This window comes from Streptomyces sp. NPDC048521, assembly GCF_043199855.1.
Lineage (GTDB): Bacteria > Actinomycetota > Actinomycetes > Streptomycetales > Streptomycetaceae > Streptomyces.
This window is the reverse complement of sequence record NZ_JBICWR010000006.1, coordinates 230,065-280,762: the sequence shown is the minus strand read 5'-3', so window position 1 is coordinate 280,762 and position 50,698 is coordinate 230,065. Positions and strand designations below refer to the sequence as shown.

At 72.6% G+C, this 50,698-nt stretch carries 48 protein-coding genes and 1 pseudogene (1 of these 49 cut by a window edge); 32 read left to right on the top strand and 17 right to left on the bottom strand.

Annotated features, from left to right (window positions below):
* Positions 1–291: 291 nt before the first annotated feature.
* Both ACGFRF_RS17145 and ACGFRF_RS17140 read right to left on the bottom strand, forming a co-directional pair.
* Positions 292–978: a gamma-glutamyl-gamma-aminobutyrate hydrolase family protein gene (locus ACGFRF_RS17145; RefSeq protein WP_393740589.1), complete on the bottom strand. Its 687-nt coding sequence runs from the start codon at positions 976–978 to the stop codon at positions 292–294.
* A gap of 53 nt (positions 979–1,031) precedes the next feature.
* Positions 1,032–1,769 (bottom strand): FadR/GntR family transcriptional regulator, encoded by a 738-nt coding sequence (locus ACGFRF_RS17140; RefSeq protein ID WP_393740588.1) that lies wholly within the window; start codon positions 1,767–1,769, stop codon positions 1,032–1,034.
* Positions 1,770–1,864: 95 nt separating this feature from the next.
* On the opposite strand from ACGFRF_RS17140, the gene ACGFRF_RS17135 reads away from it, so the two are divergent.
* The 4 genes from ACGFRF_RS17135 to ACGFRF_RS17120 are packed head-to-tail and all read left to right on the top strand — an operon-like array spanning position 1,865 to position 6,645.
* Complete coding sequence (locus ACGFRF_RS17135; RefSeq protein ID WP_393740586.1) at positions 1,865–3,223, top strand: glutamine synthetase family protein; 1,359 nt, start codon at positions 1,865–1,867, stop codon at positions 3,221–3,223.
* Positions 3,224–3,234: 11 nt separating this feature from the next.
* Positions 3,235–4,608 (top strand): aldehyde dehydrogenase family protein, encoded by a 1,374-nt coding sequence (locus ACGFRF_RS17130; protein WP_393740584.1) that lies wholly within the window; start codon positions 3,235–3,237, stop codon positions 4,606–4,608.
* A complete protein-coding gene (locus ACGFRF_RS17125; protein WP_393740582.1) occupies positions 4,605–5,387 on the top strand; it encodes a 3-oxoacyl-ACP reductase in 783 nt (260 codons plus the stop codon). The genes ACGFRF_RS17130 and ACGFRF_RS17125 overlap by 4 nt, the downstream gene beginning before the upstream one ends.
* 25 nt (positions 5,388–5,412) lie before the next feature.
* The gene (locus tag ACGFRF_RS17120) at positions 5,413–6,645 is read left to right on the top strand and encodes a haloacid dehalogenase-like hydrolase (RefSeq protein ID WP_393740580.1); all 1,233 of its coding nucleotides are present in this window, start codon (positions 5,413–5,415) and stop codon (positions 6,643–6,645) included.
* Between the two features lie 8 nt (positions 6,646–6,653).
* Here ACGFRF_RS17120 and ACGFRF_RS17115 read toward each other — a convergent pair whose 3' ends face one another.
* Entirely contained in the window at positions 6,654–7,856 is a 1,203-nt protein-coding gene (locus tag ACGFRF_RS17115; protein WP_393740578.1) for an amino acid deaminase/aldolase, read from the bottom strand.
* 1,179 nt (positions 7,857–9,035) lie between these two features.
* On the opposite strand from ACGFRF_RS17115, the gene ACGFRF_RS17110 reads away from it, so the two are divergent.
* Positions 9,036–10,052: a hypothetical protein gene (locus tag ACGFRF_RS17110; RefSeq protein ID WP_393740576.1), complete on the top strand. Its 1,017-nt coding sequence runs from the start codon at positions 9,036–9,038 to the stop codon at positions 10,050–10,052.
* Positions 10,049–11,236, top strand: coding sequence for a type VII secretion-associated serine protease mycosin (gene mycP, locus ACGFRF_RS17105; RefSeq protein ID WP_393740574.1), 1,188 nt, complete (start codon positions 10,049–10,051; stop codon positions 11,234–11,236). Before ACGFRF_RS17110 ends, mycP begins: the two co-directional genes overlap by 4 nt.
* Before the next feature lie 87 nt (positions 11,237–11,323).
* On the opposite strand, the gene ACGFRF_RS17100 is transcribed toward mycP, so the two are convergent.
* A complete protein-coding gene (locus tag ACGFRF_RS17100) occupies positions 11,324–12,292 on the bottom strand; it encodes a serine hydrolase (RefSeq protein ID WP_393740572.1) in 969 nt (322 codons plus the stop codon).
* A 150-nt stretch (positions 12,293–12,442) separates the two neighbouring features.
* On the opposite strand from ACGFRF_RS17100, the gene ACGFRF_RS17095 reads away from it, so the two are divergent.
* Positions 12,443–13,174, top strand: a complete 732-nt coding sequence (locus ACGFRF_RS17095) for an SseB family protein (protein WP_393740570.1) — start codon at positions 12,443–12,445, stop codon at positions 13,172–13,174.
* A gap of 15 nt (positions 13,175–13,189) precedes the next feature.
* On the opposite strand, the gene ACGFRF_RS17090 is transcribed toward ACGFRF_RS17095, so the two are convergent.
* Complete coding sequence (locus ACGFRF_RS17090; protein WP_393740568.1) at positions 13,190–13,546, bottom strand: DUF1844 domain-containing protein; 357 nt, start codon at positions 13,544–13,546, stop codon at positions 13,190–13,192.
* Between the two features lie 359 nt (positions 13,547–13,905).
* On the opposite strand from ACGFRF_RS17090, the gene infC reads away from it, so the two are divergent.
* The 10 genes from infC (at position 13,906) to ACGFRF_RS17040 (ending at position 24,885) form a co-directional block, all read left to right on the top strand.
* Positions 13,906–14,595, top strand: a complete 690-nt coding sequence (gene infC / locus ACGFRF_RS17085; RefSeq protein ID WP_393740566.1) for a translation initiation factor IF-3 — start codon at positions 13,906–13,908, stop codon at positions 14,593–14,595.
* A 112-nt stretch (positions 14,596–14,707) separates the two neighbouring features.
* Positions 14,708–14,902, top strand: coding sequence for a 50S ribosomal protein L35 (rpmI, locus tag ACGFRF_RS17080; protein ID WP_004933563.1), 195 nt, complete (start codon positions 14,708–14,710; stop codon positions 14,900–14,902).
* A 98-nt stretch (positions 14,903–15,000) separates the two neighbouring features.
* Positions 15,001–15,384 carry a 50S ribosomal protein L20 gene (gene rplT, locus ACGFRF_RS17075; protein ID WP_006141703.1) on the top strand — a complete coding sequence of 128 codons (384 nt, stop codon included), beginning with the start codon at positions 15,001–15,003 and terminating at the stop codon, positions 15,382–15,384.
* A gap of 181 nt (positions 15,385–15,565) precedes the next feature.
* Positions 15,566–16,426 carry a TrmH family RNA methyltransferase gene (locus tag ACGFRF_RS17070; protein ID WP_393740564.1) on the top strand — a complete coding sequence of 287 codons (861 nt, stop codon included), beginning with the start codon at positions 15,566–15,568 and terminating at the stop codon, positions 16,424–16,426.
* Positions 16,427–16,476: 50 nt separating this feature from the next.
* Positions 16,477–17,613, top strand: a complete 1,137-nt coding sequence (locus tag ACGFRF_RS17065; protein ID WP_393740562.1) for an ATP-binding protein — start codon at positions 16,477–16,479, stop codon at positions 17,611–17,613.
* A gap of 149 nt (positions 17,614–17,762) precedes the next feature.
* Positions 17,763–18,884, top strand: a complete 1,122-nt coding sequence (gene pheS / locus ACGFRF_RS17060) for a phenylalanine--tRNA ligase subunit alpha (RefSeq protein WP_393740561.1) — start codon at positions 17,763–17,765, stop codon at positions 18,882–18,884.
* The gene (pheT, locus tag ACGFRF_RS17055; protein WP_393740559.1) at positions 18,884–21,397 is read left to right on the top strand and encodes a phenylalanine--tRNA ligase subunit beta; all 2,514 of its coding nucleotides are present in this window, start codon (positions 18,884–18,886) and stop codon (positions 21,395–21,397) included. Before pheS ends, pheT begins: the two co-directional genes overlap by 1 nt.
* 248 nt (positions 21,398–21,645) lie before the next feature.
* Entirely contained in the window at positions 21,646–22,698 is a 1,053-nt protein-coding gene (locus ACGFRF_RS17050) for a PP2C family protein-serine/threonine phosphatase (protein WP_393740557.1), read from the top strand.
* A gap of 244 nt (positions 22,699–22,942) precedes the next feature.
* Entirely contained in the window at positions 22,943–24,283 is a 1,341-nt protein-coding gene (locus ACGFRF_RS17045; protein WP_393740555.1) for a transcriptional regulator, read from the top strand.
* A gap of 65 nt (positions 24,284–24,348) precedes the next feature.
* Positions 24,349–24,885: an NUDIX hydrolase gene (locus ACGFRF_RS17040; protein ID WP_393740553.1), complete on the top strand. Its 537-nt coding sequence runs from the start codon at positions 24,349–24,351 to the stop codon at positions 24,883–24,885.
* On the opposite strand, the gene ACGFRF_RS17035 is transcribed toward ACGFRF_RS17040, so the two are convergent.
* Positions 24,882–25,142 (bottom strand): hypothetical protein, encoded by a 261-nt coding sequence (locus ACGFRF_RS17035; RefSeq protein WP_393740551.1) that lies wholly within the window; start codon positions 25,140–25,142, stop codon positions 24,882–24,884. The two genes, ACGFRF_RS17040 and ACGFRF_RS17035, sit on opposite strands and share 4 nt — an antisense overlap.
* A gap of 193 nt (positions 25,143–25,335) precedes the next feature.
* Positions 25,336–26,196: a 3-hydroxybutyryl-CoA dehydrogenase gene (locus ACGFRF_RS17030; protein WP_393740549.1), complete on the bottom strand. Its 861-nt coding sequence runs from the start codon at positions 26,194–26,196 to the stop codon at positions 25,336–25,338.
* A gap of 170 nt (positions 26,197–26,366) precedes the next feature.
* Between ACGFRF_RS17030 and ACGFRF_RS17025 the strand changes: the two genes are divergently transcribed.
* Entirely contained in the window at positions 26,367–27,746 is a 1,380-nt protein-coding gene (locus tag ACGFRF_RS17025; RefSeq protein WP_393740547.1) for a glycoside hydrolase family 10 protein, read from the top strand.
* Position 27,747: 1 nt separating this feature from the next.
* Here the strand turns inward: ACGFRF_RS17025 and ACGFRF_RS17020 are convergent, their stop codons facing one another.
* Together ACGFRF_RS17020 and ACGFRF_RS17015 are read right to left on the bottom strand one after the other, a co-directional pair.
* The gene (locus ACGFRF_RS17020; protein ID WP_393740545.1) at positions 27,748–27,945 is read right to left on the bottom strand and encodes a DUF1918 domain-containing protein; all 198 of its coding nucleotides are present in this window, start codon (positions 27,943–27,945) and stop codon (positions 27,748–27,750) included.
* Between the two features lie 19 nt (positions 27,946–27,964).
* The gene (locus ACGFRF_RS17015) at positions 27,965–28,909 is read right to left on the bottom strand and encodes a DMT family transporter (RefSeq protein WP_393740543.1); all 945 of its coding nucleotides are present in this window, start codon (positions 28,907–28,909) and stop codon (positions 27,965–27,967) included.
* Here ACGFRF_RS17015 and ACGFRF_RS17010 point away from each other — a divergent pair.
* The 3 genes from ACGFRF_RS17010 (at position 28,908) to ACGFRF_RS17000 (ending at position 31,507) form a co-directional block, all read left to right on the top strand.
* Positions 28,908–30,350 carry a PLP-dependent aminotransferase family protein gene (locus ACGFRF_RS17010; RefSeq protein WP_393740541.1) on the top strand — a complete coding sequence of 481 codons (1,443 nt, stop codon included), beginning with the start codon at positions 28,908–28,910 and terminating at the stop codon, positions 30,348–30,350. The genes ACGFRF_RS17015 and ACGFRF_RS17010 overlap by 2 nt on opposite strands.
* 52 nt (positions 30,351–30,402) lie before the next feature.
* Complete coding sequence (locus tag ACGFRF_RS17005; RefSeq protein ID WP_393740539.1) at positions 30,403–30,840, top strand: GNAT family N-acetyltransferase; 438 nt, start codon at positions 30,403–30,405, stop codon at positions 30,838–30,840.
* A gap of 73 nt (positions 30,841–30,913) precedes the next feature.
* Positions 30,914–31,507: a histidine phosphatase family protein gene (locus tag ACGFRF_RS17000; protein ID WP_393740537.1), complete on the top strand. Its 594-nt coding sequence runs from the start codon at positions 30,914–30,916 to the stop codon at positions 31,505–31,507.
* A gap of 22 nt (positions 31,508–31,529) precedes the next feature.
* Here ACGFRF_RS17000 and ACGFRF_RS16995 read toward each other — a convergent pair whose 3' ends face one another.
* Positions 31,530–31,979, bottom strand: coding sequence for a DUF6314 family protein (locus ACGFRF_RS16995; RefSeq protein WP_393740535.1), 450 nt, complete (start codon positions 31,977–31,979; stop codon positions 31,530–31,532).
* Positions 31,980–32,099: 120 nt separating this feature from the next.
* On the opposite strand from ACGFRF_RS16995, the gene ACGFRF_RS16990 reads away from it, so the two are divergent.
* Positions 32,100–34,580 (top strand): alpha-L-arabinofuranosidase C-terminal domain-containing protein, encoded by a 2,481-nt coding sequence (locus ACGFRF_RS16990; protein WP_393740533.1) that lies wholly within the window; start codon positions 32,100–32,102, stop codon positions 34,578–34,580.
* Here ACGFRF_RS16990 and ACGFRF_RS16985 read toward each other — a convergent pair.
* Positions 34,567–34,731 (bottom strand): annotated as a pseudogene (locus tag ACGFRF_RS16985) (carboxymuconolactone decarboxylase family protein); the annotation flags it as partial. The gene ACGFRF_RS16990 and the pseudogene ACGFRF_RS16985 sit on opposite strands and share 14 nt — an antisense overlap.
* 346 nt (positions 34,732–35,077) lie before the next feature.
* Between ACGFRF_RS16985 and ACGFRF_RS16980 the strand changes: the two are divergent.
* The 10 genes from ACGFRF_RS16980 to ACGFRF_RS16935 all read left to right on the top strand — a co-directional run bounded on the left by ACGFRF_RS16980 (position 35,078) and on the right by ACGFRF_RS16935 (position 45,378).
* Positions 35,078–37,651 (top strand): YfhO family protein, encoded by a 2,574-nt coding sequence (locus ACGFRF_RS16980; RefSeq protein ID WP_393740531.1) that lies wholly within the window; start codon positions 35,078–35,080, stop codon positions 37,649–37,651.
* A gap of 21 nt (positions 37,652–37,672) precedes the next feature.
* On the top strand, positions 37,673–38,623 hold the full coding sequence (locus ACGFRF_RS16975) for a glycosyltransferase family 2 protein (RefSeq protein ID WP_393740529.1): 951 nt from the start codon (positions 37,673–37,675) through the stop codon (positions 38,621–38,623).
* Between the two features lie 11 nt (positions 38,624–38,634).
* On the top strand, positions 38,635–39,033 hold the full coding sequence (locus ACGFRF_RS16970) for a GtrA family protein (protein WP_393740528.1): 399 nt from the start codon (positions 38,635–38,637) through the stop codon (positions 39,031–39,033).
* Positions 39,034–39,085: 52 nt separating this feature from the next.
* On the top strand, positions 39,086–40,114 hold the full coding sequence (argC, locus tag ACGFRF_RS16965; protein ID WP_393740526.1) for an N-acetyl-gamma-glutamyl-phosphate reductase: 1,029 nt from the start codon (positions 39,086–39,088) through the stop codon (positions 40,112–40,114).
* Complete coding sequence (gene argJ / locus ACGFRF_RS16960) at positions 40,111–41,262, top strand: bifunctional glutamate N-acetyltransferase/amino-acid acetyltransferase ArgJ (protein WP_393740524.1); 1,152 nt, start codon at positions 40,111–40,113, stop codon at positions 41,260–41,262. The genes argC and argJ overlap by 4 nt, the downstream gene beginning before the upstream one ends.
* A complete protein-coding gene (argB, locus tag ACGFRF_RS16955) occupies positions 41,259–42,164 on the top strand; it encodes an acetylglutamate kinase (RefSeq protein WP_393740522.1) in 906 nt (301 codons plus the stop codon). Before argJ ends, argB begins: the two co-directional genes overlap by 4 nt.
* Positions 42,161–43,378 carry an acetylornithine transaminase gene (locus ACGFRF_RS16950; RefSeq protein ID WP_393740520.1) on the top strand — a complete coding sequence of 406 codons (1,218 nt, stop codon included), beginning with the start codon at positions 42,161–42,163 and terminating at the stop codon, positions 43,376–43,378. Before argB ends, ACGFRF_RS16950 begins: the two co-directional genes overlap by 4 nt.
* 7 nt (positions 43,379–43,385) lie before the next feature.
* Entirely contained in the window at positions 43,386–43,931 is a 546-nt protein-coding gene (locus ACGFRF_RS16945; RefSeq protein WP_393740518.1) for an arginine repressor, read from the top strand.
* A 108-nt stretch (positions 43,932–44,039) separates the two neighbouring features.
* On the top strand, positions 44,040–44,627 hold the full coding sequence (locus tag ACGFRF_RS16940) for an RNA polymerase sigma factor (protein WP_393740516.1): 588 nt from the start codon (positions 44,040–44,042) through the stop codon (positions 44,625–44,627).
* Positions 44,617–45,378 carry an anti-sigma factor family protein gene (locus ACGFRF_RS16935; protein WP_393740514.1) on the top strand — a complete coding sequence of 254 codons (762 nt, stop codon included), beginning with the start codon at positions 44,617–44,619 and terminating at the stop codon, positions 45,376–45,378. Before ACGFRF_RS16940 ends, ACGFRF_RS16935 begins: the two co-directional genes overlap by 11 nt.
* Before the next feature lie 10 nt (positions 45,379–45,388).
* On the opposite strand, the gene ACGFRF_RS16930 is transcribed toward ACGFRF_RS16935, so the two are convergent.
* From ACGFRF_RS16930 to ACGFRF_RS16905, 6 genes are all read right to left on the bottom strand, one after another.
* Positions 45,389–46,294 (bottom strand): serine/threonine-protein kinase, encoded by a 906-nt coding sequence (locus ACGFRF_RS16930; protein ID WP_393740512.1) that lies wholly within the window; start codon positions 46,292–46,294, stop codon positions 45,389–45,391.
* Positions 46,291–48,105 carry an ABC transporter ATP-binding protein gene (locus ACGFRF_RS16925; protein ID WP_393740510.1) on the bottom strand — a complete coding sequence of 605 codons (1,815 nt, stop codon included), beginning with the start codon at positions 48,103–48,105 and terminating at the stop codon, positions 46,291–46,293. The genes ACGFRF_RS16930 and ACGFRF_RS16925 overlap by 4 nt, the downstream gene beginning before the upstream one ends.
* Before the next feature lie 74 nt (positions 48,106–48,179).
* Entirely contained in the window at positions 48,180–48,344 is a 165-nt protein-coding gene (locus tag ACGFRF_RS16920) for a hypothetical protein (protein ID WP_393740508.1), read from the bottom strand.
* A gap of 112 nt (positions 48,345–48,456) precedes the next feature.
* Positions 48,457–49,197 carry an FAD:protein FMN transferase gene (locus ACGFRF_RS16915; protein ID WP_393740506.1) on the bottom strand — a complete coding sequence of 247 codons (741 nt, stop codon included), beginning with the start codon at positions 49,195–49,197 and terminating at the stop codon, positions 48,457–48,459.
* 55 nt (positions 49,198–49,252) lie between these two features.
* Positions 49,253–50,029: an FMN-binding protein gene (locus tag ACGFRF_RS16910; protein WP_393740504.1), complete on the bottom strand. Its 777-nt coding sequence runs from the start codon at positions 50,027–50,029 to the stop codon at positions 49,253–49,255.
* Between the two features lie 36 nt (positions 50,030–50,065).
* Positions 50,066–50,698, bottom strand: partial view of a ferric reductase-like transmembrane domain-containing protein gene (locus ACGFRF_RS16905; protein WP_393740502.1) — the final stretch only. It continues 750 nt past the right edge of the window; only the last 633 of its 1,383 coding nucleotides appear in the window; its start codon lies off the right edge, out of view; it ends in the stop codon at positions 50,066–50,068.

The window sequence follows — 50,698 nt, the reverse complement described above, 5'->3', positions numbered from 1 at the left end:
ACCGGCAGAAGCCCCACGGCGCTGTTCCGCTCGGCCCCGCCGGCCAACGGCAACGGCAACCCCCTCAGGGGCGCGGGGAACTGCGCGAAGGCCCACGACGGACCCGCACCCGGCTACCGGCAGAAGCCCCACGGCGCTGTTCCGCTCGGCCCCGCCGGCCAACGGCAACGGCAACCCCCTCAGGGGCGCGGGGAACTGCGCGAAGGCCCACGACGGACCCGCACCCGGCAACCGGCAGAAGCCCCACGGCGCCCCTCCGCACAGCCCGCGTCGGCACCCCGCTCGGCCCGCTCAGCCCACCGCAGCGACCAGCGCCCGCATCACCCGTAGATCCTCGCCCATCTCCGGATGCCACTGCACCCCGAGCGCCCAGCCCCGGTCCGCCGGCAGCTCGACCGCCTCCACCGTGCCGTCCGCCGCGTAGGCCGACGGCACCAGTCCCTCGCCGAGTCGCTCCACCGCCTGATGGTGGTACGTCGGCACCGTCAGCTCCTCCGGGACGATCCCGGCGTACCGCGTGCCCGGTACCGGCTTCACCGGGTGCCCGCCGAACACCCCGACCACCTCCGCGTGCCCGTCCAGGTGCTGGACGAGGGTCCCGCCGAGGGCCACGTTCAGCAGCTGCATGCCCCGGCAGATCCCCAGCACCGGCACGTCCGCGGCGAGGGCCGCGTCGATCAGGGCGAGCTCCCAGGCGTCCCGCTCCGGCGCCGGAGGGCCCGTACGAGGAGAGCGCTCGGCGCCGTAGCGCGCCGGGTCGACGTCCGGGCCGCCCGCGATCACCAGCCCGTCGAGCCGGGCGACCGCGGCCTGCGCGTGCCCCGGTGCGTCCGGCGGAAGCATCGCCGCCAGCCCCCCGGCCCGCTGCACCAGCCGGGGATACGCGGCCGGCAGCAGCGTCGCCTCCAGCTCCCACACGCCCCAGCGCGCACCGCTCTCCAGATAGGTGCTCACACCGATCAGTGGTCGTCCGGTCATCCCGCCCTCCCCGGAAGTCAAAGGTTCGCCTCCATACCTTTACGTCGGCACCGTTACGCCAGGAACCCCCGCAGCAGGGCCGCCGTACCCGCGCAGTGCTCACGCATCATCTCCCGCGCCCCGTCCGCGTCCCCGTCCAGCACCGCCTCCACCAGCGCGGTGTGCTGCCGCTGGGAGTGCTCGAGGTTGCGCACCAGCAGCGGAATGCAGTCGAGCAGGTCGTTGACCGTCGCCCGGACCGCCGCGTACTGCGCGGTCAGGGAGGGTGAGCCGCACAGCTCGGCGAGCGTCAGGTGCAGCAGCGTGTCCAGGCGCCGGTAGTCGCCGAGCGGGGCATCGTGGGTGCGGTCCAGCGCCTCGCGCAGCCGGCCGCCCTGCTCGTCCGTCAGCCCGTGCGCCGCGCACAGCCCGGCCGCGCCCACCTCCAGCACCTCCCGGAAGCGCAGCACGTCCTCGATGTCGACCTCGGCGATGCGCCGCCGCAGCTCGTCCTCGCCGCCCGCGTCCGCGCGCGGCAGCACGAACGTCCCGCCGTAGCGTCCGCGCCGTGCCTCCACCAGCCCCTGGTCCTGCAGCACCTTCAGCACCTCGCGCAGGGTCACCCGGCTGACCCCGAGCCGCTCCGCCAGCTCCCGCTCGGCCGGCAGCCGTTCGCCGCCCGGCACCAGGCCGAGGCGGACGACCTGCAGGATCTGCTCCAGCGCCTCCTCGAAGCCGTTGCCCGCGCGCACCGGCCGCAGCACCGGGGCGAGCCGGTCACCCACCCCCTGCCCCGCCACGCCCCGCGCCATCCGCCGTGCCCCCTTCCCAAGCAATGGTCCTCGGCCATACCTTATGGCTCCCGGCCCGGCCGAAAAAGCGCGAAGGCGCCGAAGGAGGCTCTCCCGTGGCAGACCGCACCGCCCCGCTCAGCGTCGAGGAACTGCACGCCCTGGTCGCGAGCGGTGAGATCGACACTGTCGTCCTGGCCTTCCCCGACCTGCAAGGACGCCTCCAGGGCAAGCGGTTCGCCGCCCGCTTCTTCCTCGACGAGGTCCTGCACCACGGCACCGAGGGCTGCAACTACCTCCTCGCCGTGGACACCGAGATGAACACGGTCGACGGCTACGCGATGTCCTCCTGGGACCGCGGCTACGGCGACTTCGCCATGCACCCCGACCTGGCCACCCTGCGCCGCATCCCCTGGCACCCCGGCACCGCCCTGCTCGTCGCCGACCTCGCCTGGAACGACGGCTCCCCGGTCGTCGCCGCCCCACGCCAGATCCTGCGCCGCCAGCTCGACCGGCTCGCCGAACTCGGCTACACCGCCCAGGTCGGCACCGAGCTGGAGTTCATCGTCTTCAAGGACAGCTACGAACAGGCCTGGGACGCGAACTACCGGGGCCTGACCCCGGCCAACCAGTACAACATCGACTACTCGATCCTCGGCACCGGACGCATCGAGCCGCTGCTGCGCCGCCTGCGCAACGACATGGCCGGCGCCGGCCTCACCGTGGAGTCGGCCAAGGGCGAGTGCAACCCCGGCCAGCACGAGATCGCCTTCCGCTACGACGAGGCCCTGCGCACCTGCGACCAGCACGCCCTGTACAAGACCGGCGCCAAGGAGATCGCCGCCCAGGAAGGCGTCTCGATCACCTTCATGGCCAAGTACAACGAGCGCGAGGGCAACTCCTGCCACATCCACCTCTCGCTCGCCGACGCCGACGGCCACAACGCCATGGCCGGGCCCGACGGGATGTCCGACGTGATGCGGCACTTCCTCGCCGGACAGCTCGCCGCCCTCCGCGACTTCTCCCTCCTCTACGCCCCCAACATCAACTCCTACAAGCGGTTCCAGCCCGGCTCCTTCGCCCCCACGGCAGTCGCCTGGGGCCACGACAACCGCACCTGCGCCCTCCGCGTGGTCGGCCACGGCCGGTCCCTGCGCTTCGAGAACCGCCTCCCCGGCGGCGACGTCAACCCGTACCTCGCCGTCGCCGGAATCGTCGCGGCCGGCCTGTACGGCATCGAGCAGAAGCTCGAACTCCCCGAGCCCTGCCCCGGCAACGCCTACACCGCGGACTTCGCGCACGTCCCGACCACCCTGCGGGAGGCCGCCGGACTCTGGGAGAACAGCCCGATCGCCGAGGCCGCCTTCGGCGACGAGGTCGTGGCCCACTACCGCAACATGGCGCGCGTCGAGCTGGAGGCCTTCGACGCCGCGGTCACCGACTGGGAGCTGCGCCGCTCCTTCGAACGCCTGTGAAAGGTCACCACGTGTCCGACCCGCACGAGCTGAAGGTCCTCAACCCCGCCACCGAGGAGGTCGTCGCCACCGTCCCCGCCGCCACCGCGCAGGACGTGGACGCCGCCGTCGTACGGGCCGCACGCGCCCAGCGCACGTGGGCCGCCCTCGCCCCCGCCGACCGGGCCCGGTTGCTCCGCCGGTTCGCCGACGTCGTCGACGCCCACATCGAGGACCTCGCCCTGCTGGAGGTCCGCGAGGCCGGCCACACCGTCGGCAACGCCCGCTGGGAGGCCGGCAACGCCCGCGACCTGCTGCTGTACGCGGCCGGCGGTGCCGAGCGCCTCCTCGGCCAGCAGATCCCGGCCCCCGGCGGCTGGGACGTCACCTTCCACGAACCCCTGGGCGTGGTCGGCGTGATCGCCCCGTGGAACTTCCCGATGCCGATCGCCGCCTGGGGCTCCTTCCCGGCACTCGCGGCCGGCAACGCGGTCGTCCTCAAGCCCGCCGAGACGACCCCGCTCACCGCGCTCCGGCTCGCCGGACTGGCCCTGGAGGCGGGCCTGCCCGAGCACCTCTTCCAGGTGCTGCCCGGCTACGGCCACACCGCCGGACGCGCTCTCGTGGACCACCCGGACGTGGCCAAGATCGTGTTCACCGGTTCCACCGGCACCGGCCGCGAGGTCATGGAGCGCTGCGCCCGCCTGGTCAAGCCGGTCACCCTCGAACTCGGCGGCAAGAGTCCCAACGTCGTCTTCGCCGACGCCGACCTCAAGGCCGCCCTCGATCCCTTCTCCTTCCTGGACAACTCCGGCCAGGACTGCTGCGCCCGCACCCGCATCCTCGTCCAGGAGGCGGTGTTCGAAGAGGCCCGCGACTTCCTCGCCGACGCGCTGGCCGCCGTCGTCGTGGGCGACCCGGCCGACGAGCGGACGCAGATGGGCCCGCTGATCTCGCGCCGGCAACTGGACCGCGTACGGTCCTTCGTCCCCGAGAACGCCCCGGCCCTGCGCGGCAGCGCCCCCGCAGGACCCGGCTTCTGGTTCCCGCCGACCGTGCTCACCGGGGAGCGGCACGACAGCGAGGCGGCCCGCGAGGAGATCTTCGGCCCCGTCGCCGTCCTCCTCCCCTTCACCGACGAGGAGGACGCGATCCGCCTCGCCAACGACACCCCCTACGGCCTCTCCGGCTCCATCTGGACCCGGGACGTCGGCCGCGCCCTGCGCGTCTCCCAGGCCGTCCGCGCGGGCAACCTGTCCGTCAACTCCCACTCCAGCGTCCGCTACTGGACCCCGTTCGGCGGCTTCAAGCAGTCCGGCCTCGGCCGCGAACTCGGCCCCGACGCCCTGACCGCCTTCACCGAGACCAAGAACGTCTTCATCAGCACGGAGGGCCCCGCACAGTGACCGACACCATCGTCTGCCGCCGCCTGGTCGGCCGTACCGCAGTCGTCACCGGAGCCGGCAGCGGCATCGGTCTCGCCACCGTCCGCCGGCTCGCCACCGAAGGCGCCCACGTGGTCTGCGCGGACATCGACGAGACCGCGGGCAAGGCCGCCGCCGACGAGGTCGGCGGACTCTTCGTGAAGGCCGACGTCACCGACCCCGAGCAGGTCGAGGCCCTCTTCAGGACCGCCTACGACACCTACGGCAGCGTCGACGTCGCCTTCAACAACGCCGGCATCTCACCGCCCGACGACGACTCCATCCTGGAGACCGGCCTGGAGGCCTGGCAGCGAGTCCAGGAGGTCAACCTCACCTCCGTCTACCTGTGCTGCAAGGCCGCCATCCCCTACATGCGCCGCCAGGGCAAGGGCTCCATCATCAACACCGCCTCCTTCGTGGCCCGGATGGGCGCGGCCACCTCCCAGATCTCCTACACGGCCTCCAAGGGCGGTGTGCTCGCCATGTCCCGCGAACTGGGCGTGCAGTTCGCGAGGGAGGGCATCCGGGTGAACGCCCTGTGCCCCGGCCCGGTCGACACCCCGCTCCTGCGGGAGCTGTTCGCGAAGGACCCGGAGCGGGCCGCCCGCCGCCTCGTCCACATCCCGGTCGGCCGGTTCGCCCGGGCCGAGGAGATCGCCGCCGCCGTCGCCTTCCTGGCCAGCGACGACTCCTCCTTCGTCAACGCCACCGACTTCCTGGTGGACGGCGGGATCTCCGGCGCGTACGTCACACCCCTGTAGGGACAAAGGTGTACGGTCCGCGCCTATGCGACAGCATCTCGCGTGGATCCTGGCGGCGGCCGCCACCCTGGCGGCCGCGCCCGGCACAACGACGACGGCCCCTCACACGTGCCCCGCGCTGTCGGGCACCTGGTACGGCGACAACCGCACGCACCTCCAGCAGGTCATCGACGCGTACGGCACCTGCTCCGGGCACACGGGTGCCGTCGCCGCCTTCGACTGGGACAACACCGTCACCAAGAACGACGTCACCGACGCCACCCTCTCCTGGGCCCTGCGCCACGACCGCCTGCTGCGCCCCGCCCGCTGGAAGGACACCAGCGCCTGGCTGACGGACGCCGCCGACCGCGCCCTCGCGGCCGCCTGCGGCACCGGCGCGCCCGTGCCCCTGCGCACCTCGGCCCACCCCCGCTGCACCGACGAGATCGTGCAGATCCGCGAGAACGGCACCACCATGAGCGGAGCCCCCGCCTTCGCCGGCCGCTGGAACCACCGGCACACGGTCCCGCAGTACGCCTGGGTCCCGCAGCTCTTCGCCGGCCGTACCCCGGCCGAACTCGCCTCCTACGCCCGGTCCGCCCGCCGAGAGGCCCTGGCCGCCCCGATCGGCGCGACCCGCACCCTCGGCACCCACACCGTTCCCGCCTACGTCCGCTACTACGACCAGCAACGCGACCTGATCCGCACCCTCCACCGGGCCGGATTCCGGGTCTATGTCGTCTCGGCGGGCTCCGAACCCGTCACCGAGGTCTGGTCGCGGGCGGTCGGCGTCGACGCGGCGCACACCATCGCCATCCGCTCGGTCCTCGACCACCGGGGCCGGATCACCGTCGCGAACGAGGGCTGCGGCGGCGTCCCCGCGAGCCGGGGTGCGGTGATCCCGTACATCGACGGCAAACGCTGCTGGATCAACCAGGAGGTGTACGGCGTCCAGGGCGCGCGGGCCTGGAAACGGCAGCCCTGGAAACGGCGGCCCGCCCTCGCGGCCGGTGACGCCGACACCGACGTCACCTTCGTCCAGGACGCCACCGGCGCCCACGTCGTGATCAACCGCAACAAACCCGAGCTGATGTGCCGGGCGTACGCCGACGCGGACGGCCGCTGGCTGGTCAACCCCATGTTCCTCGACCCGCTGCCGCGCAGACCCGAGCCCTACCCCTGCTCGACCACGGCCTACACGGCCCCCGACGGCACGCACGGACCCCTCCGGGGCACGGACGGCTCGCCGATGCCGGACCAGGCGGACACGGCCTACTGACGGGCCGTTCAGAGGAAGGTGTGCCCCTCACCCCGGTAGGTGGGCACGGTCGCCGTGACCGTGTCGCCCTCGATCAGGTGCAGCGCGTCGAACCGCTCGCACAGCTCGCCCGCCTTGGCGTGCCGGAACCACACCTTGTCGCCGATCAGCAGGTCGTCGGCGGGGGAGCCGAGCAGCGGGGTCTGCACCTCGCCGGGACCCTCCTGCGGGTCGTACGCCAGACCCTCCGGCAGGTACGGCACCGGCAGCCGGTCGGGACCGGCGGCGCCGGACGCCGGGTAGCCGCCGCCGAGCACGGTGACCACACCGACGCCGGGCCGCCGTACGACCGGCTGGGCGAAGAGGGCGGCCGGACGGCCCGTGAACGACGTGTAGTTGTCGAAGAGGCGCGGCACGTACAGCCCCGAACCGGCCGCTATCTCCGTCACCGCGTCCTCGGCGGCGGTGTGCTGCACACTGCCGGTGCCGCCGCCGTTGACGAACTCCAGGTCCGGGACGACCGCGCGCACCGCGCGCACCACGGCGGCCCGGCGCTCGGCCAGCTCCCGCCGGGCCGCGGTCTGCATCAGCCGGATCGCCCGCGAGCGCAGCGGCCGCCCGGCCACCGCGTCCCCGACCCCGGCGATGTGTCCCTCGTACGCCATGACGCCCACCAGCCGGAATCCCGGCCGCCGGGCCACCGACCGGGCCAGCTCGGCGAGTTGGGCGGGGGAGTGGAGCGGCGAGCGCCGTGCCCCCACCCGGACCCGTCCGCCGAGCAGCCGCAGCGAGGTGTCCAACTCCAGGCAGACGCGCACCACTTCACGGCCACCGCCGCGGGCGGCGTCGATGAGGTCGAGCTGGGCCGGGTCGTCCACCATCACGGTGACGGCACCGGCGAGCTTGGGATCGGCGGCCAGTTCCGCGAACCCCGCCCGGTCGGCGGACGGATAGGCCAGCAGGACGTCCTCGAACCCCGAACGCGCCAGCCACAGCGACTCGGCCAGGGTGAACGACATGATGCCCTGGAAGCCGTCCCTGGCCAGGACGCGTTCCAGCAGGGCACGGCAGCGGACCGACTTGCTGGCGACCCGGACCGGCTTGCCGCCGGCCCGCCGTACGAGATCCTCCGCGTTGGCGTCGAAGGCGTCGAGGTCCACGAGCGCGAGCGGGGCGTCGAGGTGGGCGGTGGCCCGGTCGTAACGGGCCCTGTCGGCGGCGAGCGCAGTCATGACGGAAGCCTGCCAGACGGGATTACCGCAGGGTAGGGGGACGTACCGGGCAGATGCCCCGGCGCCGTGGACTGGTTCTCTGTCCTTCGCCGACAACCCGTAGAGTGACGCGCACGTACGGCGGAACGCGCCCGGCGCACCGGTTGAACCGGGATGCGGGCACGGCCGTACGGGTATGCGTGCCCGGGAGGGAGCTTCCGCGCCGGGCGCCGCCGCGCAGCAGGACGGCCCGCGTACGAGAAGACGGCCCGGGCACGAGGAAACGGGGGGTGCATGACCACGGAAGCGCGCCACGCTCCCATCCCCCCACGCCCCTCGACCCCACCCCCCACCCCTGAACGCCCTGGGCAGGGCCCGGCATCGGGCGACTCCCGACAGCCACTGCCAGGACCGGCGTCGGGTGCCTCCGAGCGGCTTCCACAGGACCCGGCACCGGACGCCGACCTCGACGACGAACCGTCCGTCTTCACCCCACGCGCACCCCGACCGTCCAGCGGCTCCGCGACTGACACGGGGGTTGTGACCGGCACGGGGTCCGTGTCCGGCAGCGGGGTCGGGACTGACACGGCGTTTGTGACCGGCGCGGGGTTCGCGAACGGTTCTGGCACGGCGTCCTCACGGCACCTCGCCGTGCCCGAGATCACCGACCCCGTGAGCCCGCCCCCGCCGCCTGCCTCCGCCCGCTTCCCCGACGCCCCGCCGGGCACGGGCCGAGGGACACACCGCGACGGCACCGGTTCGGCCGGCATCTCCGCCGGCACGGGTCCGGTTCGCCCCGCACACCGCCCCGGTGGAGAGCCCGGCCGGCCCGCGGCCCCCACGGCGACGGCAGCCGAGAACACGGCCCGGCTCCGCCCGGTCAGGGAGCCCCGTCGACACGGAGTCCCGGCGGAAACCCCCTCGGAGACGACGGCCCGGCTCCGCCGGGTGCCCTCGTCGCCTTCGTCGCCGAACCCCCCGCACCTCGGCTCCGAGCCGGGCCCCACCACGGCCTCGCCCGCACCCACCGGACCGGCCGATGACCCTCGCACGGGCGTGGCACCCGCTCCCGCCGGTCCTGCCGGTGACCGTCGTGCGGGCGTGGCATCCGGGTCCGTCGGTGCGGCCGGTGACTCCCGCACGGGCGTCGCCCCCGCGCCCTCCGGACCCGTCGGTGACCGTCGTTCCGGTGTCGGGTCCGTGCCCCCTGGCAGCGGTGCTTCGGCCGGGGGCGAGGGTGGCCGTGGCGGTTCCGCGGCGCGTGCCGGTGGGTTCGCCGTCGGCACCGGGCGGCCGGAGCCGGAGCCGGGGGACAGCGCCTGGAGTCCGGTCGCCCCGGCCCGTCCCGTCGGCCCCCCGCCACGGACTGCTCCGGACCCGGCCCTCTCCTGGAGCGCGGGCCCGGCCGCCCGGCCGTTCGTGTCGTTCGGGGAGCCCGAGGCGTTCGGCGAGCGGACGCGCCCCCGGGTCCGGCCGCGCACCGCCGCTGCCGCCGCCTGCCTTGTGCTCGGCCTCGGTCTCATCGGCGGTGCCGTGACCGGGAGTTGGCTCACCGGGGACGGCGCGGACGACGCCCCCGGCAGCGCGTACACCACCGCCCGGACGCTCTGGCACAGCACACCCGTCGACCAGCTGTTCCCGCCCACCGTCGAGGGCACCGGCGCCGGCCCCGGCGGCGCCGACCGCACCTGGACCCGGATCGCGGTGGCCCCCGACACCGGCTGCGCCCACGCCTTCGACCCGCTGCTGCAGAAGGTCCTCGCCCCGGTCGGCTGCCAGCGGCTCCTGCGCGCCACCTACACCGACGCCACCCAGAGCTACGTCACCACCGTCGGCCTGATGTTCACCAAGGCCGACCCCGCCACCATGTCCGCGCTCGCCCGACGCTTCCGCGAGGAGCGCCTGGACCGGCGCAGCGATCTGATGCCCCGGCCGTACGCGGCCAAGGGCACCGCCGCGGCCGGCTTCGGCGACGAGCAGCGCGCCACCTGGACCGTGTCCGTCCTCACCGACGCCCCCGTCGTCGCCTACGCCGTCTCCGGCTGGGCCGACGGCCGCACCGTCGACTCGCCCCAGCCCGCCGCGGACGCCGTCCGCTCCGGTGCCACCTCGGCACCGGCCCAGGCCGGCCTCGGCAACGAGGCCCAGGGTCTGGCCGACCGCATCGAACGGCGCCTGCGCCAGACCGTCGGCTCGGCCACGGAGACACATTCATGAGACGTGCGATCCGCGGCCGCCGCCGCGTGGGTCCCGCAGGAGCGGCGGTGAGCCTCCTGCTCGCCGGCTCCCTCGTCCTGCTGCCGTCCGCCACCGCACACGCCGACAGCATCCGCGCCCAGCAGTGGGCCCTGTCCGCGCTGCACCTGACCGAGGCCTGGCAGACCACCAAGGGCCGCGGCGTCACCGTCGCCGTCCTGGACACCGGCGTCGAGGCCGACCACCCCGACCTCGGCGGCAACGTCCTGCCCGCCAAGGACATGATCGGCTTCGGCTCCGGACCGGGCGACCGCACCTGGGCCCGGCACGGCACCGCCATGGCCGGCATCGTCGCCGGCCACGGCCACGGCCCCGGCGGCACCGACGGCGTGATGGGCGTCGCCCCGGAGGCGAAGATCCTGCCGGTCCGCGTGATCCTGGAGGACGGCGACCCCGCACGCGCCAAGGCCCGCACCACCCGCGGCAGCGCCCTCGCCGACGGCATCCGCTGGGCCGCCGACCACGGCGCCGACGTCATCAACCTCTCCCTCGGCGACGACTCCGACTCCGCCCACCCCGAACCGAGCGAGGACGAGGCCGTGCAGTACGCCCTGAAAAAGGGCGTGGTCGTCGTGGCCTCGGCGGGCAACGGCGGCGACAAGGGCGACCACGTCTCCTACCCGGCCGCCTACCCGGGCGTCATCGCCGCCACGGCCGTGGACAAGTACGGCACCCGTGCCTCCTTCTCCACCCGCCGCTGGTACGCCGCGGTCAGCGCACCCGGAGTCGACGTCGTGATCGCCGACCCCGACCACAAGTACTACGCGGGCTGGGGCACGAGCGCGGCCTCCGCCTTCGTCTCCGGTGCCGCGGCCCTGATCCGGGCCGCCCACCCCGAGCTGACCCCGGCCCAGGTCAAGAAGCTCCTGGAGGACACCGCCCGGGACGCCCCGGTAGGCGGCCGCGACGACTCCCGGGGCTTCGGCATGATCGACCCGGCGGCCGCCCTGAAGGCAGCCGCCCGCCTGAAGCCGAAGGGCCTGCGCCCGGCGTCCTACGGTGACCAGTACTTCGGCCCCGGCCCGGACACCCCCAAGGCGACGGGCACCACCTCCGACTGGGCGGGCCCCCTGGCAGGCGGCGCGGGCGGCGTGCTGCTGGTGGCGGGCGTGGTCCTCTGGAGAGGCCGCAGGCACACCCCGTAGAGACTGAGCCGATCCCGGGGAACCCCAGGGGCGCGCGGAACCGTGCGCCCAGCCGCGACGCACCGCACCGCCGGACGACCCGCACCCCTACGGCGCCGAGGCGAACCCGGCCACCGCGGCCTCGGCCGCGGCCTCCACCAAGGAGACCCCCCGCGCCTGACTCACGCTCCCCTTCGACAGCACGGCCACCAGGTAGTCGGCCGAACCCACCGTCACCCGCCCGATGCTGTTGACCACCCACAGCCCGGTCGTACTCCGCGGCAGCCACCCGTTCTTCAGCGCCCAGGAACCACCCTCAGCAGCGGCCGAGACCCCCCACCGCTGATCCGCCTCCACCCCCTTCATCAGCCCCCGCACATACGCCCGCGACGCGGCGCTCAGCTTCGAGCCCTCCCCGAAGACCTGCTGGAGCAGCACCAGTTGATCCGCGGCCGTGGTCTGCGTCAGCCCCCACAGCTCGCCCGAGCCACCGGAGGTCTCCGTCAGCCCGAACCGCTCGTTCGCGGCGTCCAACCCCTCGGCCCGCCCGATCGCATGCCACAGCGCCGTCGCGGACGCGTTGTCGCTGTTCTCGATCATCTTCGCGGCGTACGCCCTCTCGGTCGCCGTCAGCCGCCGTCCCGCGTCCTGCGCCTGGAGCAGCAGCGCGGCCAGGATGTCGACCTTGACGATGCTCGCCGTGTCGAAAGCGGCGTCCCCGTACACCGCGCTCGCACCGGAGCCGAGGTCCAGCACCGCCGCCGACAGCTGCGCGCCCGACGGCACGTCCACCGCCGCCATCGCCCTCGACAGCGACGCCTGCCGGTCCACCGCCGTGGGCGAAGGCTCCGTCACGGGTTCCACCGATGCCTCCTCGCCCGCCCCGGCCGAGGAGGTGGCCGAGGGCGACGCCGCCGACGATACGGCCGCGGACCCGGAGTGCGCCCGTGCCGTCACGCAGACCGTGCCGCCGGCCGCGACCCCGCCCATGGCGACGACGCAGAGCACGGCGTGGAGAAGCGGACGGCGCCGGGACGCACGCGCGCGGCGGCGACGGCAGGCTCTGGGGGACTCCATGCCCGCGATGCTCGGGGCGCGGACTGTGCGTCCCGTCGGACGGACGTGAGAGGGGGGTCAGGGAATGCTGAGATTCCCCTGAAGGCGGTGACGCCGGTGCTCCCGGCCCCGAACGAGCCCGGCAGCTTCCCCCCTATAGGGTCGGTGACCGTGGCGAACAAGAACATTCCCGACCCCGGCTTCTCCGACGACGACGGCTCCGCCGACCCCCGGCTGAGCGCGGCGCTCGCCGGCTGGGCCGAGGACCGCAGCGCCCTGGGGCCCGTCCTGGAGGCCCTCAAGGGCGCCCGTCTGCTGGTCCCCGTCGTCGCCGTGCTCGGCGAGGTCGAGGAGGACGAGAACGGGCTGCGCCGGGAGAAGACCAGCGACATGGCCGTACCCACCCTGAAGGCCGGCCGGCGCACCGCCCTGCCCGCCTTCACCTCCACCGACTCCCTCGCCCGCTGGGACCCCGCGGCCCGCCCGGTCGCCGTACCGCTGCACCAGGCACTCGAGGCCGCCGCGCACGAGAAGGCCGACACGGTCGTACTGGACCTCGCCGGACCCGTGCCGTTCGAGCTGACCGGCCCCGCGCTGCTCGCCCTCGCCGAGGGCCGCACCAGCACCGACCCGCTCGCGGACCCGGCCGTCGTCGAGGCCGTCCGTGCCGCGGTCGCGGCGGAGCCCGCCGTACTGCGCGCCCACCTCGGGCCCGGGCAGGCCGACGGCACCCTCGCGCTCGTCCTCGACCCGGCCGCCCCGCCCGCCGAGGCCGCCCGCGCCGTCGCCGAGCGCCTCGCGGCCGACGAAACGCTGAGGGCCCGCCTGGTGCGCGGCCTCGACCTGGCACTGCTGCCGGCCGGGACCACGCCTCCGGGCGAGCCCTTGTACGTACGAGGATGATCCCTGCGCGGTGAGCTAGCCGTAGACCGGGCCGGTGTACTTCTCGCCGGGGCCCTGGCCCGGCTCGTCCGGGACGATCGACGCCTCGCGGAACGCCAGCTGCAGCGACTTCAGACCGTCGCGCAGCGGCGCCGCGTGGAAGGAGCTGATCTCGGTCGCGCTCGCGTCCAGCAGACCCGCGAGGGCGGTGATCAGCCTGCGGGCCTCGTCCAGGTCCTTGTACTTGTCGCCCTCCTCGCTGAGCCCGAGCTTCACGGCGGAGGCGCTCATCAGGTTGACGGCGACCGTCACGATCACCTCGACGGCGGGGACCTCGGCGATGTCCCGGGTCATCGCGTCGAAGTCGGGGGACTCGGCAGGGGTGTCACTCATGCCCCACACGATAGGTGGTCCGGCCCGGCGACCTTCAATTAGCCCTTGTCAAGCGATGCTGCTAACCTGGTTGACGACCGGCCGGACATGCCATGAGGAAAATCAGGGCACCCGGCCCACAAGTGGAGGCTCCGATCTCCCACCTGACCGTCCTTGGGGACGGCGGGTCTCCGGTCAGGCGGCCACCATCGTTCCGTACGGACGATGGAGTCGCCCGAAAGTGCGCCCCGCGGTCACCGCGGCGGTGCTCCGGTAGTCATTGGAGCCCGCCCGCCTGTGATCGTCCGGGGCATTTTTTGTGCTTCGGCGCGGTTAGGTCTAACGAACAGAGACGTTACGCGGCTGTCCGCCAGACCGCCGTGTGGTGCTACCGAGGAGGATCCATCAGCGCCGAGCCCCGCATCAACGACCGGATTCGCGTTCCCGAGGTGCGACTTGTCGGTCCCAGTGGCGAGCAGGTGGGCATTGTCCCGCTCGCTAAGGCACTGGAGCTTGCGCAGGAGTACGACCTGGACCTGGTCGAGGTCGCGGCGAACGCCCGTCCGCCCGTGTGCAAGCTCATGGACTACGGGAAGTTCAAGTACGAGTCGGCCATGAAGGCCCGTGAGGCGCGCAAGAACCAGGCGCACACGGTCATCAAGGAGATGAAGCTCCGGCCGAAGATCGACCCGCACGACTATGACACCAAGAAGGGTCACGTCGTCCGGTTCCTCAAGCAGGGCGACAAGGTCAAGATCACGATCATGTTCCGTGGTCGCGAGCAGTCCCGCCCCGAGCTGGGCTACCGACTGCTGCAGCGTCTCGCGGAGGACGTCCAGGACCTCGGTTTCGTCGAGTCGAACCCGAAGCAGGACGGCCGAAACATGATCATGGTCCTCGGTCCGCACAAGAAGAAGACCGAGGCGATGGCCGAGGCCCGCCAGGCGCAGGAGGCCCGCAAGGCCGAGGCGAAGGCGAACCCCGGCAAGTCGCAGAACGCCGCGGACCCGGACGCAGTGAACGCCGAGGCCCACGACGAGGCCCCTGCCGAGGCTTCCGCCGAGGCGTGATCCCGGGGGACACCCGTCCCCGAGGATGTAACCGATAGAAGAGCGACGCTCCACCGTGCCCGGTTTTCGCGACCGGGCACCGGAGCGCCACCGACGAGGAGAGAACGGCGCTATGCCGAAGAACAAGTCGCACAGCGGTGCCAGCAAGCGCTTCAAGGTCACCGGCTCCGGCAAGGTGCTCCGTGAGCGCGCCGGCAAGCGCCACCTGCTCGAGCACAAGTCGTCCCGCGTCACGCGTCGCCTCACCGGCAACGCCGAGATGGCCCCGGGCGACGCCGCGAAGATCAAGAAGCTTCTCGGCAAGTGACGCCGCGGCGCCGTCCGAGCGCCGTACGTCTGGACCGGGACCGAATCGTTTCCGGGTCGTGTGAGGACCACCACGACCCCGCTACAAGGAGTTAACAAGTGGCACGCGTCAAGCGGGCAGTCAACGCCCACAAGAAGCGCCGGGCGATCCTCGAGCAGGCCTCCGGCTACCGCGGTCAGCGTTCGCGCCTGTACCGCAAGGCCAAGGAGCAGGTCACCCACTCGCTGGTCTACAACTACAACGACCGCAAGAAGCGCAAGGGCGACTTCCGTCAGCTGTGGATCCAGCGCATCAACGCCGCTGCCCGCGCCAACGGCATCACCTACAACCGCTTCATCCAGGGTCTGAAGGCCGCGAACGTCGAGGTCGACCGCAAGATCCTTGCCGAGCTGGCCGTGAACGACGCGAACGCCTTCGCGGCGCTCGTCGAGGTCGCGCAGAAGGCGCTGCCGTCGGACGTCAACGCGCCGAAGGCCGCGTGACGCTGCGCCGGCTCTGAGTCGACGTTCACTGTAGGACCCGCAGGCTGTCATGGCTTGCGGGTCCTGTTGTTGGGGGCCCCTGCACGTCGTTCGGCCGCGGGTCCGTCGTGGTCCTCGCGCAGTTCCCCGCGCCCCTTCGGGGCGCCACCCGCCTGTCGAAGTTCTCCTGAAGGTGAAGAGCATGCCGCCCGTCAGCCCCGAGCTGATCTCCCCCCGGTCCGCCCGAGTCAGCGCCGCCCGGCGGCTGGCCAAGCGGAACTTCCGGGGCAAGGACCGGCTGTTCCTCGCCGAGGGACCGCAGGCCGTCAGGGAAGCGGCCGGCCATCGTGCCGACGGCATCCCCACGCTCGTCGAGCTGTTCGCCACCGTGGAGGCCGCGGAGCGGTACGCCGACATCATCGGCGAGGCCCGGAACGCGGGCGCCCGCGTGCACCTGGCCTCGGAAGACGTCATCGCCGACATCTCCACCACCGTCACCCCGCAGGGCCTGGTCGGGGTCTGCCGGTTCCTGGACACCCCGTTCGAGGACATCCTCGCCGCGCGGCCCAAGCTCGTCGCCGTCCTCGCCCATGTGCGTGACCCCGGGAACGCCGGTACGGTGCTGCGCTGCGCCGACGCCGCCGGCGCCGAGGCCGTCATCCTCACCGACGCCTCCGTCGACCTGTACAACCCCAAGGCCGTACGGGCCTCCGTCGGCTCGCACTTCCATCTGCCCGTCGCCGTCGGGGTTCCCGTCGAGCGGGCCGTCGAGGGGCTGAAGGACGCCGGCGTGCGCATCCTCGCCGCCGACGGCGCCGGCGACCGCGACCTCGACGAGGAACTGGACAAGGGCACCATGGGCGGTCCGACCGCCTGGGTCTTCGGCAACGAGGCCTGGGGGCTCCCGGAGGAGACCCGCGCGCTCGCCGACGCCGTCGTACGCGTTCCGATCCACGGCAGGGCCGAGAGCCTGAACCTCGCCACGGCCGCCGCCGTATGTCTCTACGCGTCGGCCCGTGCACAGCGCGCCTCCGGAGGGTGCCGTTCCGTCACCGAGAGCTAGTAGGGTGACCAGCTCGGGGCCCTGCGCCGTCTGAGAGGTGGGGTACGGGGATGAGTGTGGCCGGCACGAGCACTGCGCCGGAAGGACGGGACGCGCGGGGCACACCCGCGCCCGGGCACCACGGGACCGGCCCGGGCATCGATCCCGACCAGCTGCCCGACGGCCTCGTCGTCGCCGACGAGCACGGCCGGGTCGTCCGCTTCAACGCCGCCGCCGCACGCATCACCGCCGTACCGGCCGCCGACGCCCTCGGGCAGCCCCTGGAGAAGGCGCTGCCCCTGGAGGACCTGGAAGGGCGGCGCTGGTGGCAGCTCACCGACCCCTACGGCGGGCTCTCGATCCGGGTCCGCCAGCCCGAGCGCAACCTGCTGCTGCCCGGCGGCCGGGAGGTGCTGGTCTCCGCCCGGTACGTGCGCGACGAGCCTCTCGGGCCGGTACGGCGCGTGGTCGTCTCCCTGCGGGACACCGAGGCCCGCCGCCGCACCGAACGCAGCCACGCCGAGCTGATCGCCACCGTCGCCCACGAGCTGCGCTCGCCGCTGACCTCCGTGAAGGGCTTCACCGCCACGCTCCTCGCCAAATGGGAACGCTTCACGGACGACCAGAAGCGGCTGATGCTCGAGACCGTCGACGCGGACGCCGACCGCGTCACCCGCCTCATCGCCGAGCTGCTGGACATCTCGAGGATCGACAGCGGGCGGCTGGAGGTGCGCCGGCAGCCCGTCGACATAGGCGCCGCCGTCTCCCGGCACATCCAGGCCTACGTCGCCGCCGGCCAGCGGGCCGACCGCTTCCTGCTCCGCATCGAACAGCCGCTGCCCGCCCTGTGGGCCGACCCCGACAAGGTCGACCAGGTGCTCAGCAACCTGCTGGAAAATGCCGTGCGGCACGGCGAGGGAACCGTCACCATTGACGTCACGCCCTCGGCGTCCCCGCGCGAGGGCGAGGAAACCGGCACGTCGGTCACCGTGAGCGACGAGGGGCCAGGCATCCCGGAGGAGTCCATGAACCGCGTCTTCACCCGCTTCTGGCGGGGCAGCAAGCGCGGCGGCACGGGGCTCGGGCTCTACATCGTCAAGGGCATCGTCGAGGCCCACGGCGGCATCATCACGGTCGGCCGCGCCCCCGGCGGCGGCGCCGAGTTCCGATTTACGTTGCCCGTGGGGGCACCCGCGTATCTCACCTGACAACGGCTGAGAACGCCAGGGAGCAGCCCGCGGGCGCATTCGCACACATCCACCCCGTTAGACTCGGCCTTTGGCACCTTTGTGTCCTGCACGCGGCCCAGCGCCGGTCACGGGGACCATCCGCCAGCCAATCGGAAGCACGGGAAGAGATGTCGGCACCGAATAAGTCGTACGACCCTGTCGAGGTCGAGGCGTTGAAACCGGAAGAGATCGAGCGCATGCGGGACGAGGCGCTCGCCGCCTTCGCCGCCGCGGACTCCCTCGACGCGCTCCACGAGGCCAAGGTCGCCCACACCGGCCCCGCCTCCCCGCTGGCCCTCGCCAACCGCGAGATCGGCGCCCTGCCCCCGCACGCCAAGGCCGACGCCGGCAAGCGCGTGGGCCAGGCCCGCGGCGCCGTGAACAAGGCCCTCGCCGCCCGCCAGAGCGAGCTGGAGGCCGAGCGGGACGCCCGCGTGCTGGTCGAGGAGGACGTCGACGTCACGCTGCCGTACGACCGCGTCCCGGCCGGCGCCCGCCACCCGCTGACCACGCTCTCGGAGCGCATCGAGGACGTCTTCGTGGCCATGGGCTACGAGGTCGCCGAGGGCCCCGAGGTCGAGGCCGAGTGGTTCAACTTCGACGCCCTCAACATCGGCCCGGACCACCCGGCCCGCGGCGAGGCGGACACCTTCTTCGTGCAGGGCCAGGGCGGCGGCGCCGAGTCCGGCGTGGTGCTGCGCACCCACACCTCGCCCGTGCAGATCCGCTCCCTGCTCGACCGCGAGCTGCCGGTCTACGTGATCTGCCCCGGCCGCGTGTACCGCACGGACGAGCTGGACGCCACGCACACCCCGGTCTTCCACCAGGTCGAGCTGCTCGCCGTGGACGAGGGCCTGACCATGGCCGACCTCAAGGGCACCTTGGACCACATGGTCCAGTCACTGTTCGGCGAGGGCATGAAGACCCGGCTGCGGCCCAACTTCTTCCCGTTCACCGAGCCGTCCGCCGAGATGGACATGGTGTGCTACGTCTGCCGCGGCGAGTCCGTCGGCAACCCCGACCGGCCCTGCCGCACCTGCTCCAGCGAGGGCTGGATCGAGCTGGGCGGCTGCGGCATGGTCAACCCGCGGGTGCTGGCCGCCTGCGGCGTCGACCCGGAGAAGTACAGCGGCTTCGCCTTCGGGTTCGGCATCGAGCGGATGCTGATGTTCCGCCACAACGTCGAGGACATGCGAGACATGGTCGAGGGTGACGTCCGGTTCACCCGGCCGTTCGGGATGGAGATCTGATGCGGGTCCCGCTTTCTTGGCTGCGGGAGTACGTCGACCTGCCGGCGACCGAGACCGGCCGTGACGTCCAGGCCAAGCTCATTTCGGCCGGTCTGGAGGTCGAGACCGTCGAGCAGCTCGGCGCCGACCTCAAGGGCCCCCTGGTCGTCGGCCAGGTGCTGACCATCGAGGAGCTGGAGGGCTTCAAGAAGCCGATCCGCTTCTGCACCGTCGACGTCGGCCAGGCCAACGGCACCGGCGAGCCCCAGGAGATCGTCTGCGGCGCCCGCAACTTCGCGGTCGGCGACAAGGTCGTCGTGGTCCTCCCGGGCGCCACGCTGCCCGGCGGCTTCTCCATCGCCGCCCGCAAGACCTACGGCAAGACGTCCCACGGCATGATCTGCTCCAGCGACGAGCTGGGCATGGGCGACGACGGCAACCACGGCATCATCGTGCTGCCGCCGGAGACCGAGGTCGGCAAGGACGCCATCGAGCTGCTCGAGCTGGTCGACGAGGTCCTGGACATCGCCGTCACCGCCAACCGCGGCGACTGCCTGTCCATCCGCGGCGTCGCCCGCGAGACCGCCATCGCCTACGGCCTGCCGCTGCGCGACCCGGCCCTGCTCGACGTACCGGCCCCGAACGCCTACGGCTACCCCGTCCAGGTCACCGAGCCGATCGGGTGCGACCGCTTCACCGCCCGCACGGTCACCGGCCTGAGCCCCGAGGCACGCTCCCCGATCTGGCTGCAGCGCCGCCTGCAGAAGGTCGGCATGCGCCCGATCTCGCTCGCCGTCGACGTCACGAACTACGTGATGATGGAGCTGGGCCAGCCCCTGCACGCCTACGACCGCAAGCTGGTGCAGGGCACCATCGGCGTGCGCCGCGCGGAGGAGGGCGAGAAGCTCGTCACCCTCGACGGCGTCGAGCGCAAGCTGCACGCCGAGGACCTGGTCATCACCGACGAGCGCGGCCCGATCGGCCTCGCCGGCGTGATGGGCGGCGCCCACACGGAGATCGCCGACCACGAGGACGTGGAGAACGCGACCACCGACGTCGTCATCGAGGCGGCCCACTTCAACGCCGTGTCGATCGCGCGTACGGCCCGCCGCCACAAGCTGTCCTCCGAGGCGTCCCGCCGCTTCGAGCGGGGCGTCGACCCGCAGGCCGCCGCTGCCGCCGCACAGCGCACCGTGGACCTGCTGGTCCTGCTCGCGGGCGGCACCGCCGAGGCCGGCGTCACCGAGATCATCGCGCCCTCCGCCCCGCACACGATCACCGTCCCGGCGAACCACCCGGACAAGGTCGCGGGCGTCGACTACGGCCGCGAGACCGTCGTCCGCCGCCTGCAGGAGATCGGCTGCGACGTCTACGGGCAGGACGAGCTGATCGTCACCGTCCCGTCCTGGCGGCCCGACCTCGCCGAGGCGAACGACCTCGCGGAGGAGGTCATCCGCCTGGAGGGCTACGAGAACCTGCCCTCCACGCTGCCCAAGCCGCCCTCGGGCCGCGGCCTGACCCACCGCCAGCGGCTGCACCGCCGCGTCGGCCGCGCGCTGGCCGGCGCGGGCTACGTCGAGGCGCCGAACTACCCGTTCGTCGCCGAGCAGGTCTTCGACCAGCTCGGCCTCGAGTCCGACGACCCGGCCCGCCGCGTCGTGAAGCTGGCCAACCCGCTGAACGACGAGGAGCCCGCGCTCCGTACGACGCTGCTGCCGGGCCTGCTGGGTGCCCTGCGGCGCAACGACGGCCGGGGTTCGCACGACCTGGCGCTGTTCGAGACCGGCCTGGTCTTCCTGCCGCGCGAGGAGCGGCGCGCCGCCGTGCACCTGCCCGTCGACCGCCGTCCCACCGACGAGGAGATCGCCGAGCTGAACGCCGCGCTGCCCGAGCAGCCGCGGCACGTCGCCGTCGTCCTCGCGGGCGCCCGCGAGCAGGCCGGCTGGTGGGGCAAGGGCCGTCCGGCCGACTGGGCCGACGCCATCGAGGCGGGGCGCGCCGTCGCGCGGGAAGCCGGTGCCGACCTGATCGTCCGCAAGGGCCGGTACGGTCCGTGGCACCCCGGGCGCTGCGCCGAGTTCGCGGTCGTCGCCGACGGCACGGAGACGGTCGTGGGCCATGCCGGAGAACTGCACCCGCGTGTCCTCAAGGCCCTGGGTCTGCCCGAGCGCACCTGCGCGATGGAGCTCGACCTGGACGCCCTGGAGGCGGTGGGCGACGGCGTTCCGCAGGCGCCGCGGATCTCCACGTTCCCCGTGGCCACGCAGGATGTCGCCCTCGTGGTCGACAAGCCGGTCCCGGCGGCCGAGGTCGAGGCTGCGCTGCGTGAGGGGGCGGGTGAGCTGCTCGAGTCCATCCGGCTGTTCGACGTGTACGAGAACGCGGAGCAGCTGGGCGACGGGCGGAAGTCGCTCGCCTATGCGCTGCGGTTCCGTGCGGGTGACCGGACGCTGACCGTGGACGAGGCGTCGGCCGCCCGGGATGCCGCGGTCGCCCTTGCGGGCGAGCGCACGGGGGCTGTCCTGAGGGGCTGATCGCCGTGGGGGTCTGCCGACGGCCGGCCGCGGGTCGTCCGTGGCGGGCGCGGCAGTTCCCCGCGCCCCTTGAGGTGTCCCCCTCCCCGTCGGCCTGCATAAATGCGGGCCGACCAGGGTGTTCTCACTCGTTCGGGTGGGAATCCGGGGTGATCTGGCCCTTCCGGGTCATGCCGTCGACAGAATCGGACCGGCCTTTCGGGGTCGGTCCGTCTGCTCTTTCAGGGCCCACATGGGGGACCAGAGGCATGATCCGCATCAAGGCACGGGCGCCCACCGCGCGGGGAGCCGCACTGCCCACGCTCTGGGGAGCCGTGGTGATCGGCTACAAGTTCGGCTGCCCACTCGCCCAGCAGGACGGGCTCGGCGCGCGCATCGTCACCAGCGCCGTGTTCTTCGCGGTCGGCACCGGCCTGATCATCCACGTCCGGCGCGCCCTGCTGCGCGAACTCCGGCAGGCCCACCGGGTGGCCGGCGCCGCCCAGAGCGTGCTGCTGCGGCCGCTGCCGCCCCGACTCGACGGGCTGAACGTGGCCGCCGCCCAGCTGTCCGCCGACCGCGGCGCCACCGTCGGCGGCGACCTGTACGAGGCCGTCGCCACCGAGCACGGCGTCCGTGTCGTCATGGGTGACGTGCGCGGCCATGGACTCGCCGCCCTCGGCACCGTCGCAGCCGTCCTCGGCAGCTTCCGCGAGGCCGCCCACGACGAGGCCGACCTGCCCTGTGTGCTCCGGCGCCTGGAGCGGGCGCACGCACGCCACCTGCGCGAACGCTCCCGCGCCGACCACCCGTCGAGCGGGCAGGACCCGGGTCCCCCGGTCGCGGAGGAGTTCGTCACCGTCCTGCTCCTGGAGATCGCGCGGGACGGCCGGGTGCGGGCCCTCAACTGCGGTCACCCCTGGCCGTACCTGCTCAGCGGTACGCGTGTACGGCCCCTCACGCGCGCCGACCCGCTCCCGCCCCTGGGCCCCTTCCCGCTCCCGGCGGAACTGGAGGCCCACCTGTGCGGCCACCTGCTCCCCGGAGACCTTCTGGTCCTCTTCACGGACGGCGCGGAGGACGCCAGGGACGCCCGCGGCCGGTTCTTCCCGCTGCCGACCGCGCTGCGTGAGGCCGTCCGCGATCACCCGGTGACGGCCCAGACGGTGCTGCGCACGGTCTTCACGGCGCTCCGGCAGCACACGGCCGGCAGGCCCACCGACGATGTGGCGGTCCTGGTCCTCCGCAACGATCGGGGAAGGCCCAGGCTGTGTCTGGGGGCGCGGGACGGTGACGTCAGCGGCTCCGCGCGGCGGGCGTGACCAGCCCCCGCGGACCCGCAGCCGACCTCGCACCCCTGACCACCCGCCCGGGACCACTGCCGGGCCGCCGCTGTTTCGAGGGGGAGCCGGCGGCCCGGCCGGCCTCTTGCGAGGCACTTCAGTCAACCGAACCGACACGCTCCGCGACAGCGCGCGCACAGCCCGGATGCACGCGTTCCGTTCACACCCCGTGTGAACGCGGACGCACTACGCTGACCGCACCAGGCCACTCGGGGGGCATCCCATGCAGCCCAATACTCTGCTCGACGCCATCCTGGACGAGGCGGGGATCTCGCACGCCGGTCTCGCCGCCCATGTGAACCAGGCGGGCCGGAGACGGGGCCTCGCGCTCCGGTACGAACACACCGCCGTGGCGCGGTGGTTGAAGGGCCAGCGGCCCCGCGGGCAGGTGCCCGACCTGATCTGCGAGGTGCTGGCCGAGCGCCTGCACCGGCAGGTGACCCTGGACGACATCGGCCTCGGGGTGCCCGGTGAGCCGGCCACCGCGCACGCCGGTTCCCTCGGCGGGTTCGTGGAACGGGCCACCGCGCTCTGGCGGTCCGACGAACAGCAGCGGCCGCACGTGCTGGGGGCTCCGGCCGTCACGGGCACCCCCGCGGTCATGCCGGTGTGGGAGTGGGAGAACCCGCCCGAGGACGTCGACGTCTCCCGCGGCGGCCGGCACCGGGTCACCACCGCCGACATCGAGATGTTGCGCGCCGCCCGTACGCACTACGAGCAGATGTACCGCAAGGCCGGTGGCATCGCCACGCGGACGCGGATCGTCGGCTTCCTCAACGCCGAGGCCGCCCCGCTGCTGCGCGGCAGCTACACCGACGCCACCGGACGCCAACTGCACCGGGCGACGGGCGGGTTGGTCGCCATCGCGGGCATCTGCGCGTACGACTCCGACGCCCACGGACTCGCCCAGCGCTACTTCCACCAGGCGCTGAGATTGGCAAAGGCCAGCGGCGACCGGGGACTCGGTGCGTATGTGATAGCCCTGCTGGTCAACCAGTCGCTGTTCATGCGCGAGTACCGGCAGGCCGTCGCCTTCGCCGAGGCCGCGCTGCGTGCCGCCGGCAAGCACATCACCCCGGCGCTCGCCTCCGACCTGTACGCGATGCAGGCCAAGGCGTACGCCCACCTCGGGGACAGCGGCAGCGCGCTGTCCTGCATCCGGCGCGCGGAGACGGCCGCCGACCGCATCCGGCGCGGCTACGAACCCGACGAGACGGGCTACGTCCAGCCCGGACTGGTCAACGTCCAGGTGGCCGAGGCGCTCCTCAGCCTCGGGGAGCTGGCCGCCGCCCGGGAGCACGCGGCCGCCGCCGTGGACAACCCGGCGCACGACCGCGGGCGGGTGCACCGGCTCGCCATGCTCAGCACCATCGAACTGCGCCAGGGCAACGCCGACAAGGCGGTGGCCACGGCCGTGCAGATGGCCGAACAGGCGCGCGGGATGGAGTCCCAGCGGCTGCGCGACAGACTGCGCGCGGTACGCGAGCACCTGGTGCGCTGCGGCTCGGCCGGAACCGCCGAGGCCGCCGAACTCATCGACGGGGCACTGCGCGTACCGCTGTAGGCCCACTGTGGGTACAGAGTCCCTGCTGCGATATTGCCACTTACTCAGCGGAAGGTGGCAGAACCGTGCAGTGGACGAAACAGAACGAACAAACCGTGTATGCAAATCGCTGGTTCAGCGTCAATCTCGCAGATGTCGAGCTGCCGGACGGCCGGCACCTCGACCACTTCCTGATCCGGCTGCGGCCCGTGGCCGTGGCCACGGTCGTCAACGAGGCCAACGAAATCCTCCTGTTGTGGCGCCACCGCTTCATCACCGACAGCTGGGGGTGGGAACTGGCCGCGGGTGTCGTCGAGGACGGCGAGGACATCGCCCGCGCGGCCGCCAGGGAACTGGAGGAGGAGACCGGCTGGCGGCCGGGACCCCTGCACCACCTCATGACCGTGGAGCCGTCCAACGGCCTCACCGACGCCCGGCACCACATCTACTGGTCCGACCGCGGCGAGTACGTCGGACACCCCGTGGACGACTTCGAGTCGGACCGCAGGGAATGGGTGCCCCTCAAACTCGTCCCCGACCTGATCGCCCGTGGGGAGGTCCCGGCCGCCAACATGGCGGCCGCGTTACTCCTGCTGCACCACCTCAGGCTCGCGGAAGGCTAGTGGGCCGCCAGCGCCTGCCAGACGGTCACGACGAGCGCGCCCAGCGCCGTCAGCGCGGCGAGCGAGGGCAGCGGCCAGCGGGCGTGTTCGAGCGAGATCATGCGGGAGTTCAGCTCGTCCAGTTCCTTCGCGGTCTCCTCGGTACGGTGACTGAGCAGGTTCAGCCCTCCCTCGACACGGGCGTAGGCCACGTCGAGGCGGCGCCGTAACTCTGCGAGTTCTCCATGGACCACGGGATGCTCCGGATCGGCGGTCACGGGTCCGCTCCTTTCGGTAGTCGGTATGGATGGTTCCGCATCCCTTGCATGCGCATGAAGAGTCAACTCGCCTGGTGGGCGCGTGGGGAGCGTGTGTGACGGGCATATGCGTGCCCGGCGCGCACACGGTGTGTGAAACAGATGGGCCCGGCACCGATATCGGTGCCGGGCCCACAGGGGTAGCGGACGGTAGTCAGCCGTAGGTGTAGAAGCCCGAGCCGGTCTTCCGGCCGAGCCGGCCGGCCTCGACCATGCGCTGCAGCAGCGGGGGAGCGGCGTACAGCGGCTCCTTGTACTCGGCGTACATCGAGTTGGCGATGGAGACGATGGTGTCCAGACCGATGAGGTCGGACAGCTTGAGCGGGCCCATCGGGTGCGCGCAGCCCATCTCCATGCCGTTGTCGATGTCCTCGCGGCTCGCGATGCCCGACTCGAACATCCGGATCGCGGACAGCAGGTAGGGCACGAGCAGCGCGTTGACCACGAACCCGGAGCGGTCCTGGGCGCGGATGGCGTGCTTGCCGAGCACCTTCTCGGCGAAGACCTGGGCGCGGCTGAGGGTGCCTTCGGAGGTGGTGAGCGCCGGGATCAGCTCGACCAGCTGCTGCACCGGGGCCGGGTTGAAGAAGTGGATGCCGACCACGTGGTCGGGGCGGGAGGTGGCGACGGCCAGCTTCACCAGCGGGATCGAGGAGGTGTTGGAGGCCAGGATCGCGTCCGGGCGGGTCACCACCTGGTCAAGCACCTGGAAGATCTCCGTCTTGACCTGCTCGTTCTCCACGACGGCCTCGATCACGAGGTCACGGTCGGAGAACTCGCCGAGGTCGGTGGTGAAGCCGAGGCGCGCCTGCGTGGCGTCCCGCTCCTCCTCCGTGATCTTGCCGCGCTCGGCGGCCTTGGCCAAGGAGCTGAACAGCCGGGTACGGCCGATCTCCAGGGCCTCGCCGGTGGTCTCGGCGACCTTCACGTCCAGTCCCGCGCGGGCGCACACCTCGGCGATGCCCGCGCCCATCTGGCCGCAGCCCACGACTCCGACGCGCTCGATGTCGGTCACATCGTTCCCTTCGCTGGATTCTCCGGCTCGCTGGCAGACCTCCGGGTTCGGCGCCTGCTCCGATCGTGCACGTTACCGCCAAGTATCGATGATCGATCGGCCGGGTCGCGGCATCCTGGGGCGCGAAACGATCCGTGAGGGAGCGGATCCATAGCGTAGGGGGTGTGCGCATGGTGCGGATGTCACGGCGTGCCTTCGCGCTGGCGGCGCTGTCAACACTGGCCACGCCGGCTCACGGCGCAGCGGCGGCGAGCGGGCCGCCGGCCCGGAGCGCGGCACAGGGCGGGGCGGCGGCGCGGGGCGGGGTGGCGGCACAGAGTGCGACTGCGGCGCGGGGCGGGGTGGCAGCGCACGGTGAGACGGCGACGCCGGGCGGGGTGACGGAGCGGAGCGCGGCGGCACTCGGGAGGGTGCCGCGTGCGTCCGCCGAGATGCGGGGCGTGTGGCTCGCGACCGTCCTCAACCGCGACTGGCCCTCGCGGCCCGGCCTCCCGGCGGCCGACCAGCGCAAGGAGCTGATCGCCCACCTCGACAAGGCGGAACGCGACCGGCTGAACACGGTGATCCTCCAGGTCCGGCCCACCGCGGACGCGCTGTGGCCGTCGCCGTACGAGCCCTGGTCCGAGTACCTCACCGGCACCCAGGGCGAGCACCCCGGCTGGGACCCGCTCGGCACCGCCGTGCGGGAGGCCCACGCCCGGGGCCTGGAACTGCACGCCTGGTTCAACCCCTACCGGATCGCCACCCACACCGATCCGGCCCGGCTGGCCGCCTCCCACCCGGCCCGCAGGCACCCCGACTGGGTGGTGCCCTACGGCGGGCGGCTCTACTACAACCCCGGCCTGCCCGAGGTCCGCGCCTTCGTCCAGCAGGCGATGCTCGACGCGGTCGCCAGGTACCCGGTCGACGCCGTCCACTTCGACGACTACTTCTACCCCTACCCGGTAGCCGGACAGACGTTCGACGACGATGACGCCTACGACCGGTACGGCGGTGCGTTCACCAGCAGGGCGGCCTGGCGGCGGGACAACATCGACCGGCTGGTGCGGGAGACGGCCGCCGGCGTCAAGCGCGTCCGGCCCGGCACCCGGTTCGGGATCAGCCCCTTCGGGGTGTGGCGCAACGCCACGACCGACCCCCGCGGCTCCGACACGCGGGCGGGCGTCCAGACGTACGACGACCTGCACGCGGACACCCGCACGTGGGTCAGGAACCACTGGATCGACTACATCGTCCCGCAGCTCTACTGGCACATCGGCTTCGCCGCCGCCGACTACGCCACACTGGTCGCCTGGTGGGCGGAGGTCGCCCGGGGCACCGGGACGCACCTCTACCTCGGGGAGGCCCTGTACAAGGCGGGGGCCGCCGGGCAGCCCTCGCCCTGGCAGGACCCGGTCGAGCTGTCGCGCCACCTCACCCTCGCCGCCCGGTACCCGCAGGTGCGCGGGCACGTCTTCTTCGCCGCCAAGGACGTTGCGGCGGACCCGATCGGGGCGATGGCACGCGTGGTCGCCGATCACTACGGGCGATCGGCGAAACCACCGCGTTGATCTACTGCTGTCGCTCGTCCTTGTGCTTGACCTGGCAGTCGGGCCCGGGGGACATGATCGCCTCGTGCCCGTCCGCGAACCGGACCCGGTAGGGCGGGTTGCCCTCCTGCCCCATCACTTCGACGACTTCGGTGACCTGGTCGTGTTGGCCGACCACCCTGCCGTGCTGGACTAGACGGTCGCCCTTGGATGCGCGCATGTGCAGGCCCTCCTCATGATCACGACCGCTGGGTGACGGCGATGCACACGAGCACGGCGACGGCGGTCAGGGGAGCGGCCGCCGTGAAGTGCTCGCCCAGCAGCAGCGCCGACCACACCAGTGTGAGCAGCGGCTGAGCCAACTGCAACTGGCTGGCACGGGGGACGCCGATGGCCGCCATCCCCCGGTACCAGACGACCAGACCGAGGAACTGCGAGCCCAGTGCCACCCAGAGCAGACCGGCGATGCCGTGCCCGGTGAGATGCACGGGCTCGTACGCCAGCGCCACCGCGGCGGCCGGCACGCTGAGCGGCAGGCACAGCACCAGCGCCCAGCCGATGACCTGCCAGCCCGGCATGACGCGGGCCAGCCGGCCGCCCTCGGTGTACCCGGCCGCGCACACCAGCAGGGCCGCGAACAGATAGCCGTCGGCGGCCGTCAGCGCGCCGCCGCTCTGCCCGATGGTGAAGGCGAGCACGGCCGCGGCACCCGCCACGGCCGCCAGCCAGAACCGGCGGGAGGGCCGGTTGCCGGTGCGCAGGGCCGAGAACACGGCGGTGGTCAGCGGCAGCAGCCCCACCACCACGGCGGCGTGCGCGGTGGTGGAGGTCTGCAGGGCGAGCGTGGTCAGCAGCGGGAAGCCCAGCACCACGCCGAGGGCGACGACGGCCAGCCCCGGCAGATGGCGCCGCTCGGGCAGCCGCACCCGCCGCCCCCGGCCGCGCTCCCGCGGGGGCGCGCCCACCGCCAGCAGACAGCCGCCGGCGACGAGCGCGGCCAATGCGCTGCGCACGGCCACCAGGGACCAGGGGCCGAAGCCCTCCAGGCCCCAGGCGGTGGCCGGGAAGGTCAGGGAGAAGGAGGCGACGCCGAGGGCGGCGAGACCGGTGCCGAGGGTCCGGTGCTCCCTGGCAGCGGTGACCGCTATCGGGCTTGCGGTAGTAGCGCTACTCTGAGTTCTCATGCACGAGCGTAGCAGCGTCAGTGAACTGGCAGAACAGCTCCGCCGGGAACTCGACCGCTACTCGCCTGGTGGAAAGCTGCCATCGAGTCGGGCGCTGGTGGAGCGGTTCCGGGTGAGCCCGGTGACGGTCTCGCGGGCCCTCGCCCAGTTGTCCGCCGAGGGGCTGGTGGTCACCCGGCCCGGCGCGGGGGCCTTCCGGGCCCGGCCGCGTGCGAGCGAGCCCCCGGCCGGGGACACCTCCTGGCAGGAGGTCGCGCTGAGCGCCGACGGCAGCGCCGACCTCGTGCCCCGCACCGTGGACGCCTCCGGTGTCACGGTCTCGCTGGCCGCACCACCGCCCGGGGTCCTGGAGTTCAACGGCGGCTACCTGCATCCCTCGCTGCAGCCGGAGCGGGCCATGGCGGCGGCCCTCGCCCGGGCCGGGCGGCGGCCGGGCGCCTGGGGGAGACCTCCGCTGGAAGGGCTGCCGGAGCTGCGGGAGTGGTTCGCGCGCGGGATCGGCGGAGCCGTCACCGCGGCCGAGGTGCTGGTCGCCGCGGGCGGCCAGGCCGCGCTGGCCACCGCCCTGCGCGCGCTCGCCCAGCCCGGCGCCCCGGTCCTGGTCGAGTCGCCGACCTATCCGGGCATGCTGGCGCTCGCCCGCGCGGCCGGCCTGCGCCCGGTCCCGGTGCCCGTCGACCCCGACGGGGTCCGCCCCGACCTGCTCGCCGCCGCCTTCCGGGCCAGCGGCGCCCGGGTGTTCGTCTGCCAGCCCCTGTTCCAGAACCCGACCGGTGCTGTGCTGGCCCCCGGGCGGCGCGCCGAGGTGCTGCGCATAGCCCGCGAGGCCGGCGCGTTCGTCGTCGAGGACGACTTCGTCCGGCGCCTGGTGCACGCCGACGCGGGTCCCTTGCCCCGCCCGCTGGCCGCCGACGACCCGGACGGCGTGGTCGTCCACGTCGGTTCGCTCACCAAGGCGACCTCGCCCAGCTTCCGGGTGAGCGCCCTGGCCGCGCACGGCCCGGTGCTGGAACGCCTGCGCGCCATCCAGGTCGTGGACAGTTTCTTCGTCCCCCGGCCGCTGCAGGAGGCCGCCCTGGAACTCGTCGGCTCGCCGGCCTGGTCCCGCCATCTGCGGGCTCTCGCCGCCGAGTTGAAGGCCCGCCGCGACGCCATGACCGGCGCGCTCGCCCGGTACCTGCCCGAACTGGCCCTGCCGCACGTGCCGTCCGGCGGCTACCACCTCTGGCTGCGCCTCCCCGACGGCACCGAGGAGTCCGCGCTGGCCGCCGCGGCCCTCCGCGCGGGCGTCGCCCTCACTCCCGGCCGCCCCTACTTCAGCGCCGAACCCCCGGCCGCCCACCTCCGGTTGAGCTTCGCGGCGGTCGCCGGGACGGGGGAGATCACGGAGGGGGTACGACGGCTGCGGGCGGCCTGCGACGAGGTGCTCCGGCCGGGGTAGCGCCTCGGGATATCCGCTCGCCTCCGTGCCGCCCGCCTGCGATCATCACGCGATGAGCGATGCACCCGGTCTCCCCGACGGCTACGAGTTCTCCGCCGACCCCGCCCGTGTCGACGTCGACCGCGTCCACGGCTGGCTGTCGACCGACACCTACTGGGCGCAGGGCCGTCCGCGCGAGACGCACGAGCGCGCGATGGCGTCCTCGATCAATTTCGGGGTGTACGGCACGGCCTCCGGCGAGCAGGTGGCGTACGCGCGGGTGGTCACCGACCGGGCGCTGTTCGCCTGGCTCGCCGATGTGTACGTCGACCCCTCGGTGCGCGGCAAGGGCATCGGCACGGCCTTCGTCGGCCGCGTCCGCGACCACCTGGAGCCGTACGGCCTGCGCCGCATCCTGCTCGCCACACAGGACGCGCACGGGGTCTACGAGAAGCTGGGCTTCCGGCCGCTGGACCGTCCCGAGCAGTGGATGGCGCACGCCTTCGGGTAAGCATCGGCATACCCTCGGTAACGTGCTGGTGACGGCTCTTGACCCGCGTACCCGCGCGGCTCACCATCACCGCATGCCACTGAGGGTGACGTTCGTCGCCGCCGCGCGCAGTTCCCCGCTGCTCGCGGAGCGCTTCGAGGACGACCGGCCGCTGGACCAGGCCGACTGGGACGAGGTGCAGCGCGCCGCCGGGGAGCTGCTGCCACTGGCGGCGGCCGAGCTGCGCTACTGCTCGCCGACCCCGCGCAGCCGGGCCACCGGCGACGCCCTGGGGTACGCCCCGCTGGTCCAACTTGCCCTTCGGGACTGCGACATGGGCCGCTGGCGCGGGCTGACGCTGGGCGAGGCGATGGCCCGCGAGCCGGGGGCGGTGGACGCCTGGCTCGCCGACCCGCGCGCCACACCGCACGGCGGCGAGTCCCTGCTGGCGTTCATCTCCCGGGTCGGCGGCTGGCTCGACACCCGGCCGGTGGACGACGCCGGCCGGATCGTGGCCGTCGCCGAGCCGTCCGTGATCCGCGCCGCCCTGGTCTACGCGCTGAAGGCGCCGCCCGCGAGTTACTGGAACATCGACGTCCGCCCGCTGTCCACGACCACCGTGACCGGCCGGTCGGGCCGCTGGAACCTCCGCCTCGACGGCGCCTCCGCCCAGCCCTCGCGCGCCTAGGTGTGCTGTCCGCACAGCACACCTAGCCGCCCCTCTCGCGCACATAGTCGGTCGTGAGGACCAGGGCCTTCGCCGGGCCGCCGACCCGCCACACCGTGCGCCAGTGGTCGGCGTCCCGGACGGTGAACTCGCCGCGGTAGAGGTCGGCCGCGCAGGGGTGGTCGGCTACGTACCGCCCCGACCTCAGGTCCAGGTCGTGGAACCGGCGCCCGTCCGCGAACCGTACGTCCACCGTCCCCGGTGCCCGCCCCGGCAGGAACCGCAGGGTCCGGGTCGCGGGCCGCGGCACGCCCCGCCAGGTGAAGGTGCCGGACTCCTCGTGCAGCAGCCCGCCACCCTCCAGTGCGCCGAAGACGGTGGTCCCGTCGAAGTGCCCCTCGTCCCCGCTCGCCAGATCCCGCACGCTGCGCCGCACCCGCCAGCGCCCGGCCAGATGGGCCAGTGCGTCGGCCACGGGCCAGTACTCGTCCATGGGCCGAGCTTAAGCGTGGCGCTGTCCGCCCCATTGACGTGTTCATACCCCTTCCCTATCGTGCGTTCGAAGTGCTGACCAGTGTCCGATATTTCGAACGTATCGAGCCGCGGAGTATCCATGTCACGCACCGTTCGCTGGAGAGCCGGCCTGGGGGCGAGCGCTTTCCTGCTCGCCACGGCCGCCCTGCCCGTCCCCGCCCACGCCGCCGACGTCACCGACTACGCCCTCACCGTCGACCCCTCGGCCGACGGGCCGACGATCGACAAGACGATGTACGGCGTCTTCTTCGAGGACATCAACCGCGCCGCCGACGGCGGTCTGTACGCCGAACTCCTCCAGAACCGTTCGTTCGAGTACTCCACCGACGACAACACGTCGTACACCCCGCTCACCGCCTGGGCGGTCTCCGGCACCGCGCAGGTCCGGAACGACTCCGGCCGGCTGAACGACCGCAACCGCACCTACCTCTCCCTCGGCGCGGGCTCGGCGGTCACCAACTCCGGATACAACACCGGGGTCGCGGTGCGGGACGGCGCGAGGTACGACTTCTCCGTGTGGGCCCGCGCGGAGGCCGGCACCACGCTCACCGTGACCCTCCAGGACGCCGGCGGCACCCTCGCGACCGCACGGCGGATCACCGTGAAGAAGAGCGGCTGGGCCCGGTACCAGGCCGGCTTCACCGCGACCCGCACCAGCACCACCGGCCGCCTCACCCTCGCCTCCAGCGCCGCGGCGGCCCTCGACATGGTGTCGCTGTTCCCCCGTGACACCTACAAGCACGAGCCCAACGGCCTGCGCAAGGACCTCGCCGAGAAGGTCGCCGCCCTGCACCCGGGCTTCGTCCGCTTCCCCGGCGGCTGCCTGGTCAACACCGGCTCGATGCAGGACTACAGCGAGGCCTCCGGCTGGCAGCGTAAACGCTCCTACCAATGGAAGGACACCATCGGCCCGGTCGAGCAGCGGGCGGCCAACGCCAACTTCTGGGGCTACAACCAGAGCTACGGCCTCGGCTACTACGAGTACTTCCGCTTCGCGGAGGACATCGGTGCCATGCCGCTGCCCGTCGTACCGGCCCTGGTGACCGGCTGCGGCCAGAACAAGCCCGTGGACGACGACGCCCTGCTCCAGCGGCACATCCAGGACACCCTCGACCTCATCGAGTTCGCCAACGGCCCCGCGTCCTCGAAGTGGGGCAAGGTGCGCGCCGGGATGGGGCACCCCGAGCCGTTCCACCTGACCCACATCGAGGTCGGCAACGAGGAGAACCTCCCGAACGAGTTCTTCGCCCGCTTCCAGCGGTTCCGCGCGGCCGTCCAGGCGAAGTACCCGTCCATACAGGTGATCTCCAACTCCGGCCCGGACGACTCCGGTGCGACCTTCGACACGGCGTGGAAGCTCAACCGGGACGCCGAGGTCGACATGGTCGACGAGCACTACTACAACAGCCCGCAGTGGTTCCTGCAGAACAACGACCGCTACGACTCCTACGACCGCAACGGGCCCAAGGTCTTCCTCGGCGAGTACGCCTCCCAGGGCAACGCCTGGAAGAACGGCCTCGCCGAGGCCGCGTACATGACGGGTCTCGAGCGCAACGCGGACGTCGTGAAGCTCGCCTCGTACGCCCCGCTGTACGCCGACGAGGACTACGTGCAGTGGCGGCCGGACCTGGTCTGGTTCAACAACCACGCCTCCTGGGGCTCCGCCAGCTACGAGGTCCAGAAGCTGTTCATGACCAACGTCGGCGACCGGGTGGTCCCGTCGAGGGCCACCGCCACGCCGAGCGTCAGCGGCCCGATCACCGGTGCGGTCGGCCTGTCGACGTGGGCGACCAGCGCGGCGTACGACGACGTGCAGGTGACCGCCGCCGACGGCACGACACTGCTCGGCGACGACTTCTCCGGCGACACCTCGAAGTGGACGCACACGGGAGGCGGTGGCTGGAGCGTCCAGGACGGCCAGTACGTGCAGACCGACACGGCCGCCGAGAACACCATGGTCCAGGCCGGCGACCCGTCCTGGCACGACTACGACCTGCATGTGAAGGCCACCAAGAAGTCCGGCAAGGAAGGCTTCCTCGTCGCCTTCGGCGTCAGGGACACCGGGAACTACTACTGGTGGAACATCGGCGGCTGGAACAACACGCAGAGCGCGGTCGAGCAGGCCGTGGACGGCGGCAAGTCCACGCTGGTCGCCAAGGCGGGGTCCGTCGAGACCGGCCGTGCCTACGACGTCGACATCAAGGTGCGCGGCCGCCAGGTCACCTTGTACCTCGACGGCAAGGAGTGGGGCGGCTTCACCGACGACAAGCCGGCCGAGCCGTTCCGCCAGGTCGTCACCCGCGACGCGAAGACCGGTGAGCTGATCGTCAAGGTCGTCAACGCCCAGTCCTCCCCGGCCCGTACGGCGATCGACCTGGGCGGTGCCGAGGTCGCGTCCAAGGCCGGGGTGACGACCCTGGCCGCCGCGCCCGACGCGGTGAACACCGAGACGTCCACGGCGGTCGCTCCCGAGACGTCCACCTTCACCGGAGTCGCGACGAAGTTCACCTACACCTTCCCGGCGAACTCCGTCACCTTCCTCAGGATCAGGCAGAAGTAGCCGGGGTCTGCTGCGCGGGCTGCTGTCCGAGCGGCAGCAGCCCGTGCTCGGCGAAGACCTTCTTCGCGACGAGGGTGGCGTTGAGCGCCTTCGGCATGCCGCAGTAGACGGCGGAGTCCAGCAGCGCCTCCACGATCTGCTCAGGGGCGAGACTCGCCGTCGACGCTGCGCAGCACCTCGAGGCCACGGGCGAAACGCTCTTCACGGGTGGTCCTCTGCTCGTTGCTCATGACCGGAAACGGTAGGAGTTCGAGCGCACTCGAGGTCAAGCGCGGCGGGTGCGCGCGGCCCGCGCCCACCCGGCCCGCAAGAGTAATTCACCGCGACCTCACCTTCCGGAAAACTCTTATTTCCCGGACGGTCGTGGAATTCATGATGCGTTCACCGAATTCGGAAGAGCGCACCTCATTTTTCGGTGAGCGCGCAACCATTCGGAATGCTGCCCCGTCTAAGTCGGCGAAATCCATGAAGTGAATTCACTGGGGGCCTGCCGACACATGGAACGCTCGACCTCGCCCGACGGGCCCCGTGGCCCCGTGCGTGCCGCCGCCCTGCTCGCGGCCGCCGTCACGGTCACGGCGTTCTGCGCAGCCGACGCCCTCGCGCGCAGTTATCCCTTCGGCCCCCGCACCCGCAGCGTCAACGACCTGGGCAACCAGTACGTGCCCTTCCACGCCCACCTGTGGGACCTGCTGCACGGCAGGACCGACGGCGGGCTCCTCGTCAACTGGCAGTCCGGCTACGGCTCCAGCTTCCTGCCGGACCTCGGCACCTACCTCGGCAGCCCGTTCGCCCTGCTCGTCGCCGTCTTCCCCCGGGACGAGATCGACCTCGCGGTCTACGTCGTCACCGCCGTGAAGACCGCGTCGGCCGCCGCCGTCATGGCCTGGCTGCTGCTCACCCTGCGCCCCGGCCGCTGGTGGGCGGCGGGCCTGCTCGGGACGTCCTACGCCCTGTGCGGCTGGAGCGTCGCCGACGCCTCCTACAACCCGATGTGGCTCGACGGCCTGATCGCCCTGCCGCTGCTGTGCCTGGTCGGGGAGTGGGCGCTCGCGGGACGCCGGCGGGTGCCCGGCGTCCTGATCGTCGCCCTCGCCTGGACCGCCAACTTCTACACCGCCTACATGGCCACCCTGGGCGCCGCCCTCGTGCTGCTGCTGCGCCTGGTGCTGGCCCGGCCGCCGCGCCGGCAGGCGCTCGCCGCAGCCGGCCGCGCCGCCGTCACCGCCGCCCTGGGCGTGGGCCTGGCCGCCCCGCTCGTGACGGTGATCTACTTCGGCACCGAGCACGCCTACCCGGGCCGCGTACGGCAGTTCGCGCCGGTACCGGGCGAGGACATGGCGGCCCGGCTGCTGCCGGCGACGTACGGCTTCGGCTCCCCGGCCCTCTACGTCGGCATCACCGCCCTGCTGCTCGCGCTCGCCCTGCCCTTCCACCGGGCGGTCCCCGTCCGGGTGCGGGCGGGCTGGACGGCACTGGTGCTCGCGGTGGCCCTGTCGCTGCAGTGGGCGCCCACCCATCTGGTCTGGCACGCCTTCGCCACCCCGCAGGGCAGCGCCTACCGGCAGGCCTTCGTGCTGTGCGGGCTGCTGGTCATCGCCGCCTGGCACGCCCTCGCGTACGGCCCGCCCGACCTGCGTGCCCTCGGTGCCGCGACCGCGCTGCTCGCCCTGATCGCCGCCGTGGCGAGCCGCAGCGAGCTGGTACGGCCGCACACCTGGACGGTGCTGCTGCCGGCGCTCGCCGGGGCACTGTGCGGGCTGCTCCTGCTGGGCCGCACCGGGCAGCGCGCCGGACTGGCCGGCCTGGCCGTCGTCCTCCTCCTCGGCGCCCAGCTCGGGGAGACCGCCGCCACCTCGGCCGCGGCCACCGAGCTGCGGCTGGGGCACCTGGACGACTACGCGCCCTGGGGGCAGCGGCAGGAGCGGCAGGCGGCGGCGATCGCCGAGGCCGACGGCTGGCCCCGGTACCGCACCGACCCCGGCCGCGAGCAGACCGTGGCCAACGACCCGATGCTCGTGGGCGGCCAGGGCGCCCAGTACTACAGCAGCCTCACCTCGGACGTCCTCGGCCGCACCCTCACCGCCCTCGGCGGCGGCTGGACCTCGCGCGGCCGCAGCGTGCAGAGCCTGGACAACGCCGTCACCGACGTCGTCTTCTCCGTCGGCGCCCGGGTGCACTCCCCGCCGGACCCGCACCAGACGTACCTGCCGCACGACGGCGGCCCGGTGACCGTCACCCGGCAGGACGTCCCGCCCCTGGTGACGGTGCGGGCCGCGCCCGGCACCACCGCCTTCGGGCCCTCGCCGTACCGCAACCAGGAACTGCTGCTCGGCAGCCGCGTCTACACCGTGCCCCGCGTCACCGTGCGCGACGACACCGGGCAGCAGGTCCGGGAGGGCCGGGTCGGCACCGGCGACGCCACGGCGAAGCCGACGATCACGGCCGACTGCCCGGCCGGCACCCAGGTGAACCTGTGGGCCCCGCACTACTCCGGCACCGCACGCCTCGCCGGCACCACCGGCGCCGCCGCCCGGTTCCGGTTCGAGTACCCGCGCAACCGCGCCGCCATGGAACCGCTGGGCACGACCCCGGCCTCCGGGCGGCTGCGCATCGAGCTGACCCCGGAGCGCCCCGGCCGCATCCCGGCCGGCGCCGTCGGCTGCCTGGACACCGGCCGGCTGCACGCCGCGGCCGCACGCCTGAAGGCCACCGGCGCCACCCGGGTGACCGTCTCCGACGGCACCGTACGAGCCGAGCTGCCCGCCGGGAGCAAGGGGATCGCGGTCGTCGCCGCGCCCCGCATCGCCGGCTGGCGGTGCGCCACGGGCGACGGGCCCGCCCGGCCCGCGGGCGCGTACCACGGCCTCGTCGCCGCCCCCCTGGACGGCAACTCGACCAGCCTGACCTGCACCTTCCATCCACCCGGCCTGCGGCTGGGCACCACCGTGGGGGCCACCTCGCTCGGGGTCCTGGTGCTGCTCACCGCCCTCGGTGCCGTCCGCCGCCGACGCGTCCCGGTGCCGCCCCCGACCACATCACCGCGTGAGCGCGTGACCGCCGCTTCCTGACCGCGCCCTGAGGGATCCACCATGCTGATAACGATCGTCGCGCCCTGCTACAACGAGGAAGACGTCATAGAACGCTTCCACGAAGAGGTCCAGAAGGTTGCCGAGGAACTGCTGCCGCTCGGCCACGACATGGAGTTCGTGTACGTGGACGACGGCAGCCGCGACCGGACCCTCGCCGCCCTGGAACGCCTCGCCCGCCTCGACGCGCGGGTGCGCTACGTCTCCTTCAGCCGCAACTTCGGCAAGGAGGCGGCCCTGCTCGCCGGCCTCAGGCACGCCTCGGGCGACGCGGTCATCGTCATGGACGCCGACCTGCAGCACCCGCCGGCGCTGATCAAGCGCATGGTGGAGCTGCGGGAACAGGGCCACGACCAGGTCATCGCCAAGCGCTCGCGCACCGGCGACCGCCTCACCCGGACCCTCACCGCCCGCCTGTACTACCGGCTCATCAACCGCCTGGTCGACGTCGAACTCGTCGACGGCGTGGGCGACTTCCGCCTGCTGTCCCGCCGGGTGGTGGACGCGATCCTGGACCTCACCGAGTACAACCGCTTCTCCAAGGGCCTGTTCGCCTGGGTGGGCTTCCCGAGCACCACCTTCGAGTACGAGAACGCGGTGCGCGAGGCCGGCCGCAGCTCCTGGTCCTTCCGCGGCCTGCTCAACTACGGCCTCGACGGCCTGCTGTCCTTCAACAACCGCCCGCTGCGCGCCGCCCTGTGGCTCGGCATGGGCCTGCTGCTGTGCGCCGGGCTCTACACGGCCTGGATCGTGGGCGCCGCGCTCGTCCACGGCGTCCAGACCCCCGGCTATGTGACCATCATCACCGCCGTCACCGCCCTCGCGGGCGTACAGATGGTCATGCTGGGAGTCATCGGGGAGTACACCGGCCGCATCTACTACGAGGTGAAGGGCCGCCCGCACTTCCTGGTGAAGGCGACCAACGTAGAGCGGACGAAAGACCTCATTCCCTGATGCCGAGACAGATGCCGAGACAGATGCCGAGGCAGATCCTCACCTTCGCCGTGGTCGGCGTCGTGAACACCACCACCTACTACTGTCTCTACGTGTTGTTCCTGACCCGTCTTCCCTACCTGGCGGCGCACGTCCTGGCATTTCTCGTCAGCATGATCGGATCCTTTTTCCTGAACGCCCGCTTCACCTACCGGACGCGGCCGACCCTGCGGAAATTCCTGCTTTTCCCGCTGACGAACGCCACCAATTTCGTCATCACGACGGCCGGGGTGTACGTGATCGTCGACGTCCTGCACGCCGGGAGCCGCTTCGCCCCCCTCCTGGCCTCGGCGGCGGCGATCCCGGTGACCTTCGTCGTGTCCCGCTGGGTGATGCTGCCCGGCGCCGGGACCAGGCCGGCCGCAGAGTGATTGCATAAACGTGCATCGATACGTATAGTCATGCCATCCAGAGGAGGGTGACATGGCGGTACGTGCGGCGGTGGCCGGAGCGAGCGGATACGCGGGCGGAGAGGTCCTGCGGCTCCTCCTCGCGCACCCCGAGGTCGAGATCGGTGCCCTGACCGGCAACTCCAACGCCGGGCAGCGGCTCGGCGCGCTCCAGCCGCACCTGTTGCCGCTGGCCGACCGCGTGCTGGCCGAGACCACGGCCGAGGCCCTCGCCGGGCACGACGTGGTCTTCCTGGCGCTGCCGCACGGGCAGTCCGCCGCCGTCGCCGAGCAGCTCGGCCCGGACGTCCTCGTGGTCGACATGGGTGCCGACTTCCGGCTGAAGGACCCGGCCGACTGGGAGACGTTCTACGGCTCCCCGCACGCCGGCACCTGGCCCTACGGCCTTCCCGAACTTCCGGGTGCCCGCGCCGCGCTGGAGGGGTCCAAGCGCATCGCGGTGCCCGGTTGCTACCCGACCGCCGTCTCCCTCGCCCTGTTCCCGGCCTACGCGGCGCACCTCGCCGAGCCCGAGGCGGTGATCGTCGCCGCGTCCGGCACCTCCGGTGCCGGCAAGGCGCCCAAGCCGCACCTGCTCGGCAGCGAGGTCATGGGCTCGATGTCGCCGTACGGCGTCGGCGGCGGCCACCGGCACACCCCCGAGATGATCCAGAACCTCAGCCAGGTGGCCGGGGAGCGGATCTCGGTCTCCTTCACCCCGACCCTCGCGCCGATGCCCCGCGGCATCCTCGCCACGTGCAGCGCCAAGGCCGTCGAAGGAGTCACGGGCGACTCCGTCCGCGCCGCCTACGAGAAGGCCTGTGCCGACGAGCCCTTCCTGCACCTGCTCCCCGAGGGCCAGTGGCCCGCCACGGCGTCCGTCCACGGTTCCAACGCCGTTCAGGTGCAGGTCGCGTACGACGCGGCGGCGGGCCGCATCATCGCGATCAGCGCCATCGACAACCTGACCAAGGGCACCGCCGGCGGTGCCGTTCAGAGCATGAACATCGCCCTGGGTCTCCAGGAGACCACCGGGCTTTCCACGATCGGAGTCGCACCGTGAGCGTCACGGCAGCCAAGGGATTCACGGCGGCGGGCATCGCCGCCGGGATCAAGGAGAACGGCAACCCCGACCTGGCCCTCGTGGTCAACGACGGGCCCCGCCGTGCCGCCGCGGGCGTCTTCACCTCCAACCGCGTGAAGGCCGCGCCGGTGCTCTGGTCCGAGCAGGTCCTCAAGAGCGGCCAGGTCTCGGCCGTCGTCCTGAACTCCGGCGGTGCCAACGCCTGTACGGGCCCCCAGGGCTTCCAGGACACTCACGCCACCGCCGAGAAGGTCGCCGAGGTGCTCGGCCGCGGCGCCATCGAGGTCGCCGTCTGCTCCACCGGCCTGATCGGCGTGCTGCTGCCCATGGACAAGGTCCTCGATGGAGTGGAGACGGCGGCCGCCTCCCTGAGCGAGCACGGCGGTGAGAAGGCCGCCATCGCCATCAAGACCACCGACACCGTCCACAAGACGTCCGTCGTCACCCAGGACGGCTGGACCGTCGGCGGCATGGCCAAGGGTGCCGGCATGCTCGCGCCGGGCCTCGCCACCATGCTGGTCGTCCTCACCACCGACGCCGACCTCGGCAACGACGACCTGGACCAGGCCCTGCGCGCCGCCACCAGGGTCACCTTCGACCGGGTCGACTCCGACGGCTGCATGTCCACCAACGACACCGTCCTGCTGCTCGCCTCCGGCGCCTCCGGCATCACCCCGGAGTACGACGCGTTCGCCGAGGCCGTACGGCAGGTCTGCGACGACCTCGGCCGGCAGCTCATCGGTGACGCCGAGGGCGCAAGCAAGGACATCAAGGTCGAGGTGGTCAACGCCGCGACCGAGGAGGACGCCGTCGAGGTGGGCCGCTCCATCGCCCGCAACAACCTCCTCAAGTGCGCGATCCACGGCGAGGACCCCAACTGGGGCCGTGTGCTGTCCGCGATCGGCACCACGCGGGCCGTCTTCGAGCCGGACCAGCTCAACGTCGCGATCAACGGCGTCTGGGTCTGCAAGAACGGCTCCGTGGGCGAGGACCGCGAGCTGGTCGACATGCGCTACCGCGAGGTGCACATCGTCGCCGACCTCGCCGCCGGCAGCGAGACCGCCACGATCTGGACCAACGACCTGACCGCCGACTACGTCCACGAGAACAGCGCCTACTCCTCATGAGCACTCGTAAGCACACCGCGCTGCCCAAGGCCCAGATCCTCATCGAGGCGCTGCCCTGGCTGACCCGGCACCACGGCAGGATCGTCGTCATCAAGTTCGGCGGCAACGCCATGGTGGACGAGGACCTGAAGGCCGCCTTCGCCCAGGACGTCGTCTTCCTGCGGCACGCCGGTCTCAAGCCGGTCGTGGTGCACGGCGGCGGCCCGCAGATCAGCGCCGCCCTCGACAGGCACGGCATCGTCAGCGAGTTCAAGGCGGGCCTGCGCGTCACCACCGAGGACGCCATGGACGTCGTACGGATGGTGCTCGCCGGGCAGGTGCAGCGCGAGCTGGTCGGCCTGCTCAACCAGCACGGTCCGTTCGCCGTCGGCCTGACCGGCGAGGACGCCCACACCATCACCGCCACCAGGCACCAGCCCGAGATCGACGGCGAGCTGGTCGACATCGGACGGGTCGGCGAGATCACCGCGATCGACACGGGCGCGATCGAGGCCCTGCTCGCCGACGGCCGCATCCCGGTCGTCTCCTCCATCGCCCGCAGTCAGGACGACGGACATGTCTACAACGTCAATGCTGATACGGCGGCTGCGGCACTCGCTGCGGCACTGGGCGCCGAAACCCTCATGGTCCTCACGGACGTCGAGGGCCTCTACGAGGACTGGCCCCACTCCGACGAGGTGATCAGCCGGCTCACCGCGTCCCAACTGGAGAAGCTGCTGCCGGAACTGAGTTCCGGCATGGTGCCGAAGATGGAGGGCTGTCTGCACGCCGTGCGCAACGGCGTGACCACCGCCCGCGTCATCGACGGCCGGGTGCAGCACTCGATCCTGCTGGAGATCTTCACCGACGAGGGCATCGGCACCATGGTCGTGCCCGACGAAGCCGAGGGGGAGCAGTCATGACGGGGAACGCGACCGACACAGAGCTGACCGCGCGCTGGCAGGGCGCGCTCATGAACAACTACGGCACCCCGCGCCTGCCCCTCGTGCGGGGCGCGGGCACGAAGGTGTGGGACGCCGCGGGCCGGGAGTACCTCGACTTCGTCGGCGGGATCGCCACCAACGCCCTCGGCCACGCCCACCCGGCGATCGTCGAGGCCGTCAGCGGGCAGATCGGCTCCCTCGGCCACATCTCCAACTTCTTCATGGCCGAGCCCACCGTCGCCCTCGCCGAACGGCTCCTGCAGCTGTTCGGCCGGGAGGGCAGGGTCTTCTTCTGCAACTCCGGCGCCGAGGCCAACGAGGCCGCCTTCAAGATCGGCCGCCTGACCGGGCGGACCCACATGGTCGCCACCGAGGGGGGCTTCCACGGCCGCACCATGGGCGCCCTCGCGCTCACCGGCCAGCCCGCCAAGCAGGGCCCGTTCCAGCCGCTGCCCGGCGACGTCACCCACGTGCCCTACGGCGACGCGCAGGCGCTGGCCGCCGCGGTCACCGAGGAGACGGCCCTGGTGATCATCGAGCCCGTCCAGGGCGAGAACGGGGTCGTCGTACCCCCGGCCGGCTACCTCAAGGCGGCCCGCGCGATCACCGCGGCCACCGGCGCCCTGCTGGTCCTCGACGAGGTGCAGACCGGCATCGGCCGCACCGGGAACTGGTTCGAGTACCAGGCCCACGAGGGCGTGCTGCCCGACGTCGTCACCCTCGCCAAGCAGCTCGGCGGCGGACTGCCGCTCGGCGCCACCGTGGCCTTCGGCCGGGCCGCCGAACTGCTCCGGCCCGGCCACCACGGCACGACCTTCGGCGGCAACCCGGTCGCCTGCGCCGCCGGGCTCGCCGTACTGGACACCATCGCCGGCGAAGGGCTGCTGGACAACGTCAAGCGGCAGAGCGCCGCGCTGCGCGACGGGATCGAGGCCCTGGGCCACCCGCTGATCGATTATGTCCGGGGCGCGGGCCTGCTCCTGGGTATCGTGCTCACCGGGCCGCACGCGCCACAGGTGCAGCAGGCGGCCCAGGAGGCCGGGTTCCTGGTGAACGCGCCCGCTGACGACGTCGTACGGCTCATGCCGCCGCTGAACCTGCGTGACGACGAGGTGGGTGCCTTCCTCCAGGCGCTGCCCGGCATCCTCGAGCAGGCGAACCCAGCGGATGGGGACGGACGATCCGGAGAATGAGACGACGATGAGCCAGGCGCAGGACCATGAGCAGGCGGCGGGCGCCGGGCCCGCCGTGCCGCAGACCCGCACCGCACGGCACCGCCGGATCGTGGACATCCTCAACCGGCAGCCGGTGCGGTCGCAGAGCCAGCTGGCCAAGCTGCTCGCCGACGACGGGCTGAGCGTCACCCAGGCGACGCTCTCCCGGGACCTCGACGAGCTGAACGCGGTGAAGATCCGCAACACCGACGGCGACCTGATCTACGCGGTACCGAGCGAGGGCGGCTTCCGCACCCCGCGCGCTCCGCTGGGCGAGTCGGCGAAGGAGGAGCGGATGCGGCGCCTGTCCCAGGAGCTGCTGATCTCCGCGGAGGCCTCGGCGAACCTGGTGGTCCTGCGCACGCCGCCCGGTGCGGCCCAGTTCCTCGCCTCCGCCATCGACCAGGCCGAGCTGCACGACATCCTCGGCACCATCGCCGGTGACGACACGCTGCTGCTGATCAGCCGGAACCCGACCGGCGGACAGGCCCTCGCGGACCACCTGCTGCGGCTGGCCCAGAACGGGCACTGACCGCATGCGGGGTACGGCCCGCAGACGGAGAATGGGTGGGTGACCCTCCGCGGCGAGCGGGCAGGCGGGCGGGCAATCCCCTGGCGGCCGTCGAACGTATACAGAGGTGTGTCGGGATTCCGGTTCCCCGTCGGCCGCCTCCCGGACGAGGCTCTGCTGTCCGGGCTGGCCACCGGAGATCCGGAACTCGCCGTCATCTTCGTACGAAGGTTCCAGCACCGGGTCTTCGGTGTCGCCATGGCCGTCACCGGGGACCAGCAGCTCGCCGAGGACGTCGCCCAGCAGACGTTCGAGCGTGCCTGGCGTCATGCGCAGATCTACGACTCGCGCCGCGGCTCGGTCATGACCTGGTTGACGACCATCGCGCACAACCTCGCCATCGACGCCGTCCGTGCCCGGCGGACGGAGCCGATGGCACCGGAGGACCTGGACGCCCTCCTCGGAGTCGTCACCGAGACCCCGGAGCAGTGGGCACTGGCCGACGAGGCCTCCTCCCAGCTCCGGGCCGCCCTGGCCCGGCTGCCGCGGGAACAGGCCCGGGCCCTGATGATGGCGGGCATCTACGCCATGACGGCCCAGCAGGTCGCCGACGTGGAGCAGATCCCGCTGGGCACCGCCAAGACAAGGATCAGGGCGGCGATGGCGAAACTGCGCGCCACGCTCCCGTCTCCGAACCGAGGCGACCATGTCGAGTGACCCGAACTGCGAGAAGCTGCGGGAGGTCGGCGCCGAACTGGCGCTGGGCGTGCTGCCCGGCCGGGAGCGGGCCGAGGCGGTCGCCCATCTGGACCGGTGCGCGGACTGCCGGGACTACGTCCGGCAACTGACCGGGATCGGCGACCGGTTGATCGGCCTGCTGCCGGACCGCGAGCCGCCGCTCGGCTTCGAGACCCGGGTGGCGCGCAGGCTGGCCCGGACGTCCGGGGGGCACCGGTCGGCACACGCCGCCGGCCGTCCGCAAGGCCTGCGCAGCCGCGCCCGCCGGGCCCGGCTGCGGATCGCGGCGTTCGCCGGCGCACTCGCGGTCGCCGTCGGTTTCGCCGGCTGGGCGATCGGTACCGCCGTGGAGGAGGTCACCGCCGCGCCGCCGCCCGCCGTCGAGTCCGAGCCCGTGATGGTCGGCGACATGACCCCGACCGGGCGCGACGGGCGGCCCGTCGGCGAGGTCTACGCCCACCCCGGCAGCCCCGGCTGGATCTTCGTCTCCGTCGCCCTCACCGGCCCCGGCACCGCGTACACCGGCACGGTCACCTGTCTGCTGGAGCGCGCCGACGGCACGACCGTCCGTGTCGGCGACTTCTTCGTGCGCGCCGGACGCGGCGACTGGGGTGTGGCGGTGCCCGGCGACCTCACCCGGTTCTCCGCCGCCCGCCTGGCGTCCCCGGACGGCACCGTCCTCGCCACCGCCCAGCTCGAGAAGGGCCAGGTCCTGACCCCGGAGGCGTGAGCCGCCCGCCTCAGGCGCCGCGGCACCGGACGGGCAGCGCCGCCTCCAGGGCGGCGGCCAGTCCCGCGACGCCGGGCCGGGCGGACGGATCGGCCCGCAGGCAGCTGTCGACGGCGGCGGCGAGAGGGGGCGGCAGCCGCCGCCGGGACGCGATCGGCGGCGCGCTCCGCGCCGGCCGCGGACACCAGCCGCCCGAGCCACCGGTGCCGGTAGCGCCGTGCCCGTCCCCGGCGCAGGACGCGTCGGTGGTCCCGGCGGTCGCGCCGCAGTCGAACGGCACCTCGCCGCACGCGACCTCGAACAACGTGATGCCGATGCCCCACACATCGGCGGCGGCCGTGAGGGTGCCGCCGCGGGCCTGCTCCGGCGCGCGGTAACAGCACGTGCCCACGCCCGCCGGGGCGGGGCCCGCAGGCCGGGCGACGCTCAGGTCCAGCACCTTCGCATGACCGCGGTCCACCACCACGTTCGACGGCTTGAGGTCCAGGTGCAGCAGACCTCGGCCGTGCAGGTAGTGGACGGCGGAGCACAGCTGCATCCCGAGGAGCGCCACATCGGCCGCGGACGGCCGGCGCCGCAGCCGGTGCAGCAGATGCGACAGCGTTTCCCCGGTCAGCGTCTCCAGGACGACGAGCGGCTCGGGCGAGGCGAAGACGTCGTAGCCGCGGACCAGGTGGGGATGGGTGAACTCCCGCAGCCAGCGGCCCTCCTGCAGCAGCCGCTCACCCAGCCGCCGCTCGCCCCGCAGATCGGGGCGCACCGTCTTGATCACACACCGGCAGTCCCGTTCCTCGCTCCAGGCGTCGTAGACGTCGAGCCACCCGGTGCGCGTCAGACCCGCCAGGATCCGGTAGCCCGGCACCGGTTCCGTGCCCGGGGCCAAGGGCGGGACGTCCGGTGCGGCGGTGCCGCTCATGACAGCACCGAGCCCGCGTTCAGCCGGTGCAGCCGGGCGTACGTCCCGTCGTGACCGATCAGGTCGTCGTGGTCGCCGTGCTCGACGACCCTGCCGTGGTCGAGCACCACGATGCGCGTGGCGTCGCGGACGGTCAGCAGGTTGTGCGAGATGACGACGGTCGTGCGCCCGGCCATGAGCCGGCGCAACGGGTCCATGATCCGCCGGCCCGATCGCACGTCGAGCCCCGCGGTCGGTTCGTCGAGGAGCAGCACGGGCGCGTCCCGGATCATCGCGCGGGCGATCGCCAGACGCTGGCACTGCCCGCCGGAGAGCGTCCGGCCGCGCTGGCCGACCAGGGTGTCGTAGCCCTCCGGGAGCTGCTCGATGAACTCGTGCGCGTCCGCCGCGCGCGCCGCCGCGACGATGTCCGCGTCCGTGGCCCCCGGCCGCCCGTAGGCGATGTTGTCCCGCACGGTGCCGTGGAAGACGAGGGTCTCCTGCAGCACCACCGCCACGCTCTCCCGCACGTCGGACAGGCTGAGCTGCCGCAGATCGGTCCCGTCCAGGCGGACCGCGCCGCGTTCGGGGTCGTAGAAGCGCAGCTGGAGCTTGGCGACCGTCGACTTGCCCGCCCCGCTGGCCCCCACCAGCGCCAGCGTCTCCCCGGGCGCCACGTGGAAGGACACGTCCGACAGCGCCCAGGACGAGCCGCCGGGATAACGGAACCACACCCCGTCGAACGCCACGTCCCCGCGCGCACGGCCGATCCGCCGGGCGTCGACGGCCTCGGCCACCTGGGGCCGCTGGTCCAGCAGCTCGATGATCCGCTCCGCGGAGGCGGAGGCCGCGTAGAAGGCGTTGCCGAGGTGGGACAGGCCACGTACCGGGCTGTACAGCTTGCCGATCAGTGCGAGGAAGACCAGCAGCCCGCCGAGCGAGAGCTGCCCCTGGGCCAGCTTCCAGGTGCCCAGGCCCATCACCGCGAGGCCGCCGGCCACCTCGATCATCTCGACGACGGGCCCGTAGACGGCACGGATCCGGGCCGAGGCCATCGCCGCCCGGAACCTGCCGAGGTTCTCCCGCTCGAACCGGCTCTCCTCCCAGCCCTGCCTGTTGTACGCCTGCACCAGAACGACGTTGCCCAGCGACTCCTCCGCGATCGCGCTGAGCGAGCCGGTGCGGCGCCTGCGCTCCCGTGACGCCTCCTTGATCAGCCGCGAGAAGTGCCGGGCGGCGCCCCAGAACAGGGGCACGATGACCAGGGCGAGCAGGGTCAGATCCCAGCGCAGATAGAACAGCAGGCCGAGGAAGACCCCCAGGCGGATCACGTAGTAGAGGACGTCCGCCACGCCCGAGAGCAGGAACGTCTCCACCGCGTCGACGTCACCCGTGACCCGGGACAGCACGTCCCCGAGCCGCCGCCGCTCGAAGAAGCCGAGCGACAGTCCCTGGACGTGCCGGAACACATCGGAACGCAGGGCCAGCAGGAAGCGCTCGCCGACCCAGGTGGACGTCACGTCGTCGGCGAAGCCCAGGATGCCGGAGCACAGGACGAGGCCCAGATAGGCGGGGGCGATCCACAGGAACGGCCCGAGATCCCGGGGGACCAGCACATCGTCCACGACGATCTTGAACAGCCACAGCTCCGCGGCGTCGACGAGGGGACCGGTCAGGCTGAACAGGACGACGGGCACGAGCCAGCGCCGGCCACCACGGGTGTACGGCCAGAACCGCCGGAACACCTCGCGCGGGGGCACCGGGGGCGCGGCCGCGACGACCGCGTCGGAGGTGTCGCCCACCGCGAGCAGACGCCGCAGGACATGCGCCATGGGATGTGTTCCTCGGGGATCGGCGGAGCGGACCGGGTCCTCCGGTCTCCGGTCCGCTCAGCCAACAGGTGTGTTCAGTAGCGGTCGTGGCGGTTGCCGTGGTCACGGTGGTTGCCGTGGCTGTGGCGGTCGCCGTGGCCGTGCCGGTGCCCGTGCCCGTGCCCCGAGGAGTCGTGCCGCGACGTGTCGTTGTCGCGGTCCCGGTGCTTCGCGGGCATCAGGCTGCTGAAGATGGCCATGTCGTTCCTCCTGAAACTTGCCTCACCGTGGATACGTCTCAGGGCGCACATCGGATGGCGTTTTCCGTAAAAGGTTGTCGTTCCGGGCAAAAAAAGGTGAAAAGCGAACATGTCAGCCGAGTCGTGCCGCGAGCCCCCCGGTGCACCGCACCTCGTCGCCCGCGGTGATCAGCAGGCCCTCCACGTCCGGCAGGGACTCCAGCCACGCCAGGCCCGCCCGCGACCCCATCGCGAAGGCCGCCGTGGCCCAGCAGTCCACCCAGGTCAGCCGCGGTCCCACCACCGTGACCGCCACCAGGTCCGTCACCGCCGACCTGCCCGTACGCGGGTCCACGATGTGCGCCCCGCGCTCCGCGGTCCCGGACGTCGCCACCGACAGCTCCGCCACACCGGCCGCCGAGATCACCGCCGCCAGACCGCCGGGCCGGAGTGGATCGGCCACCCCCACCCGCCACGGCCGCTGCGGTTCCGGCGCGCCGAGCAGCTGCACGTCCCCGCCCCCGTTCACGCTCACCCCGCGCACCCCGTCGACCTCCGCCAGCAACCGAGCCGCCCGCTCGGCCGCCCAGCCCTTGACGATGCCGGTGGGATCGAGGGAGCCGCGGTACCGGGTGCTGAACCAGCCGTCGCTCACCTCCTCCGCCTCGGCCGCCAGCCGCAGCACCTCGGCCACCTCCGGAGCGCACCGCGCCACGGTCAGTTCGCCCCGGGCCAGCCGTGCGACCTCGCTGTCCTCGCGGTAGGTGCTGAACAGCGCGTCCACCCGGTGCAGGCCGGCGACGGCCTCGGCGAGCGCCGCCCGTACGGCATCGGGTTCCCCGCCGCGGACGTCGAAGGAGAAGACGGTCCCCATGACCTCCTCCGCATGACGCACCGCGGCGGGAGCCCCGGCCGGCTCGGCCACCGGCTCAGCCACCGGCCTGGTCCAGCGCCGACTGCAGCGACTGCCGGTAGCCGGTGCTGGTGTAGGTGGCCCCGGAGACGGCGTCGATCCGCGCGCTCTGCGCGGCCACGGCCTCCTGGTTGAGCTTGGGGACGGCGAGCTGTGTCTTCTGGTCGCTGAGCCCGCCCTCGGGCGCCTGGACCGCCTCCGCCTTCGTGATCTTCCCGTCGCTGACCGTGATCCGCACCTGGACCGGGCCGTACTGCGTCTGCGCGGCCTTCCCCGTGACCGTACGGTCCTGCGCCCGGCCGGAAGCGCCGGCCGACCCCGCCTTACCGGACGACGCCGACCTCATCTTGTCCAGCGCCGACTGCAGCGACTTCTTGTACCCGGCGCTCGTGTACGTCGCCCCGGAGACGGCGTCGATCCGCGCGCTCTGCGCGGCCACGGCCTCCTGGTTGAGCTTGGGCACGGCGAGCTGTGTCTTCTGGTCGCTGAGTCCGCCCTCGGGCGCCTGGACCGCCTCCGCCCTGGTGATCTTCCCGTCGCTGACGGTCAGCCGTACCTGCACGGCCCCGTACTGCGTCTGCGCCGCGTCACCGGTCACCGTGCCGGAGCCGGCGGAGTTCTGCGCGCCGCCCTGCGGGGCCTCCTGGCCCGCCGCCGGCTGCTGCGGGGCCGCGCCGGACGCCGACGCCGGGGCCGGTCCGGACGCCGGCTTCAGCGACAGCAGCAGCACGACACCGGACACGGTCGCGGCGGTGGCCAGCACGACCCGCCGAATGGGGTGGCTCTTCCTCATCTGTGCGTAGCTCCCGTTTCTCTCCGTGGCTCCCGCTCACATCTCGAACGACTCGTGATGGATGCGGCGGGCGGGAACCCCCGCGCCGCGCAGTGCCTCGTACACCGACTGCGCGAACCCGGGCGGGCCGCACATGAAGACGTCGTGGTGGTCGATGTCCGGGATCTTCCGCTGGAGGTTCTCCGCGGAGATGTCCGGCCGCTCGCCCTCCGGGCTGTTGACCGCGTACATCAGCCGGGCGCCCCGCTCCTTGGCGATCGCCGCCAGCTCGTCCCACAACGCCAGGTCCTGGGTGGTGTTGGCCCGGTACAGCAGCGTGATGTCGCCGGCCGCGCCGGGCAGCGTCTCGAACAACGCCCGCATCGGCGTGATGCCGACCCCGCCCGCGACCAGCAGCACCTTGCCCCGGCTGCGGCGCTGCGCGGTGAGCGCGCCGTACGGGCCCTCGGCCCACACCTTCGTGCCGGGCGTCAGCTCGCGCAGCCGGGCACTGTGGTCGCCGATCGACTTCACCGTGATCCGCAGCAGACCGGGCCGGGGCGCCGCCGACAGCGAGTACGGGTGCGAGCTGAACCGCATACCGGGTGCGAGGAAGCGCCAGCGGAAGAACTGTCCCGCCTCGGCGCCCATCCGGTGCAGCTTCCGCCCGCCGATCAGCACCGACACGAT

Coding starts and splice junctions, on each gene's coding strand:
- ACGFRF_RS17145 (WP_393740589.1), bottom strand. CDS start 978: ATGACCGGACGACCACTGATCGGTGTGAGCACCTATCTGGAGAGCGGT.
- ACGFRF_RS17140 (WP_393740588.1), bottom strand. CDS start 1,769: ATGGCGCGGGGCGTGGCGGGGCAGGGGGTGGGTGACCGGCTCGCCCCG.
- ACGFRF_RS17120 (WP_393740580.1), top strand. CDS start 5,413: ATGCGACAGCATCTCGCGTGGATCCTGGCGGCGGCCGCCACCCTGGCG.
- ACGFRF_RS17115 (WP_393740578.1), bottom strand. CDS start 7,856: ATGACTGCGCTCGCCGCCGACAGGGCCCGTTACGACCGGGCCACCGCC.
- mycP (WP_393740574.1), top strand. CDS start 10,049: ATGAGACGTGCGATCCGCGGCCGCCGCCGCGTGGGTCCCGCAGGAGCG.
- ACGFRF_RS17100 (WP_393740572.1), bottom strand. CDS start 12,292: ATGGAGTCCCCCAGAGCCTGCCGTCGCCGCCGCGCGCGTGCGTCCCGG.
- ACGFRF_RS17090 (WP_393740568.1), bottom strand. CDS start 13,546: ATGAGTGACACCCCTGCCGAGTCCCCCGACTTCGACGCGATGACCCGG.
- rpmI (WP_004933563.1), top strand. CDS start 14,708: ATGCCGAAGAACAAGTCGCACAGCGGTGCCAGCAAGCGCTTCAAGGTC.
- ACGFRF_RS17070 (WP_393740564.1), top strand. CDS start 15,566: ATGCCGCCCGTCAGCCCCGAGCTGATCTCCCCCCGGTCCGCCCGAGTC.
- ACGFRF_RS17065 (WP_393740562.1), top strand. CDS start 16,477: ATGAGTGTGGCCGGCACGAGCACTGCGCCGGAAGGACGGGACGCGCGG.
- pheS (WP_393740561.1), top strand. CDS start 17,763: ATGTCGGCACCGAATAAGTCGTACGACCCTGTCGAGGTCGAGGCGTTG.
- pheT (WP_393740559.1), top strand. CDS start 18,884: ATGCGGGTCCCGCTTTCTTGGCTGCGGGAGTACGTCGACCTGCCGGCG.
- ACGFRF_RS17050 (WP_393740557.1), top strand. CDS start 21,646: ATGATCCGCATCAAGGCACGGGCGCCCACCGCGCGGGGAGCCGCACTG.
- ACGFRF_RS17045 (WP_393740555.1), top strand. CDS start 22,943: ATGCAGCCCAATACTCTGCTCGACGCCATCCTGGACGAGGCGGGGATC.
- ACGFRF_RS17025 (WP_393740547.1), top strand. CDS start 26,367: ATGGTGCGGATGTCACGGCGTGCCTTCGCGCTGGCGGCGCTGTCAACA.
- ACGFRF_RS17020 (WP_393740545.1), bottom strand. CDS start 27,945: ATGCGCGCATCCAAGGGCGACCGTCTAGTCCAGCACGGCAGGGTGGTC.
- ACGFRF_RS17010 (WP_393740541.1), top strand. CDS start 28,908: ATGCACGAGCGTAGCAGCGTCAGTGAACTGGCAGAACAGCTCCGCCGG.
- ACGFRF_RS17015 (WP_393740543.1), bottom strand. CDS start 28,909: ATGAGAACTCAGAGTAGCGCTACTACCGCAAGCCCGATAGCGGTCACC.
- ACGFRF_RS17005 (WP_393740539.1), top strand. CDS start 30,403: ATGAGCGATGCACCCGGTCTCCCCGACGGCTACGAGTTCTCCGCCGAC.
- ACGFRF_RS17000 (WP_393740537.1), top strand. CDS start 30,914: ATGCCACTGAGGGTGACGTTCGTCGCCGCCGCGCGCAGTTCCCCGCTG.
- ACGFRF_RS16995 (WP_393740535.1), bottom strand. CDS start 31,979: ATGGACGAGTACTGGCCCGTGGCCGACGCACTGGCCCATCTGGCCGGG.
- ACGFRF_RS16990 (WP_393740533.1), top strand. CDS start 32,100: ATGTCACGCACCGTTCGCTGGAGAGCCGGCCTGGGGGCGAGCGCTTTC.
- ACGFRF_RS16980 (WP_393740531.1), top strand. CDS start 35,078: ATGGAACGCTCGACCTCGCCCGACGGGCCCCGTGGCCCCGTGCGTGCC.
- ACGFRF_RS16975 (WP_393740529.1), top strand. CDS start 37,673: ATGCTGATAACGATCGTCGCGCCCTGCTACAACGAGGAAGACGTCATA.
- ACGFRF_RS16970 (WP_393740528.1), top strand. CDS start 38,635: ATGCCGAGACAGATGCCGAGGCAGATCCTCACCTTCGCCGTGGTCGGC.
- argC (WP_393740526.1), top strand. CDS start 39,086: ATGGCGGTACGTGCGGCGGTGGCCGGAGCGAGCGGATACGCGGGCGGA.
- argB (WP_393740522.1), top strand. CDS start 41,259: ATGAGCACTCGTAAGCACACCGCGCTGCCCAAGGCCCAGATCCTCATC.
- ACGFRF_RS16950 (WP_393740520.1), top strand. CDS start 42,161: ATGACGGGGAACGCGACCGACACAGAGCTGACCGCGCGCTGGCAGGGC.
- ACGFRF_RS16945 (WP_393740518.1), top strand. CDS start 43,386: ATGAGCCAGGCGCAGGACCATGAGCAGGCGGCGGGCGCCGGGCCCGCC.
- ACGFRF_RS16935 (WP_393740514.1), top strand. CDS start 44,617: ATGTCGAGTGACCCGAACTGCGAGAAGCTGCGGGAGGTCGGCGCCGAA.
- ACGFRF_RS16930 (WP_393740512.1), bottom strand. CDS start 46,294: ATGAGCGGCACCGCCGCACCGGACGTCCCGCCCTTGGCCCCGGGCACG.
- ACGFRF_RS16925 (WP_393740510.1), bottom strand. CDS start 48,105: ATGGCGCATGTCCTGCGGCGTCTGCTCGCGGTGGGCGACACCTCCGAC.
- ACGFRF_RS16920 (WP_393740508.1), bottom strand. CDS start 48,344: ATGGCCATCTTCAGCAGCCTGATGCCCGCGAAGCACCGGGACCGCGAC.
- ACGFRF_RS16915 (WP_393740506.1), bottom strand. CDS start 49,197: ATGGGGACCGTCTTCTCCTTCGACGTCCGCGGCGGGGAACCCGATGCC.
- ACGFRF_RS16910 (WP_393740504.1), bottom strand. CDS start 50,029: ATGAGGAAGAGCCACCCCATTCGGCGGGTCGTGCTGGCCACCGCCGCG.